Source organism: Salinicola lusitanus (assembly GCF_038648475.1).
GTDB lineage: Bacteria > Pseudomonadota > Gammaproteobacteria > Pseudomonadales > Halomonadaceae > Salinicola > Salinicola lusitanus.
In genome coordinates, this window is sequence record NZ_CP151919.1 from 4,622,721 (window position 1) to 4,678,976 (window position 56,256).

The following is a 56,256-nucleotide window of genomic DNA, read 5'->3' on the forward strand; positions in this document are numbered from 1 at the left end:
CCTTGCTTGCCGAGTTTAGGCATGTCGTCCCCTTTTGATTGTGCTGATTTCCTTCGACGTCAATAGTGTAGACGACCCCGCCGCGCTCTGCGGAAGCCCCGGCCGAGCGCCTGGTCCGGACGGGGCGAAAGATTCCCCCACCGGGTTCCAGCGTAAGACTTCGTTAAGCCCCTGCCCCTCAATCTAGCCTCCGTCAACTTGTCGGAGGGCTATCGATGTCGGGTTTACCTGCTTCAGCAGCGAACACCGTATGGCGTGAAAGCCGCGGCGACCGGGAGCGCGCCACGCTCGAGAACTTCATCGCCGACACCTACCGGCAGCAGCATGGTGCGTCGATCGGCCAGTTCGCGCCACGACTCTACGGGCTCTGGGAGCGCGATGAATTGCAGGCTGCCGTGGGCGTCCGTCGCGCCGACGCCTCCCCGCTCTTTCTCGAGTGCTACCTGGAAACGCCCATCGAGCAGGCGCTCTCCGCGGTGCTGGAGCAGCCGGTGGAGCGCACCGCACTGGCAGAGATCGGCAACCTGGCGGCACGCCGCCCGGGCATGACGGTCGCGCTGATTCGCGCCCTGATCGATTCGCTCGTCGCCGAGGAGTGCCGCTGGCTGGCATTCACCGCGACGGCGACGGTGCGCAACGGTTTTCGACGCCTCGGTCTCGACGTTCACCGTCTGGCGGACGCCGATCCGGCCCGGCTGGGCGACACCCAAGGCGATTGGGGCAACTACTACCTGCATCGGCCCTGGGTCATGGGTGGCGACCTGATCGCCGCCTGGCACCGTCTCACCCCGAGCCACGGCCGCTCCACCACCACCACCGTGCCAGCCGCGGCCCCGCATCTCAAGGACATCGATCATGCGTGAGCGCTTTCTGGACCATCTCCGGGCGCTGGGAAACGAGGATGCGAACCGCATCGCCCTGGAGGATGAAACCCGGTCAATCCGCTACGGCGACCTGATGCCGCTCGTCGACTCCCGGGCACGGCAGCTGCGCCGGCTCGGCAGCCAACGTGTGGGGTTGGCGCTGGACAATGGCATCGACTGGGCGCTGTGGGATCTGGCGATGATGCAGGAAGCCATCGTCAACGTGCCATTGCCAGGCTTCTTCACCCCGGCGCAGTTGACCCATCTGGTTGACCAGGCCGGTATCGATACCCTGATCGGCCCCGGATCACTGGCGAGCGTACTGGGCTTCGATGCCACCCCGGATGCCGACGCCATGCTCTGGCGGCGTCGCGGTGTCTCGCCACCGCCGAAGCTGCCCGCGGGCACCCACAAGATCACCTTCACCTCGGGCACCAGTGGTACGCCAAAAGGGGTCTGTCTGAGCAGCGACAATCAGCTCACGGTCGCCGAGAGTCTCGCCGGTATCGCCGCTAGCGTCGACGTGCGCCGTCACCTGGCGGTACTCCCGCTGGCGACGCTGCTGGAAAACATCGGCGGCATCTATGCGCCGCTATGGCTCGGGGGCAGTATCAGCCTGCCATCGCTGGCCGCCCTGGGCTGGCAGGGCGCCAGCGGCTTCGACAGTGCCAGTGGCTGGCGGGTCATCAGTCGCCAGGCGCCGGACAGCCTGATTCTGGTGCCGCAGTTGCTGTCGGCGCTACTCACCCGGCAAGGCGATGCCCCCATCGGCTTTGGCCGCTTCTTCGCCGTCGGCGGGGCCACGGTGTCGCCAGCGCTGCTGGCGCGCGCGGAAGCCGCCGGTTGGCCGGTATTCGAGGGCTACGGCCTCTCCGAGTGCGCCTCCGTGGTCACGCTCAACCGTCCCGGTGAACGGCATCCCGGCAGCGTCGGACGCCCCCTGCCTCACGTCGAGGTCAGACTGGCCGACGACGGCGAGGTTCTGGTCCAGGGCAATGTGATGCTGGGCTATCTGGGTGACAGCGCGCCGGCGCCGACCGTCTGGCCCACCGGCGATCTGGGGCAGTGGGACGGCGATGCGCTGAGACTCAAGGGCCGTCGTCGTCAGGTATTCATCACCGCCTACGGACGCAATGTCGATCCGGCCTGGGTCGAAGCCGAACTGACCGCCGAACCCGCGATTGCCCAGGCCTGGGTAAGCGGTGAAGCACAGTCTTTCAACCGTGCCTTGCTGGTACCGCGGGGCGACTGGGTCAACGATCGCCAGATCGAGGACGCCGTGGCCAGCGCCAATGCCCGATTGCCCGATTACGCGCGTGTCTCGCTGTGGCAACGCAGCACTCCCTTCACCGCGCAGAACGGTCTGGCGACTGCCAATGGTCGGCTGCGCCGTGACGCCCTGAACGCGCATTACCACACCTGGCTGACCAGCCCGTTACATCCATCGGCGGATGCATAGGCCATCCGTCCACGTCCGAGGAGACGACATCATGTCCCACTACGAAACTCTGCAACAAGCCACCGCCAGCCATCGCCAATGGCTGCTCGACACGCCGGTGATTCGCCAGGCGCTGGAGGGCAACATCACCCAGGAGATCTATCAGGCGTTTCTGGCGCAGGCTTACCATCACGTCAAACAGACGGTGCCATTGATGATGGCCTGCGGCGCGCGCCTGCCTCCGCGTCTCGAGTGGTTGCGTGGCGCGCTGGTCGAGTACATCGAGGAGGAGTACGGCCACCAGGAGTGGATCCTGGACGACATTCGAGCCCTGGGCGGCGATGCCGAGGCGGTCGCCAGCGCGACCCCGGCGCCGGCGACCGAACTGATGGTGCGCTACGTCCGTGACGTGATCGCCTACGACAATCCGGTCGGCTTCTTCGGCATGGTGCACGTATTGGAAGGCACCAGCACCGCCATCGCCACCCAGGCCGCCGAGCAGATGCGAGACCGCGCGGGCCTTCCGGCCAACGCCTTCCGCTATCTCGAATCCCACGGCAGCCTCGATATCGGCCATCTGGCGTTCTTCGAGGAGCAGATCAACCGGCTCGAAGACCCCGCCGACCTCCAGGCCATCATCGATGCCGCCAACATGGTCTACCGCCTCTACGGTGCCATGTTCCGCAACCTCCGCCAGGACGCCGACGACGCCGTCAGCCACGAGGGCCTGAGCCATGCGCTGGTCTGATCGCCGCATCCTGATCACCGGCGCCAGCGGCGGTATCGGACGTGAACTGGTGACCCTGCTGGCACAGCGCGGCGCACGGCTGCTGATCGTGGGGCGTAACGCCAGCGTCCTGAAAGCGCTGGCAGCGCTGGCGCCAGAGCGCATACGCACGCTGTCCGCGGACCTGACGACGTCCGAGGATCGTCGCCGGGTGGTCGAGACCGCGGAAGAGACGCGTATCGACATGCTGATCAACGCCGCCGGCGTCAATCACTTCGGCCTGTTCGACGAGCAGTCCCCGGCAGCGATCTCGTCGATGGTGGAACTCAACGTGACCGCCACCCTGCTGCTCACGCAAGCGCTGCTACCGCGACTGCTGCACGAGAACAGCGCCTGGATCGTCAACCTCGGTTCCGCGTTCGGCGCCATCGGGCACCCCGGCTACACCGCCTACTGCACGACCAAGTTCGCCCTGCGCGGATTCAGCCAGGCACTGCGCCGGGAACTGGCCGACACCCCGGTCCAGGTGCTTCACATCTCGCCTCGGGCCACCCGAACCGGCATGAACAGCGACCGCGCCGATGCCCTCAATACCGAACTGGGCAACCACGTGGACGAACCTGCCCAGGTCGCGGCAAGGGTGATTCGCGGCATCGAGGCGCAGGCTCGTGATCGGCAACTCGGTTGGCCGGAGTGCCTGCTGGTCAAGTTGAACGGGATCCTACCCGGCATCGTCGACCGCGCACTCAGGAAACGGCTCCCGACGATCCAGCAGCATGCACGTCGCCCCTCCCCCTCGCCATGATCCGTACACGGAGATCACCATGACAGCATACCGATCCATGAAGGTGCTGATGCTCGCCACCGCGCTTGCCACCATGTCGGGAATCGCGCTTGCCGGCAGCCCGCTCGCCCTGGCGGCCGAATCCCCGACGGCATCGAGCGCGGCATCGGCGACCGCGGTCGCCGCGGGTCTGCACGAGCTCCAGAGCCGCTGGGCCAATATCCAGTACAAGACGCCGGAAGCGCGGCGTGCCGACGCCTTCGATCAGCTCTACCAGCGCGCTCAGGCCTTGCTCAAGGCGCAACCCGATAGCGCGGCGCTGCACACCTGGGCAGGCATCATCCGAGGCTCCCAGGCGGGTGCGGAGGGTGGCCTGGGCGCACTCTCCCTGGTCAAGGAGGCGCGCTCCGAGTTCGAGCGGGCGATATCGATCGATCCGACGGCGCTGGACGGATCGGCCTATACCAGCCTGGGCACCCTCTATCACCAGGTCCCCGGCTGGCCCCTGAGCTTCGGCGACGACGACAAGGCGCGCGAGCTGCTGCAGAAAGGGTTGAACCTCAATCCCGACGGGATCGACAGCAACTACTTCTGGGCCCAATTCCTTCACGACGAGGGCGACGACGCGCAGGCCCGGCAGGCACTCGAGAAAGCGATGGCCGCCGCGCCGCGGCCCGGCCGGGAGACGGCCGATGCCGGACGTCGTCAAGACATTCAGGCACTGCTGCAGGAGATCTAGACGCAGCGGCCTCGCGCTAACGTCCGAGCAATCCGGCACAGCGTGGAGATCGACAGCGGGTATCGGTTGCATTCATCGCAACAGCCCTCATGATGGAGATCATGAGGGCGCTAACGAGCGCCCATCCATTTCCTGAAGGGAACGCTCATGTCACGACTCGCTGATACTCCTCTCTCGGTACTGGATCTGGCGCCGATCACGCGCGACGGCACCGCAGCGGAGACGTTCCGCCATAGCGTCGACCTGGCCCAGCAGACCGAGCGCCTGGGCTACAACCGCTACTGGCTGGCCGAGCACCACAATATCGACGGTATCGCCAGCGCGGCGACCAGCGTGCTGATCGGTCATATCGCCGGGGCGACCTCGACCATGCGCATCGGCAGCGGCGGGATCATGCTGCCCAATCATCCGCCGCTGGCGATCGCCGAGCAGTTCGGCACGCTGGCGACGCTCTACCCGGAGCGTATCGATCTCGGCCTCGGCCGTGCCCCGGGCTCCGACGGCATCACCATGCAGGCCATGCGTCGCGACCCGCGCGCCGGGGTCAACGATTTCCCCGATCGTCTCGACGAACTCCGCCGCTACCTGGGCGATACCGTACCCGGCCAGCGGGTGCGGGCGATTCCCGGCGAAGGCACCCATGTGCCGATCTGGCTGCTCGGTTCCAGCGGCTACAGCGCGCAGCTCGCGGCCAGGCTCGGGCTGCCGTTCGCCTTCGCCGGTCAGTTCGCCCCCGGTTACATGATCGAGGCCCTGCATCTCTATCGCGAAGGCTTCCAGCCGGGGGTGCTCGACAAGCCTCACGCGATGATCGGGATTCCGCTGATCGCCGCCGATACCGACGAGCGCGCCCGCTTCCTCGCCTCCACCCAGCAGCAGAAGTTCCTCAACCTGATCCGCGGCAAGAGTACGCGGACCCAGCCACCGGTGGAGCATCTCGACTGGTCGCCCCAGGAGCAGGCCATGGTCGCCCAGAATCTCGGAGCCGCCGTCGTCGGCGGGCCCGAGAGCGTACGCCAGCAACTGGACGAGCTGCTGGACCGTACCGGGGCCGACGAGATCATGGTCAACACCGACTGTTACGACCACGCCCAGCGGGTGAAGTCCTACGAGATTCTGGCGGATGTGTGGAGTAAGACGTAACCGACTCACGCAGTGGCTTGCTGTCGCGAGCTTCAATGATCTTGAATTAGCGATCCTCACCGTACATCGAATAAGGCTGGAATTTACCCGGCGTCTCCAAGACCGCGCGGGATGAGAAGCGCTAAGCCGGGTCGCGCGACATGGATGTCGCGCGAGGCGCGCCAGGACAAGGATGTCCGTGCGCGCCGACCCGGAGCGCAGGCGCATTCTCATACCGGGTTTCGCGGTCTTGCGACGCCAGTAGAGGGGGAGCGGCGAGGGGGCGAGCGTTAAGCCCCCTCGTCAATCAGCGGTGAGGATGGCTGATTCACGATCAGTGACGCACTCTTCACTCGGGAATCAGCCAAGCCCGGTCCATCAATAAAAAAACACCCGGCATATAGCCGGGTGTCTCTGCATCGAGCTTGAAAGAAAAGACTCAGCCCAATCGCTTGGCCAGCAGACCTTCCAGCTTCTTCTGGTCGGCGGCGAAGGTGCGAATACCTTCGGCCAGCTTCTCGGTGGCCATGGCGTCCTCGTTGTGCTCCCAGCGGAACTGCGCTTCGCCGATCGGGTCGAGACGCTTGGCGCCGCTACCCTGATCGGTGATCTTGCGCGTCACTTCGCCGTCCGTGGAGGCGAGTTCCTCGAGCAGCGCCGGCGAGATGGTGAGGCGGTTGCAGCCGGCCAGCGCCCGGATCTGGTCGGTGTTGCGGAAGCTGGCACCCATGACTACGGTGTCGTAGCCATACTGGCTGGCGTAGTCGCACACGCCGCGCACGAACTTGACGCCCGGGTCCTCGTCCGGCGCATAGGATTCGGTGCCGGTGGCCTTCTTGTACCAGTCGGTGACACGACCGACGAAGGGCGAGATCAGGTAGACGCCAGCCTCGAAGCAGGCCCGGGCCTGGGCATCGGAGAACAGCAGCGTCAGGTTGCAGTTGATGCCCTCCTTCTCGAGCTTTTCAGCGGCACGGATGCCTTCCCAGGTCGAGGCCAGCTTGATCAGCACCCGATCCTTGGAGACCCCCTGCTTCTCGTAGAGATCGATCAGGTGATGCGCCTTGTCGATGCTGGCCTGCTCGTCGAACGAGAGCTTGGCCGCCACCTCGGTGGAGACCCGTCCGGGCACCAGCTTGGTGATCTCGGTACCGATAGCCACCGATAGGCGGTCCACGGCTTCCTCGACGCGGGCGTCGACATCGCTGATGTCGGACTTGACCGCCGCCAGTGTCTCGTCGATCAGCGCCTGGTAACCCTCGAGATCGAAAGCCTTGAGGATCAGGGAGGGGTTGGTGGTCGCATCGTGCGGCTGATAGCGACGAATGGCATCCAGGTCGCCGGTATCGGCAACCACCATGGAAAGCTGTTTGAGAGAGTCGAGTTGCTGTGTCATGAATCGCTCCATCGTTGTGGCGTGTGATTGCATCCCGTCGCAATCCTGATTCTGAAAGCATAACACCGATACGTGGTCATCGCCGTGCCACATGGCGTGTTTCCGGCGATCGACGATCAGGGTCGATCCTGGTTGGACGGAGGGCCTGGCAAGTTGGAATTCCAGCGGAAAATCACCGCACCTGTTCTGTCTTATGAGGGGGAGAGGCGATGATTTCAATGCCCTCCCCCTTACCGCAATGAGCGAGCCTCAGGCGATGCCATACTCCCGGCTCAGCGCCTCACGATAGCGCCGGTAGATGCCGTCGTAGCTGGCGACCACTTCCGGCCGTGGCCGGGTCAGGGTGTCTTGGTCCAGCCGTACCCAATCCCGGCACAGCTCTTCCAGTGCCACCTCGGAGTCGCGATCGTCGCACCAGCGTGCCTGGATGGCGCCGCCGAAGGCGGCGGCTTCGGTGACTTCCGGGCATACCACCTCGAGATCGAGCACGTCGGCGACGATCTGACGCCAGACCGGACTCTTCGCACCACCCCCGACGAGACGAATCTGGGTCGCCTCGCTCGCCAGCGAGCCGAGCAGCTCGAGCCCGTAGCGCAACCCGAACGTGGCGCTCTCGACCGCCGCGCGACACAGGTTTTCCGGCGTGGTGTTGAAGCTGGTCATGCCGCTCATGCTGGCCTGCGCCTGCGGCAGCGCCGGCACACGCTCACCGCTGAAGAAAGGCAGCAGCGTGATGCCGCCCGCGCCCGGTTCCGCCTTGGCCACGGCGCGGTTGAACCCGTCGATGTCGAGCCCGACCAATTCCCGCAGCGTGGTCGTGGCCGAAGTCACGTTCATGGTGCAGATCAGCGGCAGCCAGCCGCCGTGACTGGCACAAAAGTTGGCCACCATGGCGTTTTCCGGCACCACCGCTTCGCCAGAGTGAACGGCGATGGTGCCTGAGGTGCCGAGACTGATCGTGACCCGGCCCGGCTCGATGTTGCCGGTGCCGATGGCGCCCATCATGTTGTCGCCGCCGCCGCTGGAGACGATGACGTCGTCGCTGAGGCCCAGCTCACGGGCCAGCGCCGGCCGCACCTTGCCCACCGCCTCGCGGGAGTCGATCAGTCGGGGCAGCACGCTGTCGAAGTCGAGCTCCGGGGCGATGATCTCGAACGCATCGCGCCGCCAGGTCCGCGCCCGCGTATCGAAGTAGCCGGTACCGGAGGCATCGCCCGGTTCGGCCACGCGCTCGCCGGTCAGCCAGAAGTTGAGGTAGTCGTGGGGCAACAGCAGCATGGCGATCCGGCGGTAGGCCTGCGGATGGGTCTCGCGCAGCCAGGCGACCTTCGAGGCGGTATAGCCGGTCTGCAGCACCAGGCCCAGCTTGTCGATGCAGCCCTGCTCGCCACCGAGCCGGTCGATCAGTCGCTCGTTCCACTCCGCGGTCTCGGTGTCGTTCCAGAGCTTGGCCGGGTGTACCGGTACGCCATCCTCGTCGAGAGCCACCATGCCGTGCTGCTGGCCGGAGACACCGATCGCGCGAATGGCCTCCGCGCCGACGCCGGCATCCTTCAGCGCCTCATCGAGCGCGCCACGGAACGCCTCGGTCCACTCCTCGACCCGCTGTTCCCGCCGCCCATGGTCGCCCTGCTCCAGCTTGTGGGGTCGCGAGGCCTCGCCGACGATGCGACCGTCGCTGCCATCGACCACCACCACCTTGGTGCTCTGGGTGCCACAATCCACGCCGATATACATCACATCCATCCCTTGATCAGTTCCGTCGAGGCCGGCGCCAGTGCCGCCCTCACCCTGTCGACCGCGGGGGTCAACTGGCGACGAGATGCTCGACGCAGGCCCGGGCGCCATCACGATAGAGACGATCCAGCGCATCGAGATAGGCCGAGCGGAACCGTTCGTCATCGGCCAGGTCCCCGAACAGCTGACGGTTCTCGATGAACGCGGTCGGCTGGTCGCGGTTGCGCTTGGCGATCGCCATCAGTTCGTCCTTGAGCCGGTCGACCACCGTGATCGGCTCGCCCTGCTCGTCGGCCCCCTCCGCATAACGCGCCCAGCTTGCAACGACCGCCGCGCTTCGATGGATCTCTCCTCCCTGGGCCAACTGCTCCCGGATCACCGGCAGCAGCCACTTGGGAATGCGATCCGAGCTCTCGGCGCAGAGTCGCGCCAGGGTATCCTTGATCTCCGGATTGGCGAAACGCGCGATCAGGGTCCGCTTGTAGTCGTCGAGATCGACCCCCGGCACCGGACGCAGCGTCGGCGTGCCCTCGCGGTTCATGTAGTCGAGCAGAAAGTCTACGAACAGCGGGTCCTGGCACACCTCATGGGCGTAGCGGTAGCCGGCCAGGTAGCCGAAATAGGTCAGCGCCTGATGGCTGGCGTTGAGCAGGCGCAGCTTCATCAGTTCGTAGGGCATGACGTCTTCGACCAGTTGCACGCCAACCTGGTCGTAGGCCGGGCGGCCCGCGTTGAAATGATCCTCCAGCACCCACTGGGTGAATGGCTCGCACACCACCGGCCAGCGATCCTCGATACCGAAGCGGCTTCCGATCTCTTCGATGTCGGCATCGGTGGTCACCGGCGTGATGCGATCGACCATCGAGTTGGGGAAGTGGACGTTGGCATCGATCCAGTCGCCCAGTTCCACGTCCCGCGCCCGGGCATAGGCCACGAACATCTTGTGGGCGACTTCGCCGTTGCCCTGGATGTTGTCGCAGGACATCACCGTGAACGGCTCGATGCCCCGCTCGCGACGTCGCGCCAACGCCTCGGCCACGATCCCGAAAGTGGTCCTGGGCGTCTTCGGCGAGGCCAGATCGTGCTCGACATCGGCGTTACCGAGATCGAACTCGCCAGTGACGTGGTGGAAGTTGTAGCCGCCTTCGGTCACCGTCAGCGAGACGATGCGAATCTTCGGATCCGCCAGCAGCTCCAGGGTGCCTTCGATGTCGTCCGGGGCGTAGCGATAGTCGATGATCGAACCGATCACTCGCGCCTGGTATTCGCCCTCGGGATGCTTGATCACCAGGGTATAGAGATGATCCTGGGCGGAGAGTGCCACCTGCATGCGACGGTCGCCAGGCATCACCCCGACGCCGACGATCCCCCAGTCCAGCGCCTCGCCCCGATTCATGAGGTCGTCGAGATACATCGCCTGGTGGGCGCGATGGAAACCGCCGACACCGAAGTGCACGATGCCGGGCGTGACCTGGGCCCGGTCGTAGGACGGCTTGGCGACGCTGCTGTCGAGTTGGTCGAGCGCCGCCGAATTCAACGATGCCATAGTGTTTCTCCTGAAAAAGTCACTGCCGTGGGTGATCCATCGCACAGGCCACGGTATCGGTCAGGCTTCCGCAGCCGAAGGCGCTGCCGTCGACTCGCGGGCAATGGCCAGTTCGCTCTCGCTGTCGAAAAGATGCAGCTTGTCGCTGTCGCAGGTCAGCGTCAGCGTGTCGCCGAGCTGCACCTTCCGATGGCCCGGGAGCTGTGCCGAAACGGCGTGTTCGCCCACGCTCAACTGCACCATGGTCACCGCCCCCAGCGTCTCGACGACATCCACCGTTCCCTCGATGCGATTGGTGGCCGCCGCGTCGCTCAAGCGGAGATGTTCCGGGCGGATACCGGCCCAGACGTCCGCCCCGCCCCGCGATGCCATGGTGGCTCGGTGGGCAGCGTCCAAAGAGAGCCGATAGCCATCTCCACTCACGACCCCATCGACATGCCTGGCGGGCAGGAAGTTCATCGAAGGGTTGCCGATGAAGCCGGCCACGAAGCGGTTGGCCGGGAACTCGTAGAGATTGATCGGCGTGTCGATCTGCTGGATCTTGCCATCCTTCATCACCACGATACGTTCGCCCATGGTCATCGCCTCGACCTGATCGTGGGTGACGTAGAAGGTGGTGACCTTGAGACGCTTGTGCAGCTTGACGATCTCGGCACGCATGTCGACGCGCAACTTGGCATCCAGGTTGGAGAGCGGCTCGTCCATCAGGAACACCTGCGGATCGCGCACGATCGCCCTACCCAGCGCGACACGCTGACGTTGCCCGCCGGAGAGTTCGCGCGGCTTGCGTTCGAGCAGATGCTGGATGCCGAGCGTCTGGGCCGCCTCGTCGATCTTCTGCTTGATCTCCTCGGCGGGGCGTTTCTTCAACCGCAGGCTGAACGCCATGTTCTCGGCCACGCTCATGTGCGGGTAGAGCGCGTAGCTCTGGAACACCATCGCAATGTCGCGCTCCTTGGGCGGCACCTGACTGACATCCCGGCCGCCGATCAGGATTTCGCCTTCGGTATTGCGCTCGAGCCCGGCGATCATGCGCATGGTGGTCGACTTGCCGCAGCCCGACGGCCCCACCAGGACCACGAACTCGCCGTCACGCGTGACCAGGTTGAAGTCGTCGACGGCGTTGCTGCTGCTGGCGCCCTTGAGTTGCGAACCATAATTCTTGGCGACGTTCTTGAGTTCGACGATAGCCATGTCGTTAACCCTCTATAGGAAATCCGTTACCAGCACGATCGCCGGTCATTTGACGGCGCCGAAAGTCAGGCCTCTGACCATCTGGCGTTGCGTGAACCAGCCGAGCACGATGATCGGCGCGATCGCCAGCACGGAGGCGGCGGACATCTTGGCCCAGAACAGCCCCTCGGCACTCTTGAACGAGGCAATGTAGACCGCCAGCGTCGCCGCGCTATGGTCGGTCATGGTGATGCTCCAGAACGACTCGTTCCAGGCCAGGATCAGCGCCAGCAGCCCCGTCGAGGCCAGCCCGGGCAGCGCCAGCGGCAGCACCACCTTGAACAGCGTCTGCATGATGCTAGCGCCGTCGATGTCGGCGGCCTCGACGATATCCTTGGGAATGTCGCGGAAGTAGGAGTAGACCATCCAGACGATGATCGGCAGGTTCATGGCGGTGAACAGCAGCGTCAGCCCCAACGCGTTGTCCAGCAGCCCGACCGCGCTGTAGACCAGGTAGATCGGGATCAGCACGCCCACCGCCGGGATGAACTTGGTCGAGACCATCCATACCAGCAGGAAGTCGGTGCGCTTGTTGGGATAGAACGCCATCGCATAGGCGGCCGGCACCGCCAGCGCCAGCCCGATGACGGTCGAGGCGACGGCGGTCAGCGCGGAGTTCCAGGCGTAGTGCCAGTAACCGCTGCCCTGCGCCAGGGCCATCTTGAAACTCTCCAGCGTCGGCGAGAAGAAGAAGTTCGGCACCACCGTGAAGGCCTGCTGCTCGGTCTTGAACGAGGTCAGCAGCAGCCACAGGATCGGGAAGAAGATCAGCAGTGCCACGCCCCACGCGAGTACGCCCAGGGCACCGTTGGCAAACCGGTTCGAATTCATCGTGCGGCTCCCGCGTTGAGGTTCCCGGCAATGAAGCGAATCAGCATGATGGCGAAGATGTTCGCCAGGATCACGGCGCCGATGGCGGCCGCCGAGGCGATGCCGATGTCGTTCTGCTGGAACACGGTCTGGAAGATGTAGTACGGCAGGTTGGTCGTGGCGGTGCCGGGGCCGCCGCCAGTGGTGGTGTAGATCTCCGCGAACGAGGTCAGGAAGAAGATGCTCTCAAGCATCACCACGACGTACAGCACCTGCCCCAGGTGGGGAATCACGATATGGCGGAACTCCTGCCAGGCACTGGCGCCATCGAGCTTGGCCGCCTCGATCTGGTCTTCCGGCAGCGACTGCAGGCCGGTCAGCAGCACCAGCAACGCGAACGGAGTCCATTCCCAGGTGATCATGATGATCACCGACAGCATCGGATAGTGGGCGAGCCAGTCGATCGGCTCCAGCCCCAGTTGTCGAGCCACCCAGGCGAACAGGCCGTAGACCGGATGGAACAACATGTTCTTCCAGATCAGCCCGGTCACGACCGGCATCACGAAGAACGGCGCGACCGCCAGCGTGCGCGCCACGCCTCGGCCGACGAAGGTCCGGTTGAAAAGCAGCGCCAGCGCCAGGCCCAGGCAGACCGTGATGACCAGGCTGGCCCCGACGATGATCAGGGTGTTGGCCAGCGATTTCCAGAAGGTGGGATCGCTCAACAGGATGGTGAAATTGGTCAACCCGGCGAAGCCGTTGTACATCGGCATGATCAGGTTGTACTGCTGAAACGAGTAATAGATGGTCATTGCCAGCGGCACGAGCATCCAGATCAGCAGGAAGATGACCGCCGGCGCCATCAGCAGTCGCGTCGTGCGAGCGAACGAGCGCGCACCGGCCTCTTCGGCGGATGGCGCGGTGGTCGAGGCGGTTCGAGAAATGGCTTTCATGCGTGATTCCCGTGGCTTTGGATTGCGTCATGCAACCACTGGTCCGACTTGCGCAGCGACACCGCCGATCGCCATGGCGGCTCGGCGGTGTCCGTGGCGAATCGCTTACTGCGGTTTGCCGGTCTGCTGCATGATGCGGTCGGTGAAGGTCTGCCCCTGCTGCAGCGCTTCATCGACGCTGCTCTGACCGGACAGCATCGCCGCCATCAGCTGGCCGACCCGTGTCCCGATCGCCTGGAACTGCGGAATGGTGACGAACTGCACGCCGGTATAGGGCACTTCCTGCGCGCTGGGGTCGTTCGGACTGGCGCTCTTGATCGCCGTCTCGACCAGCGGCGCGAACGGTGCTGCCTTGACGTAATCCTCGCTGGCATAGGTCGATTGGCGCGTTCCCGGCGGAACGGCCAGCCAGCCCTTGTCATCAGCCACGGCCTGGATGTAGTCCTTGGAAGTCGCCCAGTCGACGAAGGTCTTCGCCGCGTCCTGATGCTTGGAGGACTGCGGCACCGCCAGCGCCCAGGTGAACAGCCAGTTGGAGCCTTTCTCCGTCGTCTCGTAAGGCGCCTGAGCGAAGCCCACCTTGTCGGCGACCTGCGAGGTTTTCGGGTCGCTCACATAGCTCGCCGCGACGGTGGAATCCACCCACATCCCGCACTGGCCATTGGCGAACAGCGTCTCGGATTCGGTGAAGCCGTTGGAGGTCACGCCCGGAGGACCATAGTTGTTGAGCAGATCGACATAGGCGTGGGCCGCGTTCTTCCACTCTTCGCTGGTCAGCTGCGGTTTCCAGTCCATGTCGAACCAGCGACCGCCGAAGCTGTTGACCATGGTGCCGAACAGCGCCATGTTCTGCCCCCATCCGGGCAGTCCGCGCAGACAGATGCCATAGACGCCATCCGAGGGCGAATGAATCTTGGAGGCGAACTCCTCGACCTGGCTCCAGGTCGGCTTGTCCGGCATCTCGATCCCGGCCTTCTCGAACAGATCCTTGCGGTAGTAGGTCACCGAGGATTCCGCATAGAACGGCAAGGCGTAGAGCGTGCCGTCGACCGACAGGCCATCCTTGACCGGCTTGAGCAGATCATCGACGTCATAGCTCTCGGGCAGGTTCTCCATCGGCGTCAGCCAGTCGTTCTGCGCCCAGATCGGCGTCTCGTAGTTGCTCACGGTGACCACGTCGTACTGGCCGGCCCCGCTGGCGATATCGGTCGTGACCTTCTGCCGCAACTCGTTTTCCGGTAGCGTCACCCAGTTGACCTTGATATCCGGATGCGCGTCGTTGAACGCCGACATCATGCTCTGCATGGTCACCATGTCGGGGTTGTTCACCGTGGCGACGGTGATTTCCGTGCTCTGTGCCATGGCGACGGAGCAGACACTCAAGCCTGCGATCCCGACACCTGAAATGAACAAGGCAAGTCTCATCTGGAATTCCTCTCGTAGCGCTCGTTATTGCTATGTTTTCGACGGCGGTCATATTCGACGGCTATCGCGCCGAGCATCGAACGATCCCACGGATACGATCCGACCCGATCTACCCAGGCTGGCGTTGTGATGAAGAGGATCGACCGTGCACTCATGGATGCCTGCCCTGACGCACATGACATCAAGAGGAAATCATAGCGTTAACACTGAAGGAATCAAGCCGGCTGAATTTTAATTTATCTTTTAAAATCAATATATTGAAAAATATTAGACCAATGTTTAATGCCCCAAATAGACCTAAGTAGTAGAGAAAAACCAGTCCCTCGCGGACAATATCGATGTTATGAAATGACACAAAATGATATTAGATGCTCATGATCGTCACTGCACCGGGAGAGGTCGCCGGCTTGCCGGCCACGTTCTCGACAGTCGAAAATCACGAGTATCACCAGGGAGATGAGGTCGATGCCTCGAACCACGCTCGAAGATATTGCCCGACAGGCCGGGGTCAGCAAGATTACCGTCTCGCGGACCTTCTCTTCGCCGGAGAAGGTGCACGCCGAGACCCGTAGTCAGATATTGCGAATCGCCCGTGAACTCAATTACGTGCCGCAGTCGCAGACGGCCAATCGCGATCCCGCGATCACGCGAACGCTGGGTGTGGTCAACCCCAACATGAGCAACCCGTTCTTCGGCCGGATGACGCGGGAGATCACTCTGGCCGCCAGAGCCCGGGGCTATACGGTGCTGGTGTTCGACTCCTACGAGTCGGAAACGCTGGAAGACGAGGCGATCGGCAAGTTGATCGAATTCTCCGTCGATGCCGTCATCCTGTCGGTCATCTCCTCGGACATCGACTATCATCCGGCCTACCTGGATCGCCTGGAGGCGGCGAGGATTCCGGTGGTACTGGTCGACCGCGAGCTCAAGGCCGCGCATTACGGCGGCGTCTACATCGACAATCTCGACTGCGGTTATCAGGCCGGGCGCTACTGCCTGGAGAAGGGATTGACGCAGCTGCTCGCCGTGTCGGGCCCGGCCGACTCGATGGTCTCGATCGGGCGAATGTCCGGGCTGCGTGAAGCGATCGGCAGCCGACCGGTATCGCTCGAGGTGATCTACAGCGATTTCAGCTTCGAGCCCGCCTATCTGGCGCTACGCGACTATCTGCGCGACCACTCCTGGCCAGAGGCGATCATCGGGGCCAACAACCAGATCACCATGGCGGTGCTGAAGCTCTGTCACGAACAGGGCGTCGTGCCACAGCGAGACGTCCAATTGTTCAGCATCGACGACATCGAGCATAGCGACGTGTTCGGGGTGCATATCCCCTGCATTCACCACAATTTGCCGGAAATTGCCCAGCAGGCGCTGCAGCTGGCATTGGCGGCGATCCAGTCACCGGACCAGCGCGGATTCCGAACCGTGGTACGAGGCCAGCTGCGTACCTGGTGACAGGCCCGCGGGCCGGGCACGGCTGCCGCGAGGATCGAGCGGAAGACGATCAGTCGGGTGCCGATGTCGGGCCGGCAGCATTGCCGACCTGGGCGGAGACCGGTGACGCGGGCAACCAGACATCGGCCGCCAGCCCGCCCAGCGCCGCTCGCTCGAGGCGCAGGGTGCCACCGTAAAGCATCATCAGATCCTCGACGATCGACAGTCCCAACCCGGAGCCGGAGCCGCGGGCATCCAGGCGCACGCCCCGCGCCAGCGCCGACTCACCCTGGGCACGCGTCATTCCCGGACCGTCGTCCTCGATACGCAGGCGAACTCCCTGGGGTACCTGGGAGACCGTGAACGAGACCCTGGTGCTTGCCCAGCGCAGCGCATTCTCCAGCAGATTGCCGGTGAGCTCCTGGATATCCTGCGGGTCGATACGCGCCGCCGCCCTGGGATCGATATCGGCATCGAACCGCACGCCACGACGCTCCGCGAGCCTGGCCAACCCCTGCACCACCGGGGCGATCGCGTCACCGATCGCCACACGCCCCGAGAATGCCACGCCGCCCGCCGCCGAGGCTCGCGCCAGATGATGACGCACCGCGTCATCGATGCGCGTCAGCTCGGTGTTGATGGGCCTGCGCTGCTCCTCGGGGAAGCGCTCCGACAAGGTCTTCAGCACGCTGACCGGCGTCTTCAGCGCGTGCGCCAGATTGCCGGCCGCCGCGCGGCCTCGCTCGATCAAGCGCCGATCGCGCTCGAGCACGCCGTTCATGGCCAGCGCCAGTTCCTTGAGCTCCATCGGCAACTGCGTGTCCAGCCGCTCGCTCTCGCCCTCCTCCACCGACTGCAGGTTGGCCGACATGCGTCTCAGTGGCGCGAGCCCCCAGCGCATCTGAAGCGCCAGCCCCGCGAGCAGCAGCACCCCGAAGGCGGCCAGCGACAGGATCAGCAGGCGCTCGAAGCGCCCGACCTCGTGATCCAGCTCGGCGGTCGAACCTGCCAGCGCCACATGGATGACATCGCTGTAGCCAGGCAAGCGGAGATCGCGCTCGATCATGCGCAGCGCGTCGTCTCGCGGGCCTTTGACTTCATAGATATTGATCCCGTTGTGGTGGCCGGGGATGGGCAGCCGCTGGTCCCACAGCGAGCGCGACGTCATGGTGAGATCGCCCCCATCGCTCACCTGCCAGTACCAACCGGAGTAGACGCGGTCGAAGCGAGCGTCGCCCAGCGAGCGATTGAGGTGCAGGCGCTGACCGACACTGTCGACCTGAATCCCGGCCAGCAGGGCATTGAGCTGGGATTCGAGCCGGCTGTCGAAAGAGGCGGTGGCGGATTGGCGAAAATTGTAACTCAGCCCGACACCGGCCAGCGGGAGCAGCACGATGACCAGAAGCAGTGACGCCACCAGCAGACGTGCCCCCAATGGCGCCAGGCGCAGACGTTCGCCCAGGTGGAGAATCCAGCGGGGTCGCCAACGCTTCAAGTATCGGCCTCGAGATCGACCAGACGGTAGCCCTGGCCTCGAAGCGTCTCGATCCGGGCGCGACCGAACTTGCGTCGCAAGCGACTGATCTGCACGTCGATGACGTTGGAGTCGGGCTCATGGTCGCGGTTGTAGACGTGCTCGACCAGTTCGGCCCGACTGACGATGCGTGGAGAGGCGTGCATCAGGTAGGAGAGCAGCCGGGACTCCTGAGCGGTCAACGTAATGGGGCGGCCCGCCAGCGAGACGCTGCCGGAGTGGGTGTCCAGGGTCAGCTCCCCCACCCGGATCACGGGATGGGCATGGCCATGGCTGCGCCGGACCAGCGCGCGCAGGCGGAACAGCACTTCGGCGGTCTCGAACGGCTTGACCACGTAGTCATCGGCGCCGGCGGAAAAGCCCGCGGCCTTGTCGGACCAGCGCTCCCGTGCCGTCAGGACCAGCACCGGCAGATCGATGTCGTCCTCCCGCCACTGGGAGAGCCAGCGGGTGCCATCGCCATCGGGCAGTCCCAAATCCAGGATGATCGCATCGTAGCGTTCGGTGCGGACCAGGAAGTCGGCCTCCCGCCCGGTGGTGGTCGACTCGATCAGCAACCCGGCCTCGGCAAGGGCATCGGCCAGCGCCTCGGCGAGCGCCGCATCGTCCTCGACCAACAATACCTTCATTACCGACTCCCCGGTTCCAGGCTCATCCACCGTCGCTGCTCCGCGGCGACGTGCGACGACAATCGTTCACGGCGACTTCTTCATCGCCTCGATATTGACTCCCTCGACGCTCAGCAGCTCGCCACTGGTTGCATCGAACTCGAACTCCACCACCTGCCCCTGGGGCCCGATCATCTCCACCTCGTACTCGATCCGGCCATCCTCCTGCTCCAGTTCGACCTCGAGAATCTGTCCTTCGTAGCGGGCTTCCAGCCAGTCCATGATCTCGTCGATACCGACCAGGTGGCCTTCCTTGACCTCCTTGTGGAGATCCCGCCAATTGTCGCCGTCGGCGCTCGCAGGCACCAGTGCCCCGCTCATCATCAATGGCAGGGTCACGATCAACAGCACGAGGAGGTTGCGAAGTTTCATGTCGCCAGTGTGCCGTAATTGCCATGAATCCGACATGAACATCCGGCCGGACGAGCACCATCCCTATCGGCCGTCGAGGGGCGATTAACGCAATATGAATGTCACCGTCAGTTCGACGCAAGGTCTGCGCGCGTATAACGGATGACAGTGTCGACCACGTTCGACAGACGCGACCCGCGTCTTCCGGAAACGGTCACTCAGGAGGTACGTGATGAAAAATCGCTTATGGCTACTCCCTGCCGTCGCCCTTGGCGGAGGTTTCGGCGTCAACGCCCTGGCCGACGACACCCCGCTCTCCTACGGTCAGTTGGAGAGGCTGCTCAACAGCGCAGAGGATTACGGTTTCAATCGCTACGAGAAACTGGACGCCGATCACGATGACAACCGTTTCGAGATCGAGGGCTGGCGCGCCGATGGCTGGGAACTCGACGTGTCGATGACGCTGAACGATGGGACGCTGACGCGAGAGAGTCAGCGGAAGTCGATCGCTCCGGACTGGGGACTGACCAGAGAGGAGCTCGACGCGGCACTCTCCAAGGCCCGGGCCGGTGGAATGCAACATTTTGCGGAGCTCGAGGTCGATAGTAATGGGCACGTCGAGATCGAGGGCTACAATGCGCAGCAAGCGCAGTTCGAACTCGACCTGCACCGCGATGAGCTGAATTCCGAGCATCTCGACAGCGGGAGTGAAAACGGATGACCGACAACCGCCAGAACGACAACGCCGCCTGGCGTGCCGCCCAGCAGTGGCGCGAGCGCGTTCAGCAGACCCGCCCCAGCCAGGGGGCCAGCGGGATTCGACTGTTGCTGACCTGGCTACTGTTCGGCGCCATGCTGATCATTGGCACCCTGCTGGGGCTGTTCTTCCTCGTCATCGGCTGGGCCATGCTACCGTTTCTTCGCCACCGGATGAAAAAACGCGCAGAACAGGTACGTGCCTCCCGGGCGCAATACGCCGGCGGCAGCGCCGACCATGGCGGTGAGGCCGCTACCGGGCGCTCTCAGCGGGTGCTCGACGGCGAATACGAAGTCCGCTCCAGGGATAATTGATCGGGCCGGCGCCCGCCGGCTCTCCCGCCATCGATCGCATCGCGCGCCGTGTCGCTTCAGCAATGATCGATCCGGCTCGCCGTCTCCTGTCATCTCAACGCGCTGACCGCGTGCGCCTTCCCGGCGTACGCGGTAGAGTCATTTACGACCTTGGTAGAGCAGGCCATCGCGACTGCGCCGGCAGCGCCTTGCCGTGCTGGCGTCGATAACAATAATCCGACAGTAAGGCTCCGTGACCCATGAACGCGATCGACCGACTGTTGCGCGCGGCCAAGATTTCCGAGATCGAACAGCTGACTGGCCTGGCGGAAACCGCCGCCGTCGTCGGCGATATCACTCGTTTCGTCCATGCCCTGCAACGTGAGCGAGGCGCCTCCAGCATCTATCTCGGTTCAGGTGGCCTGCGCTTCACCAGGCAGCGGCACCAGCGCATCGCCGACAGCCTTCAGGCCGAGACCACGCTGCGCCAGCGCCTGGAGGAGTGGGCGACACCGAACGAGGCAGACCGAATCTCGCACCGGCTCGCCAGCGCCCGTCTGCTGACCCGGGTCGCGGCGGTCTGGCAGGGACTCGACGCCCTCCCCGGCATCCGTCTCGATATCGACGCGCAACGCCTGACCGCGGACGACGCCGTGCGGTTGTTCAATCGGCTGATCAGCAATCTGCTGTCGGTCATCTTCGAAGCCGCGGACACGGCCAGTGACGCCGAAATCACCCGCGTGCTGGTCTGCCTGTTTCACTTCATTCAGGGCAAGGAGCTGGCCGGGCAGGAGCGCGCCTGCGGCGCCTTCGGCTTCACCTCGGGCGCCTTCGATGAAGCTCACCGCCACACGATGCGGCAACTGATCGATGCCCAGCACCGCTGCTTCGAGACCTTCGCCGAGTTTGCCAGCGCCGACCTGATCTCTCGCTGGCGCCATGAGCTGGACCAGCCGATCCATACCGCCATCGTTCGGCTGCGTGAACTGGCGACACTGGATGCGCCACTCCCCGACGATCTCGACGACCCGGGCGAGCAGTGGTATGCCATCGCCACGCAGCGGATCGACGCCATGAAGGGGATCGAAGATCGTCTGGTGGAAGAGCTTCAACGGAGTTGCCGGGAGCGTATCGCCCAGACCGAGCGCGATATCGACAATGCCTCGGGTCTGCAGGATGCGCTGAGCGGTGAGCGGTGGGTGGCCCCGGTGAAGCTGCTGCTGGATGCGCCGGACGCGGATCAGGCCTCGAGTCTCGGCGCGCTGACCGCCAGTGCGATGGATTCACGCTTCAGCCGCTCGCTGATCGGGCTGGTACAGCTGCAGAACGCCAGGCTCCAGCAGATCAGCGACGAACTCGAAAGCACTCGCAGGAGCCTGCGCGACCGCAAGCGGATCGATCGCGCCAAGGGCCTGCTGATGACCCATCAGCAGCTGTCCGAAGACGAGGCTTACCGGCTGTTGCGCAAGACCGCCATGGATCAGAGCAAGCCGCTGATCGAGGTGGCGCAGAACGTGATCGACCTGGTCGAGATGCTCTCCGCGAAGCGGGTCTGAACCCAGGCGAGCCTGAACCAGGGCCTCGAACCACCCGCCAGACGCTGTCGGTGCAGTGGCCGGGGGCGTTGCACCGGCCTGAGGCTCCGTCCGCTCGCGCTCCCATCGCCGTGCATCACGGGATCGAGCTTATGTTGTTGAACCTCGTCGATAACGGCGATTCTGGTCTTTTCAGAGGTCCTGGTGCATCAACGTGACGCGTTCGCCACGATAAATCACGGATTCGAAGGGCACCCAGCCCAGACGCGCGTAAAACGCCACCTGGTCGGGTGTGTAGAGATAAAGTCGCCGACAATCCGCTTCCCGGGCCTCGGTCTCCACCGTCGCCACCAATGCCGAGGCGATACCGCGGCCGCGCCAAGCCGGCAGGACGAAAACGGAGGCGAGCCAAGGCCCCATGAGGGGCCGACTGCTCATGTCGCTGACGGTCAGGCTCGCGGTAGCTATCGGCTCGCCATCGTTCATGGCCGCGAATACCGAAGGTACGCCTCTGGCACCGCAATCCTCGCGGGTGTCGTCCCGCCATTCGTCGAACGTCGTGTGCGGGTGGAGTCCGCCCCAGGCGTCGAAGGTCCAACGCGATACCGTTTCGATGCCAAGCGTGTCAGCGCGGTCCAACCGAGAGATCTTCCAGTCCATCATGGCCCCACCCGTGATGCTGAATCCCAAGTCGATCGACGGCTAGAGAAGCCCGATAGGTCCAACGCCCGAGCTGGCGTCGATTCGATGTCAGGCCTTCTTGACGAACTCGGACTTGAGCTTCATGGCGCCAATCCCGTCGATCTTGCAGTCGATATCGTGATCGCCATCGACCAGGCGGATGCTCTTGACCTTGGTGCCCACTTTCACGACCTGTGAAGACCCCTTGATCTTCAGATCCTTGATCACGGTCACGCTGTCGCCGTCGGCAAGCGGGGTGCCGTGCGCGTCAGTGACCGTCCGTTCATCGTTCTCACTATCGGCAGTCGCCACGCTGGACCATTCATGGGCGCACTCGGGGCAGATGAATAGCAGGTTGTCGGCATAGGTATATTCTGACCCGCACTGCGGGCAGGCTGGTAGTTGACTCACGTGTAGACCCTCGACATCTGGAAAGTGGCGAAGTCTACGCCGCCGACCCGAGGCTGCCCAGTCAAAGGTCGGCATCGATCGGGATCGACGCACGGATGGTGGCCTGGGCCATGTCGACGATGCTGCCGACCACGACCAGGCAAGGCGAGGGCAACGGGTTGGCGGCGAGCCTCCGAGGCATGTCCGCCAGCGTACCGATGAGCGCCTGCTGCTCGGGTAGCGAAGCATTGGCGACCAGCATCACAGGCCACTCGGCCGGAAGGCCGGCACCGGTCAGGCCTTCACAGATCATCTCGAGGCGGTCGAGCCCCATGTAGAAGACCAGTGTCTCATCTCGGTGGGCAAGCGTCGTCCAGTCGGGCATCGCCTCGTCGCTGCACTGTCGGGCGGTAATGAAACGCAAGCGCTGGGCGTGGGCACGATCGGTCAACGGCAGCCCCAACGCCGCCGCGGCGCCGGAAGCGGCCGTGATGCCGGGCACGATCTCGCTGTCGATACCGGCATCGGCGAGCGCGGCTAGCTCTTCGCCCATGCGCCCGAAGATCCCCGGATCGCCGCCCTTGAGTCGCACCACGCGTTTGCCCTCGGCGGCGAGTCTCACCATCAGATCGCCGATTTCCGCCTGCGGCACGCTGTGATCGCCCTTCGCCTTGCCGACGTAGTAGCGTTCGCACCCTTTCGGTAACAAGGCGAGGATCTCGGCGCCGACCAGGCGATCATAGACTACCGCTTGTGCTGACTCGATGCGCCGCAGCGCACGAACGGTCAGCAGATCAGCCGAGCCCGGGCCCGCCCCCACCAGCGAGACCCGGCAGTTACGCTGCCCAACTGCACCAATACGGCCCTTGGCGTCCATGGCGGCGAAGAGCCACTGCTGGGCCGTTTGCCGCATGCGTGCCATCCAACCGGTCGAGCCAGGCGCCCATTCCCGCCTGGATCGATGAGTGGGATGATGAATCGGGATACGACTCGGATGACAGGCTGGCATCGGCAGACTCCTCTTCCAACGGCAATTTCCAATCGGGTTGACGCGAATCGTGTAACCGGGCGAGGCAGAGCGCTACGCCTGTCACCTGAAGAGAGGCCGCGCTCGAACGCAAAGAGGCCCGACTCACCGCCATGGGTGAGTCAGGCCTCTTTGCCTGCCGTCGGCCCAGAGAGGACCGACACTTCAACTGTCTCTTCCGCAGCCGATGACACGGTTCGTGCCTCGCTCCTGCACTCCGGCCCGACACCCTCTTTGGCATCCGACCACCGCCTTGTCGGCGTTTCGATTCATCCATCATTGGGCAATTTCAGGGCCAACAATCGCCTTTACCTTTCCAGACAGTCACCTGTCTCCCCCGTCCAGCCCCATTCCCCATCCGCATCACCGCGGTGTGGCGTCGCGGCGGGAGTTCCTGGTGCAGAAGTCACCCGCCTTGCACCATCGGTGTTCACCAGCGCGGGAGACTGGTACGCACCGTGGCAGTCAGCATTGACCCAACACCTTGAAATCCATCGCAGGATTCGCCGACTGGCATGACATTCGCTTGACGGACTACAGGCAGTGACCAACGGCGGTCATCGCCAGCCGCGCGCCGGATCGATGTCGCGCGACGGCCGCAGACCCGGACGGGTGGGTTCCGGGTATCCCGTTTGACGGAAACAGAATTCAGGCAAAGGCGCCTGATGCCGCGAAGCCAACGCTTCGTGTCATCAGGCGCCTTTTTGCGTTGTATGGCTCGCCACCACCTTGCCATTCAAGCCCAACGAACGAGAGGAGGCCGCATGAACACTCCCGATATCGACGCGGACACGTCGACCGCGACCCGCAGCCATGGCGCTCTGCCCCGCCTGGTCGTGATCGGCAACGGCATGGTCGGTCACCACTTGCTGGAGCGGCTGATCGAGCAGGACGCCCATCGCCGGTTCGCGGTAACCGTTTTCGGCGAGGAGCGTCATCGTGCCTACGACCGCGTGCACCTGTCGGAGTACTTCGACGGTCGAGACGCGAATTCACTGTCGCTGAGCGAGGCCGACTATTGCGATCTCAACGGGATCGAGCTGCATCTGGACGAGGCTGTCACTGCGATCGATCGCGACGCACGTCTCGTCACCACCACCCGCGGCGAATATCCTTTCGACCAGTTGGTGCTGGCCACCGGCTCCTTCCCGTTCGTGCCGCCGATTCCCACTCCGGAAGAGGCCAAGGAGAGCCACGCGGCGCTGGTCTATCGCACCCTCGACGATCTCGACCGCATTCGCGATGCCGCCGAATCGCTTTCGGCACGGGAAACTCGACGCGGCGTCGTCGTCGGCGGCGGTCTGCTTGGCCTCGAGGCGGCCAATGCGCTCAGATCGCTGGGGCTCGAAGCCCATATCGTCGAATTCGCGCCCCGGCTGATGCCGGTGCAACTGGATACCGAAGGCGGAGCAGCGCTGCGACAGCAGATAGAGGCGCTGGGTGTGAAGATCCATCTCGAGCGCGCCACGACCGAGATCATCGCGGGTGAAGCCCACCGCTACCGCATGAATTTCGCCGACGGCGAGTGGCTCGAGACCGACATGATCGTCTTCTCCGCCGGCATCCGCCCACAGGACCGGCTGGCACGGGAGTGCGGGCTCGAGATCGGCGAGCGCGGCGGCATCATCATCGACGACACCTGCCGTACCTCCGATCCGGATATCTTCGCCATCGGCGAATGTGCACTCTGGAACGACCGGACCTTCGGTCTGGTCGCGCCGGGCTACACCATGGCGCGCACCGTCGCCGGCTGCTTGACCGGCACCTGCGAGCCGTTCAGCGGCGCCGACATGTCGACCAAGCTCAAACTGCTCGGCGTCGACGTGGGCTCGATCGGCGATGCCCACGCCGCCACCGAAGGCGCCGTGAGTTACCGCTTCATCGATGAAGCCGGCCACGGCTATCGTCGTCTGGTCGTCTCCGCCGACGGCAGGCGGGCGATCGGCGCCGTGCTGGTGGGCGACAACAGCTACTACGACACCCTGCTGCAGTACGTGCAGAACGGCATCGGACTGCCCGCCGATCCCGCCAGCCTGATCCTGCCCCAGGGCGAAGGCGCACCACTGCTGGGTGCCGACGCGCTGCCGGAGACCGCGACGATCTGCTCGTGCCATAACGTCTCCAAGAGCGCGATCTGCCAGACGGTCGAGGGCGGTTGCAGCGATCTCGGCACGCTCAAGGCGGAGACGAAGGCGAGCACCGGCTGCGGTGGCTGCACCGCCCTGCTCAAGCAGGTCTTCGAGCATGAACTCGAGCGCCGCGGCATCGAGGTCGACCGCAGCCTTTGCGAGCACTTCGCCCATACCCGCCAGGAACTCTACGGAATCATTCGCGTCGAGGGCCTTCGCAGTTTCGAGGCGCTGCTTGCCCGCCACGGCAAGGGCCAGCTCGGCTGCGATATCTGCAAGCCGGCGGTGGCCTCGATTCTCGCCTCGTGCTGGAACGAGTCGATCACCAGCCCCTCTCTGGTGCCGCTGCAGGACACCAACGACACCTTCATGGCCAATATGCAGAAGAACGGCACCTACTCCGTGGTACCGCGCATCCCCGGTGGCGAGATCACCCCGGACAAGCTGATCGCCATCGGCGCCGTGGCCAAGAAGTACGATCTGTATACCAAGATCACCGGCGGCCAGCGCATCGACCTGTTCGGCGCTCAGTTGCACGAGCTGCCGGAGATCTGGAGCGAGCTGATCGACGCCGGATTCGAGACCGGCCACGCCTACGGCAAGTCCACGCGGACGGTGAAATCCTGTGTCGGCAATACTTGGTGTCGCTATGGCGTCCAGGATAGCGTGGCCATGGCGCTGATCATCGAGAATCGCTACAAGGGGCTGCGCTCGCCGCACAAGCTCAAGTTCGCCGTCTCCGGCTGCACGCGAGAATGCGCGGAAGCCCAGAGCAAGGATGTCGGCGTGATCGCCACCGAGCACGGCTGGAATCTCTTCGTCTGCGGTAATGGCGGCATGCGCCCGCGCCATGCGGAGCTGTTCGCCACCGATCTCGACGACGACACGCTGCTGAAGACCATCGACCGCTTTCTGATGTTCTACATCCGCACCGCCGACCGCCTGCAGCGCACCTCGGTATGGCGGGAGAACCTCGACGGAGGCCTCGACTATCTCAAGCAGGTGATCCTCGAGGACAGTCTCGGCCTGGGCGGCGAACTGGAGGCGCAGATGCAGCACGTGGTCGACCAGTACGAGTGCGAGTGGGCCAATGCGCTCAAGGATCCGGAGAAGCTCAAACGCTTTCGCACCTTCGTCAACGACAAGCGCAGCGACCCGGACATCATCGCCGTTTCCGAGCGGAACCAGCCGCGACCGGCGCGTCCGGAAGAGATCGCCAGACTGGCCGTGGAGGTGACGTCATGAGCGGCACGGCCATCGCACCCGGGACCGAAGCCCGGATCCGCCTCTGCTCGCGGCAAGATCTTGTCGCCAACTCCGGCATCGTCGCCTGGCACCAGGGCCACCAGATAGCGATCTTCCTACTGGCTCACCCGCCCGGGAGCGCGGGGCAAGCGTCTCCCGACTCGTCCGAAGTCGCGGGAGCGCCTTTCGCCTCGCCGATCACTTCCGATGGGCTCTATGCGCTCGACAATCGCGATCCGTTCTCCGGCGCCAACGTGATCGGCCGCGGCATCGTCGGCGACCTGGGAGGCGAACCGGTGGTGGCCTCACCGATCTACAAGCAGCATTTTCGACTGCGAGATGGCCAGTGCCTGGAGGCCCCCGACCAGCGCCTGCGCTGCTGGCCGGTCGCCCTCGAGGGCGACGACGTGGTGCTGCTGGCAGAGGCGGCGGCCGGCCGGACCTGACCCGGCCTGGCCGGAAAGGCCGCCGAACCCCGGCGACCCCGATCGACTCCTGTCCCGAAAGACGAGCAATAACGCTTCATACACAATCACAATCGAGGAAAGCGTCATGTCCTATCTACTCCCTGCCGAATTCACCACCAAAATGGTCGATGCCGGTGAATCCAAGATATTCATGTCCACCCGTGACACGATAATTCGCGCCTACATGGCCGGCGCGATCCTGGCGCTGGCGGCGGCGTTTGCCATTACCATCACCGTGCAGACCGGCCAGCCACTGGTGGGCGCGATCCTGTTCCCGGTGGGGTTCGTGATGCTCTATCTGATGGGCTTCGATCTACTGACCGGCGTGTTCATGCTGACGCCACTGGCCCTGCTGGACCGACGTCAGGGCGTGACGCTCAATCGTGTGCTGCGCAACTGGGGCTGGGTGTTTCTCGGCAATCTGGGCGGGGCGCTGACCGTTGCCTTCATGATGGCGTTCATCTTCACCTACGGCTTCTCCATCGGCCCGGGCGTCGTGGGAGAGAAGATCGCCGGGATCGGCGAATCGCGCACGCTGGGCTACGCCGAGTACGGCGTCGCCGGCTGGGCGACCATCTTCATCCGCGGCATGCTCTGCAACTGGATGGTCTCGATGGGCGTGGTCGGAGCGATGGTCTCGACCTCCGTCAGCGGCAAGGTGATCGCGATGTGGATGCCGATCATGCTGTTCTTCTACATGGGCTTCGAGCACTCGATCGTCAACATGTTCCTGTTTCCCTCGGCGATGATCATGGGCGGCGGCTTCTCGATCATGGACTACCTGTGGTGGAACGAGATACCGACAGTGCTGGGCAACCTGGCCGGCGGGCTCGCCTTCACCGGACTCACGCTCTACGCCACCCACGTCAAGACCGGACCCAAGCGGGACCTGGCCTGAGCACGACTTGATGTCGGCCGCGACGCGAACGGGAGCCGATCAATACATGCCGGGGCATCCGCGGGATGCCCTATCGATACCAAGATGGAGAGACTGACCCATGGACAAGCTGGAAATGCACCACACGCTGATGGCCGCCAAGGCGCGCAAGGGATTGAGCTGGGAGTCGCTGGGCGAGATGACCGGTCACTCGCCGGTCTGGATCGCTTCGGCCTGCTACGGCATGAACAGCGCCCCGCCAGAAACCGCGCGCAAGATCGCCGATGCGCTGGAACTCGGCGATGACGTGGCGAGAGCCCTGGAAGCCTTTCCCACCAAGACGTGGGACGGCGCCATTCCGCAGGACCCGCTGATCTACCGGCTTTACGAAATCGTCGGCGTCTACGGTCCCACACTCAAGGATGTCATTCAGGAGAAGTTTGGCGACGGTATCATGAGTGCCATCGACTTCGAGATGGAAGTCGAACGGGAGGAGAATCCCAAGGGCGACCGGGTCGTGGTTACCATGAGCGGCAAGTTCCTGCCCTACAAGGGCTGGTAATCGCGGGCTTTCGGTAGCGCCGGAACAAAAAAAGCCCGCGCAAGAGGGGGGATGCGCGGGCGAGGCGGGGTGTTACTAGGAGACGCGACTCGAACGACTGCTGCAAAGCATCTGCATTCGATGAAAATATATTAGCACCCTTATATTTTTCTGGCAATGGACTCTCCCAATCGAGCTCATCGATCCGCACTATCGCCGCGCTCATGGCGCTCGGCCAATTCCTGGCGATGATCGCGAAGTTCCTGTCGCAGCGAATCGATCTCCTCCCGAAGCTCGCTTACCTGCTCGATCATATGGCGCATCATCCGCCGGTTTGCCTGATGCTGGCGTGACTCGGATTCGCCCTGGTCCTCGACGAACAGCGAACTGACGTAGGCGGCGAAACTGCCGAACAGGCCGACGCCACAGACCATCAGCATCACGGCAACCACCCGTCCCATCGTCGTGACCGGGTAGTAATCGCCGTAGCCCACCGTGGTGACGGTCACCACCGCCCACCACAGCGCCTCCTCGGCGGTATTGATCGGACTGTGGGGATCCGGGGATTCCACCATCAGCACCGTCATCGCGCCGAAAATCACCAACAGGACGGTGGCGGTCGCGGCCGAAGCCAGCACCCCCTGGGCGCGATTGCGGAATAGCAGTTGCCAGATCAGCTCCAGCGATCGCACCGCACGCAGCACGCGAATGACTTGAACGACTCGCATCAGGCGCGCCGCCTGGAGCCAGCCCGCGGGGATGCACGCCAGCAGATCCAGCCACCCCCACCGCATGTAGCGCCATTTGCTGGGCGCCCGGTAGAACCGCTGGCAGAAGTCGACGAAGAAGAAGAAGCAGACAAGGTAATCCAGATAGCCGAAGAGCCGGCTGATCTCGGGGGGCAAATCAAGGAATATGTCGGCGAGCATGGCGCCAAGGACATAGAAAGAGAGCGCCAGGATAAAAAACTGAAACGGCGTAACGTGTTCTTTCACGACGAGTCCCATTCACGTGAACGGCCCACGCCGACAGCCACCGGGCTGCGGCGGGATCAAAGTGAATGACATTATCGGCGGTTTGGCCGCTAAAACGCGAATCGCCCGGTTCGATGTGACATCGATCGCCACCTGGAGGGGGCGCTGGCGTGCAGCTCGAATCCCGGTGTCAGGCCGAGCAGGGGTTGGCGGCTTTCAATTGAGCGAAATTGGTCACGAAGGTGTCCATCTTTTCCGCGTCGTAATCCTGCAGACCGCTGATCACGAGTTTCTTGGAACCGATACCCACGTCGTGGCCATTGCAACTCATGCGAAACTCGAGATGCGCCTCTCCGCGCTTGCCTTTCACATCCAGATTGGCACCGGCGAAGTCGAGATCCAGATCGCAGGGGTCGTGATTCTCGAGCGAGAACCCCATGCTGTCGTAGATCACCAGCGGCCGACGGGGATTGAACATCACGCCCTTCTCCTCGAGCAGCGGCTTGAGGTAGTGCGGGAAGTTGCGACCCGAGAAGGCGACGTAGCGACGGGTGAAAGTCTCCACCGTGGAGGGGTCGCGGATCGTCCAGCCGCTGCGCTTGACGCTCAGATACCGCTTGCGGTTCTCATCCACGACACTGACGGTGCCCGATTCATCCTCGAGGAAGCTCAGCGCCACGCGATCTCCCACCATGCCGCAGAAATGGAAGGTCATATGCTGGGACAATCCATAGCGGGACAGGACCAGCGCAAACAGTAGGTCGCCGGGGACGCAGAAACGGCGCGCACAGGGGTCGTGAATCGGGTTGTAATCACCCGCGATCTGTCGCGCGAACCGACTGGCCTGCTCCGCCGTGATACAGATACGGTCCGCGTCGGTAGAATGGAACTCGTCGAGAAACATAGGTGGTCGACCCACATGTCGAGTGACTTGGCATTGGTTCTGGCTTGACGATGGTTCTGACAATCGGCGCCGCTCTTTTACCACAACTTCATCCAAAGCGCAGCGCACCATTAACATTCAGAGACAAATGATAGCGTAGTTTACCCAAATGAATGTTCCAACCACAGTCACCGAAGCACCAGACGCCCTCTCCTGCCCCTGCGGCAGTGGCCGGTCATACGATCGCTGCTGCGGGATCTACCATCGCCTGGAGCAAGCCGCTCCGACGCCGGAGGCGCTGATGCGCTCCCGCTATACGGCTTTTGCGCTGGGCGGGCTGGGCGGCTATCTGGTCAGCACCTGGGACCCAGGCGCGCTCGACCCGACCCTGACGAGCGCCGCGCTCGACCAGCGAGACCAGCAATGGCTGGGGCTCGAGATCGTCGACGTCCGCACCGCCGGTGCGAGGGCCACCGTCGAATTCAAGGCCCGCTTTCGTCCCCGGCGTGCCGTCCCCTCCGGACCGGACCAGCCCCTTCACGAGCGCTCCCGCTTCCGCCGTCATCGCGGCAATTGGCTCTATGTCGATGGCATCATCGACCCACCGCCCGCCGACAGCCCGTCGCGCAACGCCCCCTGCCCGTGTGGAAGCGGCAAGAAAGCCAAACGCTGCTGCCTGCAGTGACACCGATCCCGTGGTCGACTCGGTACGCGAGTGGACCACACCCCGGCGCCCCGCTACGCTTTTCTCCATTCGATGCACCGCCCGCGACTTCCGGGCGTGCCCATCCATCCCTTCGCAGCGCCATGCCGCCGCGAGTTGCGAACAAGAAAGCAGGTGAATGGAAATTTCCGATAGCGCCACCCATCTCTTCAGCCAGTCGCAGGATGCGCTCGGCCAGTGGCTCCACATTCCTGGATGGATCGCGCTGCCGGCACTGATTCTCCTTGCCGCTGTCATCATCGATCTCGTGCTGCACTTCACGCTCAACCGGATGGAGCGTCGCCTGTGCGACTCGCCCCGCCGCTGGGACGACCCCATTCTCCATGGTCTGCGTCTGCCACTGCGCTGGTGGGTCTGGATCACGGCCTTGATGGTCGGCCTGGGAATCATCGGCGCGCACTTCGAGATCGAGCGACTGACGGCCGTGTTATCGCGTCTCGGCGCACTGATCACGCTCCTGCTCGTCGGCTGGGGCGGCATTCGCCTGTTCCGGCGGCTGGAGCAACGGCTGGTGTTCCCGCCGGTCAAGTGCCACGCCAAGCCCGTCGACCCGACCTCGGCATCGGCGCTGACCAAGATCGTCGGTGCCGTGCTGATCGTCACGCTGCTGCTGATCGGGCTGCAGATTCTGGGCGTATCGATGTCGAGCATCCTCGCGATGGGCGGGTTCGGCGGCCTGGTCATCGGTTTCGCCGCGCGGGATGTGATCGCCAATTTCTTCGGCGGCATGGTGGTCCACCTGGACAAGCCCTTCGTGGTCGGCGACTGGATCCGCTCGCCCGAGCGCCAGATCGAGGGCATCGTCGAGGATATCGGCTGGCGCCTTACCACCGTGCGAACCTTCGCCGGTCCGCCGCTTTATGTCCCCAATGCCTGGTTCAGCCAGATTTCGGTCGAGACCCCGACGCGGATGGTCAGCCGCCGCCTGTGGGAGACCATCGGCATCCGCTACCAGGATATCGGCAAGATCGAGAACATCACCCACGATATCCGCGACCTGCTGCAGCAGCACGAGGAGATCAATCAGGACGAGCTGATCACGGTCAATTTCGTCACCTACGGTCAGTACTCTCTGGACATCATGATCTACGCCTTCACCCGCGAGACGGATTGGCAGCGATTCCACGAGATCAAGCAGGGCATCCTGCTCAAGATTCGCGACATCATCGACCAGCACGGCGCCTGTTTGGCCCTGCCGACGTCTCGGCTCTATCTTCCCGAGGGCCTGGATCGCGAGGATGGTGAGCGAGGCGGGACCCGGGTCCATCGTGAACGAGAATCGGGTGACGACAACGGCGCCTCCCGATCTTCCGGCGACAGACACCGGCCATCCAGGGCCCCGGGGCCCAGCGACGACTCCGAGGGAGAGGGTGACGCCTGAGCCAGGTCCCGGCAAAGATCTCGCGGGCTAAGGCTCGTCACGAGAAGCCAGCGCGCACCAGGCGTCGCTCAGCCAGCGGCCAGCGGAAGCGATCTCGATGTCGGTGGCGCCGGCATAACCCAGCACCAGGCCTGGCCGAGCGGGGGAGCGCAGGAAATAGCGTGATAGCGGCGACAGTAGAATTCCCGCCTGCTCCGCCCGGGCGACCAGTTCGGCCTCCAGCGCCGGGTTCTCCAGCTCGGCGACCAGGTGCATGCCCGCCGTTCCCGCCGAAAGCCCGAGGCCCTTCGCCACAGCCGGCGCCAGGGCATGGCGCAGGGCAGCCTGGCGTTGCCGATAGAGTTCCCGCATCCGCGAGACGTGGCGCGCGAAGTGCCCTTCGGTAATGAACGCCGCCAGCGCGGCCTGGGCCACGTACTGACCCTCGCGGTGGAGTCGTGCATTGGCCCGCCGGAACGGCTCGACCAGCAGGTCCGGCAGCACCAGATAACCCAATCGCAGGCCGGGATACATCACCTTGCTGAAGGTGCCCACGTAGATGACCGGCGCATCGTCGACGAGCCCCTGTAGCGAGGCGATCGGCGCGCTGGCATAGCGGAACTCGCTGTCGTAGTCATCCTCGATGACCCAGGCGCCGTGACGCTGGGCCGCTTCGATCAGCGCCGTGCGTCGCTTGAGACTCATCGTCACGCCGCTGGGATACTGGTGCGAGGGCGTCACGTAGATCAGTCGAGGCGTCGCCACCGAAAATGGCAGGGCCGCGATCGCCATGCCCTCGTCATCCACCGGGACCGACACGATGTCGAGTCCGGCGGCGAGGAAGCAGGCGTGCGCACCGCCGTAGCCGGGCTCCTCCATCCAGACCGTCTCCCCCGTATCGGCAAGCAACCGGGCGATCAGCTCGAAGCCCTGCTGGGCACCCTGAGTCACCAGAATCTGATCGGGCCGACAGCGTACCGATCGCGACAGCCGCAGATAGTCGCAGAGCGCCTCGCGAAGTGCCGGCACGCCTCCCCGATGCTGATAGTCGTGCCACTCCAGCGGCGCCCGCTGCTGGTGACGACGCAGCAGCCGCTGCCAGCGCTCACGCGGGAACCGGTCGAGTGCCGGCACCCCCGGCGCGAAGGCGGTGTGACGCTCGCTCAGCAGGCCGCTGATATCGAGAACGCGCTGGCCTCGGGCGGAGAGTGTCGCCGATACGGCCGTCCGCTCCGGCACCGGACGCCTCCCCGCCACTACCGCCGCGCCCCACTCGGCGACGAAGACACCCGCACCGGGCCGAGTCTCGAGGAAGCCCTCGGCGGTCAATCGATCGACCGCCCCCAGCACGGTATTGCGGCCCAGGCCGAGCTCGCGCGCCAGTTGCCGCGACGACGGCAGCGCGCTACCCGGCCTGAGCTCTCCCTGCTGGATCCAGTCTCTCAGCGACTGGTACAGGCGCTGGGTCAGGGTCAACGAAGAGGGCGTGGCGAGGCGCATCGTCAACGCTTCGACGATCCACGGGCGATGCACATTGGGTTGTGTCACTGGTCCCCTCGTTATTGCAACAACTGGCTCTTATCGAAGGACCAGCATGCCGCCAGACTACTGCCAAGTCACGTCAATCCTGTTGGAGGCCCACCATGACCGACATCCGCATCGCCACCCCAGAAGAGATCGACGCCATCGCGCCGCTGGTCGATGGCTACCGCCAGTTCTACCGGCAGCCCAGCGACCTCGAGGGCGCCCGGGCCTTTCTGGGCGAACGCGACCGGCGCGGAGACGCTCACCTGCTGGTGGCTTACGACACCGGCGATACGGCCGTCGGCTTCGCCCAGCTGTTCCCGATACCTTCGACGACCACCCTCGGCTCGCGCTGGATTCTCAACGACCTCTTCGTCGTCCCCGAGGCTCGTTGCCGCGGCATCGGCAGCGCCCTGCTGCAGGCCGCCAGGGAGCTGGCATCCGAACACGGCATTGCCCAGCTGATGCTGCGCACCCAGGTCGAGAACGCCGCCGCCCAGTCCCGCTACCGCGCGCTCGGCTGGCAACGCGACGATGCCTTCCACACCTTTCTGTTGACTGTCTGAACCGCCGGGAGCTCTCAATGACCGCGACCTCACTCGTACTCGATGTTCCGCCTGCCACCCCCGAGCAGAGCGCTTCCGCCATGCGCGACAAGCTCAGGTTTCATACCGATGCCTGGGATCTGGCGATGGATCTCGCCAACGGCATCGAGGAGATCATCGTCATCGATACCCGGCGTCACGATCACTACCTTGCCGGTCACATCCCTGGCGCGATCAGCCTCCCCCATGTCGAGATGACGGCAGAGCGATTGGCATCGCTGGACCGTTCGCGCGTCTACATCAGCTATTGCGACGGCATCGGTTGCAACGGCTCCACCTGGGGCGCCTTCAAACTCGCCAGCGCGGGGCTGAAGGTCAAGGAGCTACTCGGCGGCCTGGACTTCTGGAAGCGCGACGGTCATCCGGTTGCCACCGGCCCCAGTGCCGGCAGCCTGCGAGACCATACACTCACCTCCTGTGGCTGCTGAGACAGATCATGAAACCGACCACCAATGCGTACGGCCAGCCCGTGGGCAGCGACATCCCGAACTGGCGCGAGCCACCTTTTCCGGACCCGACCGTCCTGGAAGGACGCTTCTGTCGTCTGGAGCCGCTCGATCCAGGTCGGCATGCGCCATCGCTATGGCAGGCGTGGCAGATGCCCGACCCCGACATCGCCAACGATCGCGAGGCCAAGGCACGCTGGACCTACCTGGGCGGCCGTGCCTTCGACGATCGGGCGGGGTGCGAGCGCTGGCTGGAGATGATGAGTCGCGACAGCGATCCGGTCTGCTACGCCACCATCGATCCGGCCGAGGATCGCGCCGTGGGCATGGCCACCTACCTGCGCATCGTCCCGGCCGACGGCGCGCTCGAGATCGGTCATCTCAACTTCTCGCCGCGCATGGCACGGACGCCGATCTCCAGCGAAGCGTTGATGTTGCTGATTCGACACGCCTTCGAGCTCGGCTACCGTCGCGTGGAGTGGAAATGCGACGCCCTCAATGCCCCTTCCCGTCGCGCGGCCGAGCGGCTGGGCTTCCGTCTCGAGGGCATCTTCCGCCAGCACCGGGTGGTCAATGGACGCAATCGCGACACCGCCTGGTTCTCGATCGTCGACGACGAGTGGCCGGCCATCCGCGAGAGCCATCGCCGCTGGCTCTCGCCGGACAACTTCGATGCCGCGGGGCGCCAGCGCCAGTCGCTGGCCGAAGTGACGGCGACCCTCTCTTCCGACGGAGGCTGAATCGTGTACCAGCCGAATTCGTTTCGCCTCGACGATACCGCAGCAATGGAGAGAGCCATCGACCAGGCCCCGTTCGCGACCCTGATTACGCCGGGGCGCGACGGCGGCTTCGAGGCCGATCACCTGCCGCTGCTGCTCGAGACCGCCGGCGGCGAGTCGACGCCTCGTCGACTGCGCGGCCATATCTCGCGCGCCAACCCGCTGGCCGACACACCGGGTGCCAAGGTCTCCACCCTCCCCGCCCTGGCCATCTTCCATGGTCCGCAGGCCTACGTATCGCCAAGCTGGTATCCGGCCAAGCGCGAGCACGGCAGGGTGGTCCCGACCTGGAACTATCAGGTCGTGCACGTTCGCGGTCGCCTGCGCCTGATCGATGATCCATCCTGGCTACGCGAACTGACGGGTGTGCTGACCCGCCGCTTCGAACGTGGTCGACCCGTTCCCTGGTCGATCGACGACGCGCCGGATGACTTCATTGCGGGGATGTGTCGTGCCATCATCGGTGTCGAGCTGACCGTCGAGCGCATGGAGGGCAAGCGCAAGGCGAGCCAGCACAAACCGAGAGAGGAGCGCGAGGCGATCTTCCAGGGCCTTCGCGGCGAGTACGGGCACACTGTCGCCGACGCCACGATTCTCAGCGGGATCGACTAGAAAGGAGAGTGCCATGTCCCACTACACGGCCACCATACGCTGGCGGCGCCAGCCGACGGAGGGATTCACCGACGGTCGCTATAGCCGGGGGCACGAATGGCACTTCGACGGTGGTGTCACCGTTGCCGCCTCTGCCTCCCCTCATATCGTCCCTCTCCCCTACTCGATCGAGGCCAACGTCGATCCCGAAGAAGCCTTCGTCGCGGCGCTCTCCAGCTGCCATATGCTGGTGTTTCTCGGTATCGTTGCCAAACGACGCTTCGTCGTCGAGCGCTACGAGGACAGTGCCGTCGGCGTGCTGGAACAGAATGACGCCGGCCAGTTGGCGATGACGCGGGTCACGCTGCGCCCGGCGGTGACGTTCTCCGGTGAGCGCCGACCGACGCCTGAACAGCTCGAGACGATGCACCACCAGGCCCACCGGGGCTGCTTCATCGCCAACTCGGTCAAGACCGAAGTCGTGACCGAGATCGTGGAAAGCTCCATCGCCAACGAATGAACATTGGCGGTCACTCTTTTGGCGTCGGCGAACCGATCTTGTCGAGCGCACGCTTTCGCCTGCGTGAAAGTTTCGGCCCCAGATTGGGGATCAGCAACATGGCGAGCGCCATCAACAGCATGATCAGCGTCAAAGGTTCCGTATACAGCCCCGACCAGTCACCACCGGCAATCTGCAACCCCGAGCGCAACTTCTGTTCTGCCATGGGCGTCAGGATAAAACTGATCGCCAGCGGCCCCTTGGGGAAACCGCCCAGATCCAGCAGAAAACCGATCACCGCGAAACTGAGCAGCATCCACACGTCGGCAACGGAATTACCGTAAGCGTACCCGCCCACCAGGCAGAAGAATACGATGATGGGGAATAAAATGTAGCCGGGAATCTGGCTGATCCGGGAAACCCATCTAACGCTGCCTACCATGACGAAGTACATGATGATATTGGCGCAGAAAAAAGCCGCCATCAGAATGTAGACAAGCTCGGGATTGTTGACGAACAGCAGCGGCCCCGGCTGAATCGAATGGATCAACAGCGCCGCCAGCAACAGCACATTGTTCAGACTTCCCGGCAGGCCGAGCGCAATAAGCGGAATCATGGCACCGCCGATGGTGGCATTGTTGGCGGACTCCGATGAAACGATTCCCGCTTCGCAGCCGGTGCCGAACTTTTCCGGTGTTTTCGACAGCGCCTTGGTAGTCGAGTAAGCCACCATCGAACCGATGATTGCCCCGACACCCGGCAACAGGCCAATCCAGGTTCCCAGTACGGAAGAGCGCAGCAGGTTGGCACCATGGCGCAGATAATCCTTCACCCCCATGATCACGCCGCGGTAGCTCGTGGAGAGCCCTTCGCCCTCTTTCTTGGGCTTAAGCAGATCGGTGAATGCGGTGCCCAGGGCGAAGAGCCCGATGAACATGGGGATAGGATCGATGCCGCCATTGAGCGCCACCAGATCGAACGTCAGTCGCGGCGTCCCGGAGGAAGGATCGATTCCCGGCACCGCGAGCAGCGCGCCCAGTAGTGCCGCGATGATGCCCTTCAGGAACGATCCCTCGGTGATGATCGCGATCAGCACCAGTGCCATGACGATCAGCGCGAAATAGTTGAAAGCGGTGAATTTGGTCGCCCAGATCGAAAGCGGCTTGGTCAGCAGGACCAGGGCCACCCAGGAGATCAAACCGCCGACGAACGAACTACCAATTCCCAGGCCGAGCGCGCGCCCCGGGCGACCCGCCCTGGCCATGGGGTAGCCATCCAGTGTCGTCATGATCGCGGCTTCGGTACCCGGCATCTTGAGCAGCGTCGCCGTGATCAATCCGCCGCTGATGGCGCCGATGTAGATCGAAATGAGCAGCACGATCGCCATTTCCGGCGTCATGAAGAAGGTCAGCGGCAGACATAGTGCTATGAGCATCGTGCCACTCAATCCGGGGATCGCCCCTACGAATACCCCAGCCGAGACACCCAACAGCATCAGACCAAGGGCTGCGGGCTGCAAGGTAAACCAGAAAGCCGTCAGCAAACCGTCCATCACATCACCCCAGCGCCGGAAGATCGACGAAAAAAACTTGCGTGAAAAGCCATTCGGCACCAAACCCCAGCACCACACCCAGCATTAGCGCGATCAATGTGCCGCGGCGACGATTCGGCATCGGCAACAACTGAGCTGCCACGACCACAAAGGCGGTCGTGACCAGCGAAATCGGAAAGCGCTCGAGAAATACCAGCCAGATGAAACCGAGGCATAACGTCAGCATGCCAAGTGGCGCCAGCAGTTGCCTCGCCTCGAAAATATCCTCTACAGACTCGCCAACTTGCGCCAGGGTGTCCTCCTTCATATCGCTTTTCTCGATATCAACGGGCGCACCGGTCGCGGAAACGGCAGGTGCTCTGGGAAGCAACCATTTACCTGCCTGCACGACACAAAGGCCGATCATGAGCACGGATACCCCCAGGGGCACGGCTCTGGAGCCAAGGGGGTCGAATGCGAAGCCGCCGATCTGCAGCGCGCTCCAGCAACCAATGACACCGACGATGCCGATGAGCATCGTGATAAACCACTCCAGTCTTCGATCCATTACGACGCCTCTCTTTCGCAAGCGTTAGGGAAGCGCGAAAGAGCGGCGCGACACGCCTCTCGTCTCGCAGGCAGCACGTTTCCTCGTTAGCGCGCAGTCGCCTGCCTGGCGACGGGTCCGACGATATCGGCCTGCTCGTCGAGATACTTACGGAACGCTTCACCACGGAGAAAGATCGGCTTGGTCAGGGTATCGTCGTAGTAGGTCTTAATACGGTCGCTTTGAGAGGCGGCCTCGAGCGCATCGGCGAAGGCATCAACGATCTCGTCGGGCGTGTCCTTGGGTGCCAGCCAGTAGTTACCGAAGCAGAAGCTGACATCGGTACCTTGAGAACGGGCCGTAGGCACCCCGGGCAAACGATCGTCAGGCTCATCGTCCAACAGGGCGATCGCCTTGACCTGGCTGTCGTCGGCCAGTTGACCATCCTCGGTCAGCGTAAAGTTCTTGGCCCCGGCGGCCCCCACGGAAGCCACGTCGATCTGGCCCCCGGTCAGTGCCGCAAAGTTGTCGGCTGAGCCACCGACCTGAGCGAAGCGGAAATCCGCGTCCGAGTGATTCTCGAGCATGATGCCGGACATGTGGTTCAGCCCGCCGATATTGACGCCAAACACCACCGGGTTGGATTTGTCGGCAGCAGCGGTCAGCAGAGCCTGCAGGCTGTCGTAGCCCGAATCCTTGCGCACCAGAATGGCCATGCAGTTCTCGCCGGTCAGGGCAACGGGCTTGAAGTCTTCATAACCGAAATTGGTGATTCCCGCGGCCTGCGCACCGATCAGCCCGGTCTCGTGGACCAGGAATTCATAGCCATCCGGCTTGGCGTCCATGACGCGTCTTGCACCGACGGAGGAGTGGCCGCCGACATTGACCACGTTGAGCGGCTCGGAGAGCAGTTGCTGCTCGTTAATGGCCGCTGCAAAACTACGTGCGACGAGATCGCTGGAGCCGCCAGCCTTGAACGGCACCACGATGCTGACCGGACGCTCCGGCCAGGTAGCGCCGGATGCAGAAGCGATCGACAGCGAGGCGACGGCAGCTGACAGAATCGTTTTCGCGTATTTCACGATATCTACCTCTTTGTTTTTGAAGGTTGGCGATTTTCGCCGTCGACCAACGGTCTAGTCGCCGACGCGACGCAGGTGGCCATTGGGTGTAGGAATCTTTTGCATATCGGGGAGCTGCTCATCGACGCAGAGCAGGCGCGAAACGTCCGGCGAGACGCCAAGGCCGACACAGGATGCCAACGACAGCTGACCGTCACGTACCTGAAGTTCTCCGGCAGCAGTCTGATCGAAGAGCGCGGTGTGAAGCGTGTGTAACTCCACGTGACGGACCTGTGAATGACCTCGCGCGATCTCCAGCGCCACTTTTTCGGTAAGCCAGGTCGAAGAGCACTGCAACGAGACGTCGCAGCGGTAGTCGCTCGCCAGAGCGATCAGTCGCCTGGCAGCGGTAATGCCGCCGACGGCGATAGGCGAAAACTGCAGCGCGCCGATCGCTTCGAACTCCAACAGTGCGCGAAATATCTCGAAGCGCGACTCGGCCTCGAACACCATGACCGGTACGCCGCAGTCACGATTGAGCCAGCGCATCTCCTCCCAGCAGTGAGTGGGAAAGGGAGCCTGAACCGCCTCTACATCGAACTCGCGCCATACACCGAGCCATTTTTCCGCCCGCGCCCTGTCCAGGCTGTATACGGCATCGACGATCAGCCCGACATCCGGTCCGACGGCTTCTCTGACGGCTCTGACACGCGCGACGTCCTGTTCGAAGGCCAAAGCCCCGATTTTCATCTTGATGCGGTTGTGCCCCGCCGCGACGTAGCAGCGCATTTCGTCGGCCAGCCGAACGGGCGCATCGTCCTTGCGATAGAGCCCGCCACTGGCATAGACCGGGATTCGATCGCGCAGTGGCTCTATGGAGATCGCCGCCCCCAGCGCGCGTCCCGTGCGCTTGCCAAGCACGTCGTGCAGCGCGATATCGACCCCGCTCAAGGCCGCCGCCATCATGCCGTGACGACCATTGAGCGAAGCCATCGACCATAGGTCTTGCCACAGCCCAGCGGGATCGTTGGCATCAGCGCCGAGCACGCGGGGCCGAATTTCGCTCTGCAGAAAGCGGATCAATGCGTCGGCGGAATTATCGAAGCACCAGCACTCGCCCCATCCCTCGACGCCCTCTTCAGTGACCAGACGAACCAGCACAGACTGTTTCCGATGCCAGAGGATGCGCGGATTGAAGATCTGCCCTCCCAGAGGAACTTCCAGCAAAAAAATATTGAGCGCCTGGATCTTCATGCCACACATGCTCCAAAAATTGTCTTATAAGACACATATGTCATATATTGCACATGACTGACATCTTGGCAAGTCTTTAACATTCTGTGCATGCTGAATAGCGATTGCTGTATGAGTTCCATGTGATGCCACATCGCACCTCCAGGGAGATGAGCGAGTGACGGAAGTAGATGACAAACTAAGCTCGGCTCGACTAGGCGAACGTATCAAACAGATACGCCGAGATAAGGCGTTGACACTTAGTGAATTGGAACAGCGCTGCGGCCTGCGCGCCTCGACCGTATCCAAGATCGAACGCGGAGCGATCTCACCCAGTTATGCGAGCCTTCTCCGTCTCGCCAAAGGGCTGGAGGTGGAGCCTGCGGAACTGATCCAGCCCCAGGTGGATGCGTTACCCAAGACGCGGCGCTCGATTACCCGCAACGGTGAAGGCATCGGCCATTCCATTGGCTCGCACGACTATCGCTTTCTCTGTTCCGAACTGACGAACAAGAAGATGTGCCCGATGATCGCGACGGTTCACGCCAAAGAAATGACGGAGATTCGCGGAACCAGCGCCCGAGCGGACGGCCTGTTCTCTCACGAGGGAGAGGAGACGCTCTTCGTGGTCAAGGGCCAGGTTGTTCTGCACACCGAGTTCTATAGTCCCGTGGTTCTCAACGAGGGCGACTGCGCCTACATCGACAGCTCCATGGGCCACGCTTGTCTGAAAGGATCGGAAGAAGATGCGGTGGTTTTCTGGGTATGTACCGATCTGGCTTTCAAACCCAGCGAGTGGAACAACTGACGTCAACGAGGATACGAGGCAGGCATGATTCGACAGATAACGTATCAAGAAGCGAGAGAGCGACTTTTCTGGGCCGAAGCCGTCGAGGCCCTGAAGCAGGGCCATCGAGCCGCAAGGCCGGAAATCGACGATACTTTTCTTGGACCGGCCGACAAGACCCTGCTCAATCGCTCCTGTTTCATCCCCGGTATCGGCTATGGCGCCAAGGCGGTCACCGTCTTCGACGGCAATGCCGCCCGCGGCCTGGATACCGTCCAGGGCGCCATGCTCTATTTCGCCCCGGATGATGGCCGGTTGCAGGCGATCATCGAGAGCCGGCTGGTCACCGAGATCAAGACGGCCAGCGACTCCGTGCTGGGCGCGCTGCTGTTGGCCCGCCGGGATAGCCGCAATCTGCTCGTCTGCGGTGCCGGCAAGGTCGCGGCCAGCCTGATCGACGCCTATACCGCCCTGTTCCCCGGCCTCGAACGCATCAGCCTGTGGAACCGGACCCACGACAAGGCGCGAGCACTCGCCGGCGCCTGTGAAGCTCGCGGTCTGAACGTGGCCGCGGTGAGCGACCTGGAAGCGGCGGCAAGGTCGGCGGATATCATCGCCAGCGCCACCATGGCGCGAACCCCGTTCCTCCGGGGCGAGTGGATCGCGCCGGGCACGCACGTCGACCTGATCGGCGCGTTCAAGGCTGACATGCGGGAAGCGGACGATACGCTGCTGCAGAAAGCCCGGCTGTTCGTGGACAGCCGCGAGACCACGCTCGGCCACATCGGCGAGCTGAAGATCCCCCTCGCCGCCGGTGTCATCGCCGAGGAGGACGTCCTTGGCGACTTCTACGATCTGCTCAGCGGACGTGGGGGCCGACAGAACGAGGCCGATATCACCCTGTTCAAGAATGGTGGCGGCGCCCACCTCGACCTGATGATCGCCCGCTATATCGCCGACACTACCCGGTAGCCGCGCCCTCCGCTGCGACGGTCGGTCACTGGACGCCAACGCTCAGCGGCGTAAAATGCGCGGCGATCATCGGCGCCACCGTGGCGCCACCCCAACCCGGTCCGCCCTTTGCGAGGGCGACTACCAGGAGTCGAAGCATGTCATCAAACGATCCCGCGATCGTGGTCGCGGCGTTGTATCAGTTCGTCACTCTCGACGACTTCGAAGCCCTGCGCGAGCCGCTGCTCGCCGAAATGCAGCGTCTCGATGTCAAGGGCACGCTGCTGCTCGCCAACGAGGGCATCAACGGTACCGTTTCCGGCACCCGCGATAGCATCGACGCGCTGCTCGGCTGGCTCAAGCGCGACGCGCGTTTTGCCGAGCTGGGCCACAAGGAATCCTACTGCGACGCCCACCCGTTCTATCGCACCAAGGTCAAGCTCAAGCGCGAGATCGTGACCATGGGCGTACCGGACGTCGACCCGAACCGCCGCGTCGGGACCTATGTCGAGCCGGAAGACTGGAACGCGCTGATCGACGACCCCGAGGTGCTGGTCATCGATACGCGCAACGACTACGAAGTGGCCATCGGCAGCTTCGAGGGCGCGGTCGACCCCAGGACCAAGTCCTTTCGAGAATTCCCGGCATACGTGAAACAGCACTACGATCCCAGCCGCCACAAGAAGGTGGCGATGTTCTGCACCGGCGGTATCCGCTGCGAGAAGGCGTCGAGCTTCATGCTCAACGAGGGATTCGAGGAGGTCTTCCACCTCAAGGGGGGCATCCTGAGCTATCTGGAGCGGGTGCCGGAGACACAGAGTCGCTGGCGCGGCGACTGTTTCGTGTTCGATAACCGGGTCACCGTCCGCCACGACCTGAGCGAGGGCGAGTTCGAGCAGTGTCATGCCTGTCGCATGCCGATCTCCACCGCGGATCAGTCATCGGACAAGTACACGCCGGGGATCAGTTGCCCCCACTGCTGGGATTCGCTGCCGGAAAAGACGCGCGCCAGTGCCCGCGAACGGCAGAAGCAGATCGAACTGGCCCGGGCCCGCAACCAGCCGCATCCGATCGGCCGCAACCCGCGCGAAACGTCGAACGCTTGACGCTGGATGCAAAACGGCCTCCCGATCGATTCGGGAGGCCGTCGTTCGAACGCCGATGGTGTCGCCGGGGCCTGGCTCAATGCGCGCTGCGCACCAGCTCCTTCCTGTCCGGTTCGGGCAGCAGGCCATAGCCACTCAACTTGGCAAAGAACCGTCGCATGCGACGATCGACTTTCTGACGCGCGAACCAGGGCCAGACGTTGGCCAGCGGCATGAAATCCGGATTGGAGACGCCGTCGATCAGCCACAGCCGCCGAGAGCCGTCGGCCCTAAGCTGACAGACGATGTTGCGGTCGTTGATGTCGGACGGCACGATCCAGTTGTCGCGAAGATAGTGATACAACCCCTGCAGTTCGTCGGCGAACGCATGGGTGGCGAACCAGGCCGTATCGCCCCGATCGCGGCACTGTCGAATGGTGGAGGAGATCTGCCCATCGGCATCGGTCACCAGCTCAAACACCAGCCCGGGACCCTGATCCGTCTCCACCGATCCGAAATATTCCGGGACATGGCGCCAGTCGTCGAGGCCTCGCGCCTTCAGAATGTCGAAATAGATCTGCTCACGCTCGTTCTGGTGACTTCCGCGCTCGGGGAACCGAGGCACCTTGATACAGCGCTCGGGCCGTTCCGGATGCCGATAGATCGCCCGGTCGTTGCCGTGGGCAATTTCGTTGAGATGGGAAAGTCGGTGCAAGGTGGGGCCACTCCGAGCCGTAACACAGGCGTCATGACCCGTTAATATTACATTAATCAAACGGCGTTTTCATTGATCTTTCGTCTCATCGTCGGACTCCGGGCGCATCCAGCGATCCCACAGCCGGGAGACCGTAGCGCGATGATCGGCAAAGGCCTCCCCCGCCACCAGGCTTCGCTTCTTGGCCAGTGCCGCCCGGTGACTGGCGTCGCGATAGGCCAGGTAGGCCGCCTGCAGATCGCGGGCATCCTGCTCGGCTAACCTGCCGCTCTGGGCCAGCGCATCCAGCAGCCGCATGTTGTCGGTGACCTCGAGCAGGGCCGGCGTCGTTGCCGACAGGGCCAGCACGGCGTACTGGTTCATGAACTCGATGTCCACCAGGCCGCCGGCATCCTGCTTGAGGTGGAACTGCCCCGCCTCTCTCGCTTCGGCACCGCTACCCAGATGCTCGCGCATCTTGTGCCGCATCCCGACCACTTCACGCCGCAATGCTTCGCAGTCGCGCTCTCGTCCCAGCACTTCCCGCCGGACGGCCTCGAAACGATCGCCCAGGGCGTCGTCACCGGCCACCGCCCGCGCGCGCACCAGTGCCTGATGTTCCCAGCTCCAGGCCTCCTTGCGCTGATACTCGGCGAACGCATCCAGCGACGAGACCAGCAACCCGGCATTGCCCGAGGGACGCAGGCGCATGTCGACCTCGTAGAGCGTGCCACTGGGCGTGGTGGCGGTGAGCAGATGGATGATCCGCTGGCCCAGGCGGGTGAAGAAGACCAGGTTGTCGATCGACTTGGCGCCGTCGGTGACGCCCCGCGGCGCGGCGTCGTAGAGGAATACCAGATCGAGGTCGGAGCCGTAGCCCAACTCGATGCCGCCCAGCTTGCCGTAGCCGACGATCAAAAAGCTCGCCTGAGTCGACGACTCCCTGGCGCCGGGTTGGCCGTAGCGTGCCGCCAGCGAGCGCCACGCCATCCGCAATACGCTATCCAGCACCACCTCGGCGATCGCGGTCAGGTAATCGCTGACCTTCATCAACACGCGCCCCCCGGCGATGTCGGAGGCGGCGACGCGCAGCACCTGGGTCTGCTTGAAGACCCGCATCGCTTCCAGCCAGCTCTCCTCGTCGTCTTCGGGAATCCTTGCCAGCGTCTGGCGCAGCTCATCCGCCAGCCGCTGCTTGTCGGCCGGCGAATAGAGCGTCGCGGGGGTCAGCAGCTCATCGAGCAGGATGGGATGGCGGGCCAGCTGTTCGGCGATCCAGGGGCTGGCCGAGCAGAGCCGGACCAGCGACGGCAGCACCTGCGGATTCTCGCGCAGCAGCGACAGATAGGCGGTGCGCCGAAGCACCGCCTCGATCAGCGGTAGCACGCGCTCGAGGGCCACGCTCGGCGTGTCGCTCTCCGCCGCCGCTTCCAGCAGCAGTGGCATGACGGCGTCGAGCCGCTCGTAGCCGATACGCTGCATCGACTTGACGCCGCGGGAGTCTCGAAAGGCGCTGAGACGCCGCAGCGAATCGGGCAGCTCGAAGCCTGCCGCCGCCAGCGTTCGCTCCGCCTCGGCGTCGTCCATCTCCCCCTGCCACAGCTGCCGCCAGGCGACATCATGCCGGCCCGTCTCCTCCGCCTGGAGCGGCGATTCGTCATCGGGGTCGGCGATCACCGCGTCGAAATGACGTCGCACCCGCTCCCGGCAGGCCGCAAGCGCCTCTCTCAACGCTTCCCAGTCCGGCATCCGCATGGCCATCGCCAACCTCGCCTGGTTCTCCGGGTCGCCCGGCAGCGTCTGCGTCTGGCGGTCCTGCTGCGCCTGCAGCGCGTGTTCCAGATCCCGCAGGAAGACGTAATCCTCCCGTAGCTCGTCGACCACCGCCTGCGGCAGCAGCTCCAGCGTGACCAGTTGCGACATGGCGTCCCGCAGCGAGGTGACCTGGAGTTCGGTATCCCGACCGCCACGGATCAGCTGGAACGCCTGGACCACGAACTCGACCTCACGAATCCCGCCTCGTCCCAGCTTGATGTTGTCGTCTCTTCCCAGCCGCTTGACCTCACGATGGATCATCGCCTTCATGTCACGCAGCGACTCGATCGCGCCGAAGTCGAGATACTTGCGGTAGATGAAGGGCTTGAGCTCGCCGAGCAGCCGGTAACCGGCATCGATGTCGCCGGCGACGGGCCGCGCCTTGAGCATGGCGTAGCGCTCCCACTCGCGCCCCTGATCCTGGTAGTAGCTGGTGAAGGTGTTGAAGCTGCCGACCAGCGGCCCGCCATCGCCCAGCGGACGCAGTCGCATGTCGACCCGGAACACGAAGCCGTCGGCGCTGATCGCGTCCAGCGCGGCGATCAGCTTCTGCCCCAGCTTGGTGAAATACTGCTGATGCTCGTACTCGCGTTCGCCCCCGTGGGTGGTGCCCTTTTCGGGAAACGCGAAGATCAGATCGATATCCGAGGAGAGATTGAGCTCGCCGGCGCCGAGCTTGCCCATTCCCAGCACGATCAGGCGCTGGGGCGCGCCGTCGGCGCTTGGGGCGGGTGTCCCCCAGCGGGCCGCGAAATGTCCCTCGAGCCACCCCAGCGCTCCCTCGAGGCAGATTTCCGCCAGCTCGGAGACGGCGCGGGCGGTCTGCCACATGTCGGCACCGTTGAGGTCGCGCCAGACGGTGCCGAGCATGCGCGCCTGGCGGAAACGGCGCAGGACGCAGTGGAGCGCCTCCTCGTTCTCCGCCTTCGCCAGCGCTTCACCCAGTACCTGCTCGAGCCGTGCCCGTTCCGGAGCGGCTTCCAGCTCGCCCATCTCCAGCGCGGCGGGCAGCAGCGCCGGGCGTGTGGCCAGGGCATCCAGCGCGAAATCCGACAGCAGCACCACGCGGGCGAGTTCGCCCCCCCGGGTCTCGTCCAGCGACCGCCACGCCTCGACGACCGCCGGCTCCCCCTCGGCGTCCAGCGCCTCCTCCAACCGCTGCCTGGCATCGCGGCCGGCGCGCTCCAGTGCCGCGGGGACATCGATGTCGGCAAACCAGCACTCGGGTAACGGCATCAGGGGCTCCAGGCAGGCGATGGGCGGGTCAACGCGGAATAGGCCCGCCCAGCATAACGAAAGCCTCTAGCGAGACCCAAGCGACGAAGGTCGTTGCCTAAGTGCCGATGACTCGGCCGATTGGCGCAGTCACTCGGCCAGATGCACGGTGTCAAACCAAGGTTGTATTACATCGTACGAATAAACCGACTACAAAGGCACAAGCCAATCAGCCGGGTCCAGGTGCACTCCTCCAACCACAAGCGCTCCTCGATCTACCGACCCCGCTCTCGAAGTCCACCCACTGCCAAGGATTACCTCATGACGTTCAAGAAAACCCTGCTGGGAATCGCCTGCCTGGCATCACTGACGGTAGGCACCGCCCAAGCCGACTTCCCGAATCGGGATATCCGCGTCATCGTGCCGGCAGCCGCCGGCGGCGGTACCGATGCCATCGTTCGCAAGGCCTCCAACATCGCCGAAGAGTCGCTGCCCGTCTCGATGTATGTCGAGAACGTGGAAGGCGGCATGACGGCAACCGGCCTGCTCCAGTTGATGAAAGCGCGCCCGGACGGGCAGACCATCGCCGCGATCACCTACGACAGCATCATCACGATCCCGTGGAAGAACATGCTGCCCGGCTTCGACATGGACAAGATGCGCATGATTGCGCGCATCACCAGCGAAGCCGATGCGATCACCGTGCCGGAAAACTCTCCTTACAAGACGCTGGATGACCTGATTGCCGCGGCCAAGGAAAAGCCCAACAGTATCCGCGTCGGCATCCAGAACATGGGGGCCAGAACCCATCTGACGCTGCTGCAGCTCCAGGAACAGACCGGCGCCAAGTTCAAGATCGTCTCCTACGACAACAGCGCAGCGTCGCAAAAGGAAGCCCTGCTCAACGGCGAAGTCGATGCCGTCGTCACCAGTCTCGGCGATCTGGCACCGCTGATCGAGTCCGGCCAGGCGCGCGGTCTGGTCGAATTTTCCGACACCCAGAATGAAGGCTTCCCCAACGTACCGCCGGTCACCGAGACCGATACCGGCCTCGATCTGCAGATGGGCAGCTTCATCATCATGGTGGCCCCGGCGCGTACGCCGGACGACGTGATCGAAAAGCTGGAAACGACCTATCACAAGGCTTACGAGAGCGACGAGTTCCAGCAGTGGCTGAAAAAGATCGGTGTGACACCCGCCTGGCTGGGAGCCGACGACGTGACCCAGTGGGCGAACGATACCCAGCAGCAGCTCTTCAACACCATGGACGATCTGGTCGACCAGGGCGTGCTGGAGAAATAAGCCACCCTCATTCGATTCCACTCACTCTGCGCCATGCTTTACGCATGGCGCAGAGTCGTCAATCCAGGGGTCTCCATGTCTTCTGAACGCTCACTCAAACCTTCGTCTCACCCGTCGTCCCGACGCCCTACCCTGGGCGGTGAATTCTTCGTGCCGGCGGTGCTTGCGCTCATCACCCTGGTCTATCTGATCTCGGCGATCCAGCTCGGTCCGCCGATGAAGGCCGGCAACATGACCGCCTCGTTCTTCCCCATCGCGACCGCCATTCTGATGCTGGTCGCGCTGATCTGCGCCATGGTTCATGCGCTGCGCGGCAGGGCCAGGGCATCCGCCGAATCATCGTCCGTCGACACGGAAAGCCACGCTGAGATTCCCAGCGGTCGCCAGTACGCCGGGCTCTCCCTCGGCGCGATCGGCGTCATCGTGCTGACGGCAGGCTATCTGCTGGCGTTCGATCTGATCGGCTACTTCGTCGCGACGTTCGTCTACGTATTGCTGCTCTGCTGCCTGTTCGGCGGCGGCTTCCGCGATAAATGGCTGACCAAGCTGGTCGCCGCCGTCGCCATCACCCTGGCGGGCTACCTGCTGTTCGAGGTCGTCTTCCAGGTCCGCCTGCCCACTCTCTGGAGTCAATGATCATGGACGCGATCTCCGGGCTGCTGGGTGGCTTCGCCGCCCTCGCCAATCCCGAAACCCTGCTCTACATGATCGGGGGATTCCTGATCGGCACCTTCTTCGGCGCGGTGCCGGGGCTGACATCGGTACTGGCCATTGCCCTGCTGCTGCCGCTGACCTACAGCCTCGACGTGACCACGGCGCTGGTCGCCTGCGCCAGCATCTTCATGGCCGGAATGTGCAGCGGCAGCATCACCGCCACCACCATCAACATTCCCGGGGCGCCCTCGTCGATGATGACCGCGCTGGAAGGTTACCCGATGCAGCAGCGCGGCGAGGGCGCCAAGGCGCTCGGCCATGCCGCACTGGGTTCGATGATCGGCGGTTCGCTGGGCGCCCTGCTGCTGATGGTGATGGCACCGCTGGCGGCGGACGTGGCCCTGCTGATCCGCACACCGGGCAAGTTCTCGCTGATCGCCTTTGCGCTGATCGTGATCATCATTTCCCAGCGCGGATCGATCACCAAGGGCATGATCGCGACCCTGTTCGGCGTCATGATCGCCACCATCGGCATCGACGTGGTCCAGCCGCTGGCCCGCTTCACCTTCGGCACCGGCGTGCTGGTTCAGGGCATCGACATGATGCCGCTGATCATCGGTACCTTCGCCATCAGCGAGCTACTGGTCCAAGCCGACAGCCGCAGCACCCGCACCGTCGACCCGAGCATGATCAAGGCGGCCAAGGTGAAACGTCGCGATTTCATCCCGCCGCTCTCCGAGGTCCGCGAGATCGGCGCGCTGCGCTACCTGAAAAGCGCGGTCATCGGCTATGCGGTCGGCATTCTGCCCGGTGCCGGCGGCTCGATGGCGGCTTTCGTCTCCTACGCCGAATCGATGCGCTCCTCCAAGCACCCGGAGCGTTACGGCAAGGGCAACCCGGAAGGTATCGCGGCGGCAGAGTGCGCCAACAACTCGATGTGCGGCGGCGCGTTCGTGCCGATGCTGACGTTCGGCATCCCCGGCGATCCGACCACCGCCATCGTGCTCGGCGTGCTGGTGATCAACGGCCTCCAGCCCGGCCCGCAGTTCATGACCCAGCAGCTCGACCTGATCGCGCCGATGTTCGCCTCGCTGTTCGTCAGCGCCCTGATCCTGATTCCGCTGACCCTCTACCTGCTCGGCCCCTACTTTCTCAAGATCGTGTCGATCCGCCGTGACGTGCTCTACTCGAGCATTGCCATCGTCGCACTGGTGGGCAGCTACGTCGCCACCTACTCAACGTTCCAGATGGCGCTGGCATTGGTGTTCGGCGTGTTGGCCTACTACCTGCGCAAGCAGAAGTATCCTACCGTCTGCCTGCTGCTGGGGTTCGTGCTCGGTCCGAGCCTGGAGGAGTACTGCCGTCGAGCGCTTTCCATCAACGACGGTAACCCGCTGATCTTCTTCACCAGCCCGGACAGCCTCTTCTTCATCGCGCTGACCGCGGTGTTCTTCTACTTCATGGTGATCCGCAAACCCAAGGACCGAGGACTGGGAACGCCACCGGCGGGGTGAGGCTATCTCGAGAGCAGGCCGGAGAGTGGCACCAGGCCATGATCCGGCCTCGCCACGCCAGAGCTCCAGGGGGTCACGTCGACCGTCTGCGCGACTGCCATCGCCGCCATCAATGCCCCCCAGGAATAGAAGGAATCGGTATCGGGCTGATCGGTGATGGCGCCGGTTTCGGGGTGAAAGTTCTCGCCGCAGATTCGCTCCCGCCAGCCATCCTGGAACAGTCGCCAGCTCTTGTCGGCGAGTTCGCGGGCCTGCTCGTGAAAGCCGGCGCGCAGCAAGCCACGCTGGGTCCAGAAGTTGAGTGTCGGCCAGACGCGCCCGCGCCAGTAGACGTTGTCCTGATAACTGGGGTCGTCTCGAGCCACCGAGGGCAACCCCACGTCCCCCCCGAACTTCTCCCACGGGAGCAGGTAGTTGTTGACCAACGCAGTCGCCTGCTCCGAGGTGGCCGCCCCGGCGACGAGCGGATAGAACGAAGTGGGCGCCAACTGGCGCACGAAGCTGCCACCCCGCAATCGATTGGCGAATACGCCGCGCTCGGCATCCCACAGCTGGTCGCGGATGCGGGCCACGTGATCGGCATGGCGTGCCCGCAGCCGTTTCGCCGTCGCCACCTCGCCGAGTCGATCCGCCATCGATATCAGCATCTCGTTATCCAGCGCCAGCAGGCTGTTGGCACCGACATCGAACGCCTGCAGCAGACCGGTGGCGGGATCGAACGGGGCATCGTCGTGGACCGGACTGTTGTCCATCGCCGACTCGTTCTTGGCGCCCAGCTTGGTACCCCGGTAGAGTCCTCGCCCGACCCCCGGGGTGGTGCCATAGGCCACCAGCCCGGCGCCAGCCAGTTCACGATGACGCCACCACCAGTCGAAGTTGGCCAGCAGCCTGGGAAACGCCCAGCGGATCAAGCCTTCATCCCCGCTGCGCTGGTAGAGATTCCAGACGACGTAGCCAAGAATCGGCAGTTGGCTGCGATCGATCCAGGCGTCGTTGCCGGTCACCAGACAGGGAAAATTACCCGCCTCGGTCTGAAACGAGAAGATCGCCGCCAGATTGTCCTTGGCGCCTTGAAGATCGATGTGTCCCCACAGCCAGGCATTGAAGGCGACGTCATCGAGCCAGACGCCGAAGCCGCCGAACTTCTGTGTGCTCCAGAAACGCGTCAAGCCGGTGTAGGGCCGACGATTGACGGCATCGTAGACATGGTTCCAGCGGATCACGTCATTGATCGCCTGCAGCGCCTGCTGCGCGCCGCCGGGCGGATGCGCATCGGCCAACGCCCAGTCTTCCCGGGGCAGCGCCGGTATGTCGATCGTGCCCTGCCGACAGACGATCCGCTGCCGGGGAATCTCTTCCAGGTTGAAGCGCAGTGCGGCGGTCGTGCCACTCTCGGCCCGGGAGCCGAGATAGAAATAGCCTCTGTCGAGGAACTCCTGGCGCACTGCGTCCAGGTCATCGTGAAAGGTCACGAGCAGAGGCGCGTGGGCTGCCCTGACCCGCAGCGAGCGATCACGCGGTGCGTCGGCCACGTCATTCCGGAGCTCACCGCTCCCCTCGTCGAAATGCCAGCGACCGCCTCCGTGGACGACCAGGGCGACCCAGAATCGCAACCCCCACTCACCGGTCTCGCGAGTCTGCCACTCGATCTCGATACCGTCGACGTCGAAGCAAAACCGCCAGTCGAGCACCGTACCGTGGAACTCACTCCGCAGGCGCGCTTCCCCGCCGTCCAGCGAGCGCATGCCGAATCGCGTCTGCGAGGGAGTGAGCAGCGAAACCGCGTTCGCGCTGGCCGCGTAGAGCATCGGTGTCAAGCGGACGTCCAACTCCGGATGCACGAGTTCCGCCGGACGATCCGGATTCCACGTCCCCCAGCCGAGATTTCGCCGTCCCTCGCTCATGCTTCGACCGGAATGGTATCCGCCACGCGCCATGTCAGCCGCACTCGCTGGCCTGGTTGTAGCTCGGCCGTGGCGCGGTTCTGGGCGAAGACACGCAGATGAATGTCATTACGGCGCAGCAGATAACTCAGGCTGTTACCGGCGAAGATGATCTCCTGAAGCTCCGCCTCGAGGAGGTTGTGGTCGGCAAGAGGGGGCTCCCCCTCCTCGGCGATCGCCATTTTTTCCGGGCGTACCGCACAGGTGGCTTTGCCGACGCCGGTCAAGGGTGCGGTAGCGCGCAGCCTCGTGCCGTCGGAAAGCGCCAGCTCGCCGTCATCGACATCACCTTCGAACAGGTTGGCATCGCCCAGGAAAGTCGCAGCGAAGGCTGTCGCCGGGCGCTCGTAGAGTTCTCGCGGCGGCCCTTCCTGCAGCAGTTTGCCATCCTTGAGCACCCCGACCTTGTCGCTCAGCGTCAAGGCCTCCTCCTGATCGTGGGTCACGAAGATCGTGGTGATGCCCACTTCGCGCTGAATACGCTTCAGCTCGACCTGCATTCCGAGGCGCAGCGCCTTGTCGAGCGCGCTGAGCGGTTCATCGAGCAGCAGCACCCGAGGACGGAAGACGATGGCGCGCGCCAAGGCCACACGCTGGCGCTGGCCGCCGGAGAGCTGGTGCGGTTTACGCTCGTCGTAGCCGGAGAGCCTGACCAGTTCCAGCGCCTCGCCGACTCGCGCCTTGATCTCGGGCTTCGGCGTGCTGCGCACCATCAGTCCGAAGGCGACGTTGTCGAACACGCTCATGTTGGGGAACAGCGCGTAGTTCTGGAACATCATGCCGATATTGCGCTTCTCCACCGGCAGCGACTCGACCGCTTCACCACCGATCAGAATCTCGCCACTGTCCGGAAAGCTGAAGCCAGCGATCTGGCGCAGCAGGGTCGTCTTGCCGCTGCCGGAGGGCCCAAGCAGGGCATAGAAGCCGCCGTCGGCGAATTCGATCGAGACGTCGTCCAGCGCCTGAAACTCGCCGAAGGACTTGTTGACATGGGATACGGTGACAGATGCCATCAGCGATCGCCTCCAAAACGGTAGAAACGGGACACGATCACCAGCAGGGTGATGGAGAAGGCGATCACGAGCGTGGAGATGGCGTTGATCTCCGGCGTGAACCCTTTCTTGATCGCGGTATAGATCTCTACCGGTAGCGTGCTGACACCCGGCACCGACAGAAAGTAGGAGATCACGAACTGATCGAACGATACCGCAAACGCAAACAGGGCTCCCGCGATGAACCCCGGAGCCAGATAAGGCAGGGTCACGTGGCGTATGACCTGCCACGGATTCGCCCCCAGTGAGCGAGCGGCCGCCTCCAGGTCGGGGTCGAACCCCTTGATGCGTGCCGAGACGACGATGATCACGTAAGGCAGTGCCAGTGCCACATGCCCCAGGATCATGGCGTGCAAGCCTCGCCCGATACCGCTCCAGAAAAAGAACAGCAACATCGCGGTACCGGTGATCAGCCACGGAATGGCGATCGGCGGAAACAGCGCAGCCTGCAGCACCTTCTTGAAGCGAAAGTCATAGCGGAAGAAGGCGATCGACGCCGCCGTTCCCAGCACGCTGGCGATCACCGTGGTCGCCAGCGCCACCAGGAGGCTGTTGCGCGTGGACTCCAGCAGTCGAGTGTTGTGGGCCAGCTTGACATACCAGTCGAAGGTCCAATCGATGGGCAGCATGTAGAACTGTGACGAATTGAAGGACATCGCGGCCATCACCAGGATCGGCAGGTAGAGAAACGCCAGCACCAGGCCGAGATAGATCCGCGCCAGCATGTTGGTCGGCCGGGCTTTCATGATGCCCTCCTCAGAATCGGCTGGAAGATGGCGAAGATGATCAGCACGCAGGCCAGCAGGATGAACGACAGTGCCGCTCCCAACGGCCAGTTGAAGACCGAGGTGAACTGATCCTCGATCACCGTGCCCAGAAAGGTGCCCTCGCGACCTCCGAGGATCCTCGGCTCCATGAAGGAGCCGATCACCGGCACGAAAATCAGCACGGCGCCGGCGACGATTCCGGGCATGGAGAGCGGCAGGATGATACGTCGCAGCACGGTCAGACGACTCGCGCCCATCGAGCGCGCGGCATCGATCAGATCGTCATCGATGGTCGACAGCGAGATGTAGCAGGTCAGGATCATGTAGGGCAGGTAAGAGTGGACCAGCCCGATCACCACCGCCTCGTAGGTGAACATCAGCCGGAGCGAGCCGAAACCCGGGATCAGCCAGTCGAGCAGGCTTTCCAGGATACCGTTGCCGCGCAGCACCATGGTCCACGAGAAGACCCGGATCAGCGCGTTGCTCCAGAACGGGATGATCACCATCAGAAACAGGGCCTCGCGCCAGCGTCCCTTGATGGTCTTGGCCAGCACGTAGGCGCAGGGAAAGCCGATCAGAAAGCACCACAACGCCACCTCGAAGCCGAGCCTGAGCGAGCGCAGCATCAGCGTGCGATAGAAGTCTTCCTGGAAAAACGCCGCATAATTGGACAGCGTGACCTGCCAGTCGCGTCCCGGTAGCGGCACGTCACTCAGGAAGCTGAAGTAGAACATCGCTGCCAGCGGCAGGAGGATGGTGACGATCAGCCACAGATAGGCCGGCCCCGTCAGCCCCAGAATGCTCTTGGCATTGGAGGGCTGTCGGCGGCGTGTCGGCGAACGCTTGGTGTCGGAAACAGCCATCGCCCCGAATTACTCCTGGTAGAAGGTCTTGGTTTCCTGCCACACCTCGAGCATCTTCTCGCGCGTCGCATCGCTCATCGGCCCCATGAAGGGAAGAGTGTTGACCGTCTTGAGCTCCTCGATCAGCGTCTTGTTGAAGGCGCCATCGGGTAGCT

General features: G+C 63.8%; 55 protein-coding genes and 1 pseudogene (2 of these 56 running past the window's edge). 28 read left to right on the top strand and 28 right to left on the bottom strand.

Annotated features, from left to right (window positions below):
- Positions 1-23, bottom strand: partial view of a BCCT family transporter gene (locus tag AAGT95_RS20895; protein ID WP_110598572.1) — the 5' portion only. The gene continues 1,612 nt to the left of window position 1, outside the view; only the first 23 of its 1,635 coding nucleotides appear in the window; its start codon is at positions 21-23; the stop codon falls past the left edge of the window.
- 192 nt (positions 24-215) lie between these two features.
- Between AAGT95_RS20895 and AAGT95_RS20900 the strand changes: the two genes are divergently transcribed.
- From AAGT95_RS20900 to AAGT95_RS20925, 6 genes are all read left to right on the top strand, one after another.
- Complete coding sequence (locus tag AAGT95_RS20900; RefSeq protein WP_110598573.1) at positions 216-863, top strand: thermostable hemolysin; 648 nt, start codon at positions 216-218, stop codon at positions 861-863.
- Positions 856-2,322 carry an AMP-binding protein gene (locus AAGT95_RS20905; RefSeq protein ID WP_342595012.1) on the top strand — a complete coding sequence of 489 codons (1,467 nt, stop codon included), beginning with the start codon at positions 856-858 and terminating at the stop codon, positions 2,320-2,322. Before AAGT95_RS20900 ends, AAGT95_RS20905 begins: the two co-directional genes overlap by 8 nt.
- A 31-nt stretch (positions 2,323-2,353) precedes the next feature.
- On the top strand, positions 2,354-3,049 hold the full coding sequence (locus AAGT95_RS20910; protein ID WP_110598575.1) for a TenA family transcriptional regulator: 696 nt from the start codon (positions 2,354-2,356) through the stop codon (positions 3,047-3,049).
- Positions 3,036-3,833 (top strand): SDR family oxidoreductase, encoded by a 798-nt coding sequence (locus AAGT95_RS20915; protein WP_110598576.1) that lies wholly within the window; start codon positions 3,036-3,038, stop codon positions 3,831-3,833. Before AAGT95_RS20910 ends, AAGT95_RS20915 begins: the two co-directional genes overlap by 14 nt.
- A gap of 19 nt (positions 3,834-3,852) precedes the next feature.
- Entirely contained in the window at positions 3,853-4,551 is a 699-nt protein-coding gene (locus AAGT95_RS20920; RefSeq protein WP_342595013.1) for a hypothetical protein, read from the top strand.
- A gap of 147 nt (positions 4,552-4,698) precedes the next feature.
- Complete coding sequence (locus AAGT95_RS20925) at positions 4,699-5,694, top strand: LLM class flavin-dependent oxidoreductase (protein ID WP_342595014.1); 996 nt, start codon at positions 4,699-4,701, stop codon at positions 5,692-5,694.
- A 418-nt stretch (positions 5,695-6,112) separates the two neighbouring features.
- Here AAGT95_RS20925 and tal read toward each other — a convergent pair whose 3' ends face one another.
- The 7 genes from tal to AAGT95_RS20960 form a co-directional block, all read right to left on the bottom strand.
- Positions 6,113-7,069, bottom strand: a complete 957-nt coding sequence (gene tal / locus AAGT95_RS20930) for a transaldolase (RefSeq protein WP_110598578.1) — start codon at positions 7,067-7,069, stop codon at positions 6,113-6,115.
- A gap of 249 nt (positions 7,070-7,318) precedes the next feature.
- Positions 7,319-8,806: a xylulokinase gene (xylB, locus tag AAGT95_RS20935; RefSeq protein ID WP_342596559.1), complete on the bottom strand. Its 1,488-nt coding sequence runs from the start codon at positions 8,804-8,806 to the stop codon at positions 7,319-7,321.
- 70 nt (positions 8,807-8,876) lie between these two features.
- Entirely contained in the window at positions 8,877-10,352 is a 1,476-nt protein-coding gene (locus AAGT95_RS20940; protein ID WP_342595015.1) for a mannitol dehydrogenase family protein, read from the bottom strand.
- A 60-nt stretch (positions 10,353-10,412) separates the two neighbouring features.
- Positions 10,413-11,546 (bottom strand): ABC transporter ATP-binding protein, encoded by a 1,134-nt coding sequence (locus AAGT95_RS20945; protein ID WP_110598581.1) that lies wholly within the window; start codon positions 11,544-11,546, stop codon positions 10,413-10,415.
- 45 nt (positions 11,547-11,591) lie between these two features.
- Complete coding sequence (locus AAGT95_RS20950) at positions 11,592-12,416, bottom strand: carbohydrate ABC transporter permease (protein WP_110598582.1); 825 nt, start codon at positions 12,414-12,416, stop codon at positions 11,592-11,594.
- Positions 12,413-13,258 carry a carbohydrate ABC transporter permease gene (locus AAGT95_RS20955; protein WP_110598990.1) on the bottom strand — a complete coding sequence of 282 codons (846 nt, stop codon included), beginning with the start codon at positions 13,256-13,258 and terminating at the stop codon, positions 12,413-12,415. Before AAGT95_RS20955 ends, AAGT95_RS20950 begins: the two co-directional genes overlap by 4 nt.
- 195 nt (positions 13,259-13,453) lie before the next feature.
- A complete protein-coding gene (locus tag AAGT95_RS20960; protein ID WP_110598583.1) occupies positions 13,454-14,773 on the bottom strand; it encodes an ABC transporter substrate-binding protein in 1,320 nt (439 codons plus the stop codon).
- 465 nt (positions 14,774-15,238) lie between these two features.
- Between AAGT95_RS20960 and AAGT95_RS20965 the strand changes: the two genes are divergently transcribed.
- Positions 15,239-16,228 (top strand): LacI family DNA-binding transcriptional regulator, encoded by a 990-nt coding sequence (locus AAGT95_RS20965; RefSeq protein ID WP_162302601.1) that lies wholly within the window; start codon positions 15,239-15,241, stop codon positions 16,226-16,228.
- A 49-nt stretch (positions 16,229-16,277) separates the two neighbouring features.
- On the opposite strand, the gene AAGT95_RS20970 is transcribed toward AAGT95_RS20965, so the two are convergent.
- From AAGT95_RS20970 to AAGT95_RS20980, 3 genes are all read right to left on the bottom strand, one after another.
- Positions 16,278-17,702 carry a sensor histidine kinase gene (locus tag AAGT95_RS20970; RefSeq protein ID WP_240612299.1) on the bottom strand — a complete coding sequence of 475 codons (1,425 nt, stop codon included), beginning with the start codon at positions 17,700-17,702 and terminating at the stop codon, positions 16,278-16,280.
- Positions 17,699-18,370 (bottom strand): winged helix-turn-helix domain-containing protein, encoded by a 672-nt coding sequence (locus AAGT95_RS20975; RefSeq protein WP_110598585.1) that lies wholly within the window; start codon positions 18,368-18,370, stop codon positions 17,699-17,701. The genes AAGT95_RS20970 and AAGT95_RS20975 overlap by 4 nt, the downstream gene beginning before the upstream one ends.
- Positions 18,371-18,436: 66 nt before the next feature.
- The gene (locus AAGT95_RS20980) at positions 18,437-18,781 is read right to left on the bottom strand and encodes a PepSY domain-containing protein (RefSeq protein WP_110598586.1); all 345 of its coding nucleotides are present in this window, start codon (positions 18,779-18,781) and stop codon (positions 18,437-18,439) included.
- Positions 18,782-18,992: 211 nt separating this feature from the next.
- Here AAGT95_RS20980 and AAGT95_RS20985 point away from each other — a divergent pair, with 211 nt between their 5' ends.
- The 3 genes from AAGT95_RS20985 (at position 18,993) to AAGT95_RS20995 (ending at position 21,366) form a co-directional block, all read left to right on the top strand.
- Positions 18,993-19,481: a hypothetical protein gene (locus AAGT95_RS20985; protein WP_342595016.1), complete on the top strand. Its 489-nt coding sequence runs from the start codon at positions 18,993-18,995 to the stop codon at positions 19,479-19,481.
- Complete coding sequence (locus AAGT95_RS20990; RefSeq protein WP_110598588.1) at positions 19,478-19,831, top strand: hypothetical protein; 354 nt, start codon at positions 19,478-19,480, stop codon at positions 19,829-19,831. Before AAGT95_RS20985 ends, AAGT95_RS20990 begins: the two co-directional genes overlap by 4 nt.
- A gap of 239 nt (positions 19,832-20,070) precedes the next feature.
- Positions 20,071-21,366, top strand: a complete 1,296-nt coding sequence (locus AAGT95_RS20995; RefSeq protein WP_342595017.1) for a nitrate- and nitrite sensing domain-containing protein — start codon at positions 20,071-20,073, stop codon at positions 21,364-21,366.
- A gap of 171 nt (positions 21,367-21,537) precedes the next feature.
- On the opposite strand, the gene AAGT95_RS21000 is transcribed toward AAGT95_RS20995, so the two are convergent.
- The 3 genes from AAGT95_RS21000 to cobA form a co-directional block, all read right to left on the bottom strand.
- Entirely contained in the window at positions 21,538-22,008 is a 471-nt protein-coding gene (locus AAGT95_RS21000) for a GNAT family N-acetyltransferase (protein WP_342595018.1), read from the bottom strand.
- A gap of 87 nt (positions 22,009-22,095) precedes the next feature.
- Positions 22,096-22,437, bottom strand: coding sequence for a zinc ribbon domain-containing protein YjdM (locus tag AAGT95_RS21005; protein WP_342595019.1), 342 nt, complete (start codon positions 22,435-22,437; stop codon positions 22,096-22,098).
- 61 nt (positions 22,438-22,498) lie between these two features.
- The gene (gene cobA / locus AAGT95_RS21010; RefSeq protein WP_342596560.1) at positions 22,499-23,293 is read right to left on the bottom strand and encodes a uroporphyrinogen-III C-methyltransferase; all 795 of its coding nucleotides are present in this window, start codon (positions 23,291-23,293) and stop codon (positions 22,499-22,501) included.
- 1,001 nt (positions 23,294-24,294) lie between these two features.
- Between cobA and nirB the strand changes: the two genes are divergently transcribed.
- The 4 genes from nirB (at position 24,295) to cynS (ending at position 28,723) form a co-directional block, all read left to right on the top strand.
- Positions 24,295-26,817, top strand: coding sequence for a nitrite reductase large subunit NirB (gene nirB / locus AAGT95_RS21015; RefSeq protein WP_425356062.1), 2,523 nt, complete (start codon positions 24,295-24,297; stop codon positions 26,815-26,817).
- On the top strand, positions 26,814-27,263 hold the full coding sequence (locus tag AAGT95_RS21020) for a nitrite reductase (NAD(P)H) small subunit family protein (protein ID WP_342595021.1): 450 nt from the start codon (positions 26,814-26,816) through the stop codon (positions 27,261-27,263). Before nirB ends, AAGT95_RS21020 begins: the two co-directional genes overlap by 4 nt.
- A 106-nt stretch (positions 27,264-27,369) precedes the next feature.
- The gene (locus AAGT95_RS21025) at positions 27,370-28,182 is read left to right on the top strand and encodes a formate/nitrite transporter family protein (RefSeq protein WP_110598595.1); all 813 of its coding nucleotides are present in this window, start codon (positions 27,370-27,372) and stop codon (positions 28,180-28,182) included.
- A 100-nt stretch (positions 28,183-28,282) separates the two neighbouring features.
- Positions 28,283-28,723, top strand: coding sequence for a cyanase (gene cynS / locus AAGT95_RS21030; RefSeq protein WP_110598596.1), 441 nt, complete (start codon positions 28,283-28,285; stop codon positions 28,721-28,723).
- A 176-nt stretch (positions 28,724-28,899) separates the two neighbouring features.
- Here cynS and AAGT95_RS21035 read toward each other — a convergent pair whose 3' ends face one another.
- Together AAGT95_RS21035 and AAGT95_RS21040 are read right to left on the bottom strand one after the other, a co-directional pair.
- Positions 28,900-29,697: a potassium channel family protein gene (locus AAGT95_RS21035; RefSeq protein ID WP_342595022.1), complete on the bottom strand. Its 798-nt coding sequence runs from the start codon at positions 29,695-29,697 to the stop codon at positions 28,900-28,902.
- Positions 29,698-29,866: 169 nt separating this feature from the next.
- The gene (locus AAGT95_RS21040) at positions 29,867-30,580 is read right to left on the bottom strand and encodes a DUF3581 family protein (RefSeq protein WP_342595023.1); all 714 of its coding nucleotides are present in this window, start codon (positions 30,578-30,580) and stop codon (positions 29,867-29,869) included.
- 148 nt (positions 30,581-30,728) lie between these two features.
- Between AAGT95_RS21040 and AAGT95_RS21045 the strand changes: the two are divergent.
- The 3 genes and pseudogenes from AAGT95_RS21045 to AAGT95_RS21055 form a co-directional block, all read left to right on the top strand.
- A pseudogene (locus AAGT95_RS21045) lies at positions 30,729-30,797 on the top strand (hypothetical protein); the annotation flags it as partial.
- Between the two features lie 63 nt (positions 30,798-30,860).
- Complete coding sequence (locus AAGT95_RS21050) at positions 30,861-31,244, top strand: YchJ family protein (RefSeq protein WP_342596561.1); 384 nt, start codon at positions 30,861-30,863, stop codon at positions 31,242-31,244.
- A 157-nt stretch (positions 31,245-31,401) separates the two neighbouring features.
- Positions 31,402-32,664, top strand: coding sequence for a mechanosensitive ion channel family protein (locus AAGT95_RS21055; protein WP_342595024.1), 1,263 nt, complete (start codon positions 31,402-31,404; stop codon positions 32,662-32,664).
- A gap of 27 nt (positions 32,665-32,691) precedes the next feature.
- On the opposite strand, the gene AAGT95_RS21060 is transcribed toward AAGT95_RS21055, so the two are convergent.
- Entirely contained in the window at positions 32,692-34,191 is a 1,500-nt protein-coding gene (locus AAGT95_RS21060) for a PLP-dependent aminotransferase family protein (protein ID WP_425356038.1), read from the bottom strand.
- Between the two features lie 95 nt (positions 34,192-34,286).
- On the opposite strand from AAGT95_RS21060, the gene AAGT95_RS21065 reads away from it, so the two are divergent.
- From AAGT95_RS21065 to AAGT95_RS21085, 5 genes are read left to right on the top strand one after another with little or no spacing between them, the layout of a single operon-like run.
- A complete protein-coding gene (locus tag AAGT95_RS21065; protein WP_342595025.1) occupies positions 34,287-34,733 on the top strand; it encodes a GNAT family N-acetyltransferase in 447 nt (148 codons plus the stop codon).
- 17 nt (positions 34,734-34,750) lie between these two features.
- Complete coding sequence (locus tag AAGT95_RS21070; RefSeq protein ID WP_342595026.1) at positions 34,751-35,200, top strand: rhodanese-like domain-containing protein; 450 nt, start codon at positions 34,751-34,753, stop codon at positions 35,198-35,200.
- An 8-nt stretch (positions 35,201-35,208) separates the two neighbouring features.
- A complete protein-coding gene (locus AAGT95_RS21075) occupies positions 35,209-35,958 on the top strand; it encodes a GNAT family protein (protein WP_342595027.1) in 750 nt (249 codons plus the stop codon).
- Between the two features lie 3 nt (positions 35,959-35,961).
- Complete coding sequence (locus AAGT95_RS21080) at positions 35,962-36,609, top strand: FMN-binding negative transcriptional regulator (RefSeq protein ID WP_342595028.1); 648 nt, start codon at positions 35,962-35,964, stop codon at positions 36,607-36,609.
- Between the two features lie 13 nt (positions 36,610-36,622).
- On the top strand, positions 36,623-37,108 hold the full coding sequence (locus AAGT95_RS21085) for an OsmC family protein (protein WP_342595029.1): 486 nt from the start codon (positions 36,623-36,625) through the stop codon (positions 37,106-37,108).
- A gap of 10 nt (positions 37,109-37,118) precedes the next feature.
- Here AAGT95_RS21085 and AAGT95_RS21090 read toward each other — a convergent pair whose 3' ends face one another.
- The 4 genes from AAGT95_RS21090 to AAGT95_RS21105 all read right to left on the bottom strand — a co-directional run bounded on the left by AAGT95_RS21090 (position 37,119) and on the right by AAGT95_RS21105 (position 41,480).
- Complete coding sequence (locus AAGT95_RS21090) at positions 37,119-38,639, bottom strand: tripartite tricarboxylate transporter permease (RefSeq protein WP_342595030.1); 1,521 nt, start codon at positions 38,637-38,639, stop codon at positions 37,119-37,121.
- A 4-nt stretch (positions 38,640-38,643) separates the two neighbouring features.
- Complete coding sequence (locus tag AAGT95_RS21095; protein ID WP_342595031.1) at positions 38,644-39,186, bottom strand: tripartite tricarboxylate transporter TctB family protein; 543 nt, start codon at positions 39,184-39,186, stop codon at positions 38,644-38,646.
- Positions 39,187-39,272: 86 nt separating this feature from the next.
- Positions 39,273-40,247, bottom strand: coding sequence for a tripartite tricarboxylate transporter substrate binding protein (locus tag AAGT95_RS21100; RefSeq protein WP_157958355.1), 975 nt, complete (start codon positions 40,245-40,247; stop codon positions 39,273-39,275).
- A 54-nt stretch (positions 40,248-40,301) separates the two neighbouring features.
- Positions 40,302-41,480, bottom strand: coding sequence for a mandelate racemase/muconate lactonizing enzyme family protein (locus AAGT95_RS21105; protein ID WP_162302602.1), 1,179 nt, complete (start codon positions 41,478-41,480; stop codon positions 40,302-40,304).
- A 157-nt stretch (positions 41,481-41,637) separates the two neighbouring features.
- Here AAGT95_RS21105 and AAGT95_RS21110 point away from each other — a divergent pair, with 157 nt between their 5' ends.
- The 3 genes from AAGT95_RS21110 to AAGT95_RS21120 all read left to right on the top strand — a co-directional run bounded on the left by AAGT95_RS21110 (position 41,638) and on the right by AAGT95_RS21120 (position 44,303).
- A complete protein-coding gene (locus tag AAGT95_RS21110) occupies positions 41,638-42,267 on the top strand; it encodes an XRE family transcriptional regulator (RefSeq protein ID WP_342595032.1) in 630 nt (209 codons plus the stop codon).
- A 24-nt stretch (positions 42,268-42,291) separates the two neighbouring features.
- A complete protein-coding gene (locus AAGT95_RS21115; RefSeq protein ID WP_342595033.1) occupies positions 42,292-43,218 on the top strand; it encodes an ornithine cyclodeaminase family protein in 927 nt (308 codons plus the stop codon).
- Positions 43,219-43,355: 137 nt separating this feature from the next.
- The gene (locus tag AAGT95_RS21120) at positions 43,356-44,303 is read left to right on the top strand and encodes a rhodanese-related sulfurtransferase (protein ID WP_342595034.1); all 948 of its coding nucleotides are present in this window, start codon (positions 43,356-43,358) and stop codon (positions 44,301-44,303) included.
- Between the two features lie 76 nt (positions 44,304-44,379).
- Here AAGT95_RS21120 and AAGT95_RS21125 read toward each other — a convergent pair whose 3' ends face one another.
- Positions 44,380-44,997, bottom strand: a complete 618-nt coding sequence (locus AAGT95_RS21125; protein WP_342595035.1) for a YrbL family protein — start codon at positions 44,995-44,997, stop codon at positions 44,380-44,382.
- 69 nt (positions 44,998-45,066) lie between these two features.
- Entirely contained in the window at positions 45,067-48,027 is a 2,961-nt protein-coding gene (gene glnE, locus AAGT95_RS21130) for a bifunctional [glutamate--ammonia ligase]-adenylyl-L-tyrosine phosphorylase/[glutamate--ammonia-ligase] adenylyltransferase (protein ID WP_342595036.1), read from the bottom strand.
- Positions 48,028-48,327: 300 nt separating this feature from the next.
- Between glnE and AAGT95_RS21135 the strand changes: the two genes are divergently transcribed.
- From AAGT95_RS21135 to AAGT95_RS21145, 3 genes are all read left to right on the top strand, one after another.
- Entirely contained in the window at positions 48,328-49,308 is a 981-nt protein-coding gene (locus tag AAGT95_RS21135; protein ID WP_110598615.1) for a Bug family tripartite tricarboxylate transporter substrate binding protein, read from the top strand.
- A 75-nt stretch (positions 49,309-49,383) separates the two neighbouring features.
- Positions 49,384-49,944, top strand: a complete 561-nt coding sequence (locus AAGT95_RS21140) for a tripartite tricarboxylate transporter TctB family protein (protein WP_157958357.1) — start codon at positions 49,384-49,386, stop codon at positions 49,942-49,944.
- A 2-nt stretch (positions 49,945-49,946) separates the two neighbouring features.
- Positions 49,947-51,476 carry a tripartite tricarboxylate transporter permease gene (locus tag AAGT95_RS21145; protein WP_342595037.1) on the top strand — a complete coding sequence of 510 codons (1,530 nt, stop codon included), beginning with the start codon at positions 49,947-49,949 and terminating at the stop codon, positions 51,474-51,476.
- A 2-nt stretch (positions 51,477-51,478) separates the two neighbouring features.
- Here the strand turns inward: AAGT95_RS21145 and AAGT95_RS21150 are convergent, their stop codons facing one another.
- The 5 genes from AAGT95_RS21150 to AAGT95_RS21170 all read right to left on the bottom strand — a co-directional run.
- A complete protein-coding gene (locus AAGT95_RS21150) occupies positions 51,479-53,284 on the bottom strand; it encodes an MGH1-like glycoside hydrolase domain-containing protein (protein ID WP_342596563.1) in 1,806 nt (601 codons plus the stop codon).
- A gap of 92 nt (positions 53,285-53,376) precedes the next feature.
- The gene (locus AAGT95_RS21155; protein WP_110598619.1) at positions 53,377-54,432 is read right to left on the bottom strand and encodes an ABC transporter ATP-binding protein; all 1,056 of its coding nucleotides are present in this window, start codon (positions 54,430-54,432) and stop codon (positions 53,377-53,379) included.
- Complete coding sequence (locus AAGT95_RS21160; protein ID WP_110598620.1) at positions 54,432-55,217, bottom strand: ABC transporter permease; 786 nt, start codon at positions 55,215-55,217, stop codon at positions 54,432-54,434. The genes AAGT95_RS21155 and AAGT95_RS21160 overlap by 1 nt, the downstream gene beginning before the upstream one ends.
- Positions 55,214-56,101, bottom strand: a complete 888-nt coding sequence (locus AAGT95_RS21165; protein ID WP_110598621.1) for an ABC transporter permease — start codon at positions 56,099-56,101, stop codon at positions 55,214-55,216. Before AAGT95_RS21165 ends, AAGT95_RS21160 begins: the two co-directional genes overlap by 4 nt.
- A 9-nt stretch (positions 56,102-56,110) precedes the next feature.
- A protein-coding gene (locus tag AAGT95_RS21170; protein WP_110598622.1) for an ABC transporter substrate-binding protein crosses the window boundary here: on the bottom strand, positions 56,111-56,256 show its end. The gene runs 916 nt beyond the window's last position; only the last 146 of its 1,062 coding nucleotides appear in the window; its start codon lies beyond the right edge, outside the window; the stop codon is at positions 56,111-56,113.

What these genes read in the sequence shown, in the direction of transcription:
- AAGT95_RS20900 (WP_110598573.1), top strand. Translation starts at nt 216, where the DNA reads ATGTCGGGTTTACCTGCTTCAGCAGCGAACACCGTATGGCGTGAAAGC.
- AAGT95_RS20905 (WP_342595012.1), top strand. Translation starts at nt 856, where the DNA reads ATGCGTGAGCGCTTTCTGGACCATCTCCGGGCGCTGGGAAACGAGGAT.
- AAGT95_RS20910 (WP_110598575.1), top strand. Translation starts at nt 2,354, where the DNA reads ATGTCCCACTACGAAACTCTGCAACAAGCCACCGCCAGCCATCGCCAA.
- AAGT95_RS20915 (WP_110598576.1), top strand. Translation starts at nt 3,036, where the DNA reads ATGCGCTGGTCTGATCGCCGCATCCTGATCACCGGCGCCAGCGGCGGT.
- AAGT95_RS20920 (WP_342595013.1), top strand. Translation starts at nt 3,853, where the DNA reads ATGACAGCATACCGATCCATGAAGGTGCTGATGCTCGCCACCGCGCTT.
- AAGT95_RS20925 (WP_342595014.1), top strand. Translation starts at nt 4,699, where the DNA reads ATGTCACGACTCGCTGATACTCCTCTCTCGGTACTGGATCTGGCGCCG.
- tal (WP_110598578.1), bottom strand. Translation starts at nt 7,069, where the DNA reads ATGACACAGCAACTCGACTCTCTCAAACAGCTTTCCATGGTGGTTGCC.
- xylB (WP_342596559.1), bottom strand. Translation starts at nt 8,806, where the DNA reads ATGTATATCGGCGTGGATTGTGGCACCCAGAGCACCAAGGTGGTGGTG.
- AAGT95_RS20940 (WP_342595015.1), bottom strand. Translation starts at nt 10,352, where the DNA reads ATGGCATCGTTGAATTCGGCGGCGCTCGACCAACTCGACAGCAGCGTC.
- AAGT95_RS20945 (WP_110598581.1), bottom strand. Translation starts at nt 11,546, where the DNA reads ATGGCTATCGTCGAACTCAAGAACGTCGCCAAGAATTATGGTTCGCAA.
- AAGT95_RS20950 (WP_110598582.1), bottom strand. Translation starts at nt 12,416, where the DNA reads ATGAATTCGAACCGGTTTGCCAACGGTGCCCTGGGCGTACTCGCGTGG.
- AAGT95_RS20955 (WP_110598990.1), bottom strand. Translation starts at nt 13,258, where the DNA reads ATGGCGCCGGCGGTCATCTTCCTGCTGATCTGGATGCTCGTGCCGCTG.
- AAGT95_RS20960 (WP_110598583.1), bottom strand. Translation starts at nt 14,773, where the DNA reads ATGAGACTTGCCTTGTTCATTTCAGGTGTCGGGATCGCAGGCTTGAGT.
- AAGT95_RS20965 (WP_162302601.1), top strand. Translation starts at nt 15,239, where the DNA reads ATGCCTCGAACCACGCTCGAAGATATTGCCCGACAGGCCGGGGTCAGC.
- AAGT95_RS20975 (WP_110598585.1), bottom strand. Translation starts at nt 18,370, where the DNA reads ATGAAGGTATTGTTGGTCGAGGACGATGCGGCGCTCGCCGAGGCGCTG.
- AAGT95_RS20980 (WP_110598586.1), bottom strand. Translation starts at nt 18,781, where the DNA reads ATGAAACTTCGCAACCTCCTCGTGCTGTTGATCGTGACCCTGCCATTG.
- AAGT95_RS20985 (WP_342595016.1), top strand. Translation starts at nt 18,993, where the DNA reads ATGAAAAATCGCTTATGGCTACTCCCTGCCGTCGCCCTTGGCGGAGGT.
- AAGT95_RS20990 (WP_110598588.1), top strand. Translation starts at nt 19,478, where the DNA reads ATGACCGACAACCGCCAGAACGACAACGCCGCCTGGCGTGCCGCCCAG.
- AAGT95_RS20995 (WP_342595017.1), top strand. Translation starts at nt 20,071, where the DNA reads ATGAACGCGATCGACCGACTGTTGCGCGCGGCCAAGATTTCCGAGATC.
- AAGT95_RS21000 (WP_342595018.1), bottom strand. Translation starts at nt 22,008, where the DNA reads ATGATGGACTGGAAGATCTCTCGGTTGGACCGCGCTGACACGCTTGGC.
- cobA (WP_342596560.1), bottom strand. Translation starts at nt 23,293, where the DNA reads ATGGACGCCAAGGGCCGTATTGGTGCAGTTGGGCAGCGTAACTGCCGG.
- nirB (WP_425356062.1), top strand. Translation starts at nt 24,295, where the DNA reads ATGGTCGGTCACCACTTGCTGGAGCGGCTGATCGAGCAGGACGCCCAT.
- AAGT95_RS21020 (WP_342595021.1), top strand. Translation starts at nt 26,814, where the DNA reads ATGAGCGGCACGGCCATCGCACCCGGGACCGAAGCCCGGATCCGCCTC.
- AAGT95_RS21025 (WP_110598595.1), top strand. Translation starts at nt 27,370, where the DNA reads ATGTCCTATCTACTCCCTGCCGAATTCACCACCAAAATGGTCGATGCC.
- cynS (WP_110598596.1), top strand. Translation starts at nt 28,283, where the DNA reads ATGGACAAGCTGGAAATGCACCACACGCTGATGGCCGCCAAGGCGCGC.
- AAGT95_RS21040 (WP_342595023.1), bottom strand. Translation starts at nt 30,580, where the DNA reads ATGTTTCTCGACGAGTTCCATTCTACCGACGCGGACCGTATCTGTATC.
- AAGT95_RS21050 (WP_342596561.1), top strand. Translation starts at nt 30,861, where the DNA reads ATGCGCTCCCGCTATACGGCTTTTGCGCTGGGCGGGCTGGGCGGCTAT.
- AAGT95_RS21055 (WP_342595024.1), top strand. Translation starts at nt 31,402, where the DNA reads ATGGAAATTTCCGATAGCGCCACCCATCTCTTCAGCCAGTCGCAGGAT.
- AAGT95_RS21065 (WP_342595025.1), top strand. Translation starts at nt 34,287, where the DNA reads ATGACCGACATCCGCATCGCCACCCCAGAAGAGATCGACGCCATCGCG.
- AAGT95_RS21070 (WP_342595026.1), top strand. Translation starts at nt 34,751, where the DNA reads ATGACCGCGACCTCACTCGTACTCGATGTTCCGCCTGCCACCCCCGAG.
- AAGT95_RS21075 (WP_342595027.1), top strand. Translation starts at nt 35,209, where the DNA reads ATGAAACCGACCACCAATGCGTACGGCCAGCCCGTGGGCAGCGACATC.
- AAGT95_RS21085 (WP_342595029.1), top strand. Translation starts at nt 36,623, where the DNA reads ATGTCCCACTACACGGCCACCATACGCTGGCGGCGCCAGCCGACGGAG.
- AAGT95_RS21090 (WP_342595030.1), bottom strand. Translation starts at nt 38,639, where the DNA reads ATGGACGGTTTGCTGACGGCTTTCTGGTTTACCTTGCAGCCCGCAGCC.
- AAGT95_RS21095 (WP_342595031.1), bottom strand. Translation starts at nt 39,186, where the DNA reads ATGGATCGAAGACTGGAGTGGTTTATCACGATGCTCATCGGCATCGTC.
- AAGT95_RS21105 (WP_162302602.1), bottom strand. Translation starts at nt 41,480, where the DNA reads ATGAAGATCCAGGCGCTCAATATTTTTTTGCTGGAAGTTCCTCTGGGA.
- AAGT95_RS21115 (WP_342595033.1), top strand. Translation starts at nt 42,292, where the DNA reads ATGATTCGACAGATAACGTATCAAGAAGCGAGAGAGCGACTTTTCTGG.
- AAGT95_RS21120 (WP_342595034.1), top strand. Translation starts at nt 43,356, where the DNA reads ATGTCATCAAACGATCCCGCGATCGTGGTCGCGGCGTTGTATCAGTTC.
- glnE (WP_342595036.1), bottom strand. Translation starts at nt 48,027, where the DNA reads ATGCCGTTACCCGAGTGCTGGTTTGCCGACATCGATGTCCCCGCGGCA.
- AAGT95_RS21135 (WP_110598615.1), top strand. Translation starts at nt 48,328, where the DNA reads ATGACGTTCAAGAAAACCCTGCTGGGAATCGCCTGCCTGGCATCACTG.
- AAGT95_RS21140 (WP_157958357.1), top strand. Translation starts at nt 49,384, where the DNA reads ATGTCTTCTGAACGCTCACTCAAACCTTCGTCTCACCCGTCGTCCCGA.
- AAGT95_RS21145 (WP_342595037.1), top strand. Translation starts at nt 49,947, where the DNA reads ATGGACGCGATCTCCGGGCTGCTGGGTGGCTTCGCCGCCCTCGCCAAT.
- AAGT95_RS21150 (WP_342596563.1), bottom strand. Translation starts at nt 53,284, where the DNA reads ATGCTCTACGCGGCCAGCGCGAACGCGGTTTCGCTGCTCACTCCCTCG.
- AAGT95_RS21155 (WP_110598619.1), bottom strand. Translation starts at nt 54,432, where the DNA reads ATGGCATCTGTCACCGTATCCCATGTCAACAAGTCCTTCGGCGAGTTT.
- AAGT95_RS21160 (WP_110598620.1), bottom strand. Translation starts at nt 55,217, where the DNA reads ATGAAAGCCCGGCCGACCAACATGCTGGCGCGGATCTATCTCGGCCTG.
- AAGT95_RS21165 (WP_110598621.1), bottom strand. Translation starts at nt 56,101, where the DNA reads ATGGCTGTTTCCGACACCAAGCGTTCGCCGACACGCCGCCGACAGCCC.